We start from the raw sequence: 56,385 nt of genomic DNA, 5'->3' as shown, positions 1-56,385 counted from the left end.
CCTCGAACTCGTTCGTGCCGATGGCTCGCAAGTCCTCAAGTGACGTGGCGCGGTCATTCGTCGTCCAGTCGTATGTATGCGTGTGGCCGTCGTTGAGTAGGTGATTGCGTAGGGCTCTGACCTTTTCTATGTTCGAGAAACGGGAGCTGATATAGAAGTTCATATGAGTCCTCCTAGCGGATGTGATGTCGTGTGATTCATGTTGATGGCAATAACGTACCACAAGATATACAGGGAAATGAGTCCAAGCATCAAGAATATGCCGATGCCTACGAAAATGTACTTAGATCGATACCATCCCCGATGTTTGGAAAGGTGAACCGTTAATCCTATTGAAGAGGTTGCCAACAATATCATCGTTCCGAGTATCCACATGAATCCTGGTCCAATCCAATTCGGGGAGAACAAAAGGTATACGATGGATATGAAAAGGCTCGTGCCGCAGATCATCATCGCTTGAAAACGACGCGTGATGCAACTTCCGCTCATGGTTTGATTCGATCGAATCGTGTCACCGCGAGTTCATGGATGACGAGCAACAAAATTGCGATGAAAAAGACGAGCAAGGCGACGTATTCCGGATTGACGTTCAGGAAGTAGTTGAGCCCGAACAGTGGTGTCACGAACAGGATATAGAGCGGATACTGGATTAAGAACAAGGCGTCCAATAGCACGATGTCATAGACGTACGACTCGAAACTGATCAAGGTGAACACGGTCACACTTGCGAACAGAATAGCCATAATCAACAGCTTGGCGACACGATTCCGTAATAAACACGTCCCGAACATGCAGACGAGCAGTAAGCCGGATGCGACCGCATGAATCGGCTGAATCGTCGCATCAGGGAACATGATGGAAGGAATCAGGTTCACGATAAATGCGAGCACATAGAGCGATGACAACACGATGAGGCAGTTCTTTGGATTGCCCATCAGGACACCCCTTTCTTGATGAGGGTTATATTTACATTTACTTACAAGTGTAATTTTACACTAAAGGGATAGTGTGTCAAGATGGATAGGTGAAGTCAGACTAAAAAAAGAAAGAAGGAAATGAATGAAAAAAAGAGCTTAGACAAATTATATAGGAAGGGGCAAACGTTCAAATGCGTCTGAAAAAACAACTACACAAGGCAATTCTCTCAGACGACAGAGCGACCGTTCAACGTCTAGGGAAGTCGCTCCCTCATGAAGTGGTGTTAAATACATTTCTTGAAGTGGCGTTTGAAACGGATGATTTAATGGTCTACGAAATCGTATGCGATCAGATTCAAGTTGAGCAGACTGCTGATTGGGAAGAGACCGCTTCGCTTCTAATGAGCCAACCGTTCTGTCACCATCCTTACGCCTATGAACGGGCGTTTGAACACGCGAAACGTGCTGCCGAGCTTGATACTAACCGTATAGATTTGAAGGAATATTTGCTCTTTTTCAATGCGATTCCCGACAAATTAATGACGGATGCTGAAGCGAACGAATTAGCGACTTTGATTTTGAAATTGCGACCGACAAGTAAGGTCGCCAAGATGCATTTGTTGTGAACGAAAGCCTGAAACTTTCTGGATGGATATTCCAAATGAAACTTTCGATGATACAATTGATATGGAAACCGATTATAGAGGAGGCGACGCCATGCGTTGGATGATTCGGCTTGGGTTGACCGCAGTGCTGACGGTAGGGATGGTCATTGTCGGAATACGTCTCATCTCATATTTAATCGAGTGGTGGTATCGTCCTCCGACATCGGGATTAAAGTTACGACCGACACCGGCAGAATCTGAGTATTTGATGGAGTCGTCCGAAGGAAAGATGAGGATACCAAAAGAAGAAGAACAGTCTCGTTTGAAACTGGATTATTTGGATTATACGATCGATTCCGTGACGACCGTCATCGAACGAGGCGATGGCCTCTTCTATTGGGTATTGTTGTTAGCCTGTGTATTGCTTAGCGTACTGATTTTTGCCGCTAACATTCGTTTTCAGCACCGCAAGCGAGTTGACGAAACAGCTTCGCTCATGACAAGGACGTTCTCGCGTCATCCAGTCCCGAGCTCGATGACGAGTGTCGAGGAACCGGCTTGGACCGGTGTGACGATTCGGGACGCTCTCATCGCATTCAATCAGGCGTTGCCATCGGCGAAGAAATGGTTGCCGACGGAAACGGTTTTAGAGTGGGCACGACGCATCGAATTGACGGACGTCGATTTCAAGCCGTATTTGGACGAGCGCTATGGAATGACCGATCCGGTGACGCCGGAACAGGTTGCGCGTTTTCGCACGACGCTCGAACAGTATGAGAACCGATTGCATCACTGAACGGACACGGTCGAATCTGGCTAAACACCCAAAACACGACAGGGGACATGACGATGGGTCGATTCAAATCGTTTACGTTTTGGCTTACACTTTTTGCGGTGCTGATTTGTCTTTATAATGGGAGCGGCGCTGATGACAAATCGATTCTCTTCTTTCTGACGAGTCCTCCGTTTTGGGTCATGGAGACGCATTGGTTCGTCGAGACGTTCACCCACCCTTCGAATATCACGATGTTCGTCAAATATGGGGTGACGATCCTATTTTGGGCGGTGGTCGGTGCAGGGCTTGATCGTCTATGGCTAAAGGGGAGAAAGCGAGAGCTAAGTAAGGGTTAGGAGACGTGAATCAAGTGAATTTGTACATTAAAACGCTATACCAAACGAAAGATTCGCGAATCGTTGATGCCGATGTATTCGGGGATGACTTGATTGTTCTGGTGAATCAGGGTGGCCCGGTCGTCTATTGGAACGAGCGGACGCTGCGACTGCCGTTTCAGTTGAGTTCGCCATTCATCCGTCTCCTTGATTCAGAAACGTTTCTGGTCGTCGATGTGACGCTCGAGGAGACTCCCGTCAACGCCTGGGTCATCGATGAGCGGGGTAAGATTCTTCATTCGTTCCATGCGGGCAACGCCATCGGAGCGGTCGCCGTCAACGACACGGGGATTTGGATCGGCTATGTCGACGAGGGGGTGTTCGGCGATGGGATTTCTACCGAGGCACTCGTCTGCTTCTCGCAGACAGGTGAAGTGTTACGGCGCTATCAGTCCGATATAGTACGTCCGCCGACCATCGTCGATTGCGAATTACTGCAAGCAAATCGAACCGGGGTCTGGCTCTGTCCGTCGATTTGGTATGACTTGATTCATATCGATGTGACCGGGCGACTTAACAAGTATAAGACACCGAAACTTCTTCACGATAGCTCGGCGCTGAAGGTCCGAGGTCAGGTCGGCTACTTCTTGAAAGACGGACTGTTGTACAAATGGCCGTTCGGTGCGCGGAAACGCCCTGACGTTGTAGCTAAGTTTTCGGGAGCGGCTAGAGGGTTAGGAGAGGGCACGACCTTCCACTTCATTCAAATCGGTGATTATGAAGTGAACGGCGTTCAGTTCCTCGATGAGTGATGACGCATCTAGGTGTCGTTGAATCGACTAAGAAGTTACTGGTTACAACCGAATGATGTCTCGTGACGATGGACCTGATGTACAGGTCCTTTTTACATTCTCAAACGATTAGCGCGATAGAATCGCGTTAATCATTGCATCAACTTGTCGGAATCAATTCCCTCTTTTTTGTAAATTCAGTATACTCATGTTATTGATGTTAGAAAGAGGGCGATGAGATGAGACTTGAGACGAATCTTCCTGGCTTCTCGGTCGAAGCGATTGAACAGGTGGAACAAGAAATCGGGGTGCGCTTCCCGGATGGCTTGCGTGACGCATGGGGTCACGGGAACAAGTTCGAACTCGGAGAGTGGTTCTTTTATCCGATTAAGGACGAGCGGTTCTTCAATAAGACGTGGGATGATGTGATTCGGGCCAACGAATTGAAGCAAGAGGAGTTGCCGGAAGGGTTCGTGACGCTAGCGACGAACGGATCCGGTGACGAGCTCGGTTTTCTAAAAGACGACCGTGAGACGATTTACGTCTGGTGGCACGAGATGGATGACCTGGAGGTGGCGGCGCATTCGATTGAGGCGTTCGTCGAAGTGAAGCAGGCGGAGAATGACGTGCTCGAGACGTTTTGCGAACGAGTCGAGGAGAATGGACTCGTCTTTGGAATATCTGCGGAACAGGACGATGGATGGGCGTACGCACCATCGCACGTCGAGGCGACAGACGTGTTGTTATTCTTTTCGTCCCGAGAGCTTGCGCTCGCTTGCCGGGCTGAAGAGTGGGCCGACTATCATGTGATTGAGTTGCCGGTCGACCTGTTCCTCGAACGCTGGTTGCCGAACATGTCGGATGATGAGCTGCTGTGCGGCCTCGATTGGTCGAGCGATCTGGTTGGATTGGAGTATGACCCAGAAACCATTCTGGAGTATTTCGAATAAATTTATTTCACATACCGTTAATATAATATTTTTAAAGAAAAGAGAGCAGCAACTATGATAAATCCTTTTTCCCAAAAACGCGATCATCTCGACAATTGTCCGTGTTCAAACTGTCGCCAGGAACTTGAAACCCCGATAGGTTACGGTTCTGTCATGCCGGTAAGCATCGAAGGCTTCACGAAGAAACAGTTGAAGCGACGCGTCGTACTGACCGATGACCTTTGTGTCGTCGATGAGGCTCATTTTTTCGTCTACGGCTGTGTGGAACTCCCGATTGTCGGAGAAGATGAGATTTTTTCTTGGAACGTCTGGGTGTCACTTAGTGCCGACAATTTTTTCCGCATGCTCGACTTGTGGGATGAGCCGTCCCGCATCGAACTTGACCCGATGTTCGGCTGGTTCGCAACCGAACTACCTGGCTATCCGGACACCCTTAATTTAAAGACGAACGTTCATACCCGAGAAGTGGGGATGCGGCCGTTCATCGAATTGGAGCCGACCGACCATCCGCTTGCCGTCGAACAGCGGGAAGGGATCACCCGCGAACGGATTGAAGAACTGGCGCGCATCGTGGAAAGCGACGCATGAGAGGAGAACACATTTTTGAATGATTAGGCTATAGGGAATATTTTTGAGCTGTATTCAGGAAATGAAAAACTTTCAGCGGAACAACAAGCGATGAACGATCGCATCGACGCCTACGTTGAGGCAGAACAGTTTAAACAGCTCGAACAGTACCTTCAACAGACCCGAGGCATCGAACAGATGTTGATTGACCGCGTGATGATGGACCCGACCGATCACAGCCGCTGGGACTTGCTGATCGGGTATGAGTTGATAAATACCATCGAAGATTTTGCCCGGGTGAACAGCTTCGGTCTCACTGCCTATACGTTTCATCCGGATGACCCGTTCTATTTCGCGCTCGCCTTATATTGGACGGGATGGAATGACTTTGTCATCACGGACGAACACGTCGCCTTGGCAGCGTCACTCATCGAACAAGGGCCAGAAGAAGTGAGCGGCTTGCTGTGCATTGCGTTGGCAAAAGAATTCGGCCATTTGAAGCACAAGTATTTTCAACTCGCGATTGAACACTGCCCGTGGGCACCTGAACCGTATTTGTGGCTCGGGAAGCGCCGCCTTTATTCTAATCCGGAAGAAGGAAAGATGCTTATCCAGCAAGGACTAGACCGGGTGAAGTATACGTGGGGATTTGATCAGAAGGGGCGCTGGTTCGACACGGGCTCACAGTATTTTAATCCCATCACGTGGCGGCAAGACACAATCACGGAGCTGTTCGGTCTAAGTATGAACCAAGACGAGTACATGAAATATGAGCGAATCATCAATCCGCAATAATCACCTTCAAGAACGGAGCATTGGAATGATCACAATCGCATTAGCCAAACCATCAGATGTAGATGCAATCGAACGACTGTATCTCGCCTGTAAAGACGATTTGCTCGCCCGACAGATTTTTCAATGGGACGACACGTATCCGAACCGCGCCTATTTTGAGGAGTGTATCAAAGACGATTCTGTCTATATCATGAAAGACGGTGAGGAGTTGCTCGGAGTCGTCGTGCTCGATGAATGGCAGTCGCCGGAATGGGAGGCGATCGACTGGTGTCACGCTCGGCCACTCGTCATCCATTCTTTGATGGTGCATCCGGAGCGGCAAGGTCAAGGGAGCGGAAAAGCGATGTTGCGTGCCTCGGAACAGTTGGCGAAAGCAGAAGGCTACACGAGCATCCGACTCGACAGCTTCTCAGGGAATGAGGCCGCCTGCAACTTTTACAAACGACACGGCTACGTCGAACGCGGAAGCGTCCATTTCGATTCAAAACCGAAAGGGCATGAACGGTATATTTGTTTCGAGAAAGCACTCGATTGAACAATCCAACTTCGAGGTCCAACTCTGGAAAGGAGTCCTATGCTAGAATTTGTCCGTGATTCGCAAACCATCGTTAACTTATTTTATCCCGCCTCGAAACGTCTCGTAATACATCGCCAGTTAAGTCAGTGCCTAGAAGGTTCAATCGAATCGTTCGATGTCATGTATAAGACGCATGGTTCAGGTGCCTCTCAAATTCAAACACGCCTAACAGTGCAACGCGGTGATCGATCTTCGCTTCAGATTGAGAAAACGTTAATCACGCTGACATTGCCCGAAGTATCGATTCAAACGTGGATGAACGGACTTGCAACCGAGTCCAATATGTATCGTGACTCTGCTGTCCCGGCCGTATATATAGAAACGTCAACCCTTGCTCGAATCGAGTGGCTGATATTAAACAGACGTTCATCACTCTAATCGTCCACTGACAAGGACGACGAATAGGTCGAACAAAATCTCACTACAATGAATAGAGGAACTAAGAAGCAACCAATCGAAGTGTTTACCTAACAGCTGACAGTTCTCGTGCCGAGTGAATAGACGTTTATTTGTCTAGCGTATGACGAAAAAATCATCAGCAAGACAAAAAGGAGAGATTCAACGATGTGGCACAATACAACGACATTACTCATGAAAAAGGCAAAGAAACATAAGAAATGGACCGAAGGGGCTTTTGTCAATCCAGTCTATTGGATGGTAAATGGAACGCCGTATTACATGGCAGGCTTTACGCGAAACAATCAACCGGTAGCAAGCGCCTACTTTACAATCGGGGAAGAGGTCGTGGACGAAGTGCTGATTGCGCAGCCGAACCTGTCTTATTTTGCCGATTTAAGCGGCAACCTGTCGCGTATGGCGACAGAGCGCTCAAACATTCCAATCTCTTATTACACGAAACCGTTGGACATACCGGTTGTGGATGCAAGCCCGCAAGTTCAACAGGGGAGAGACGCGTTTGCTCACTTTTGGGAGATTCAGCAAACGTTCAATCAGATGCTTCAAGACTATACGGCGTATTATAACGATGACGTATTAATCCGAAAGCACATCACGGACACAGATTTGTCTAAGATGAAAGAATTCGCCGTGCTAGCAGATATCTATCAACATCAAACGTTGAAGATATTAACGAGTCAGGGTGAAGATATTCAAGCGTTCGCGGCGTTTCTCGAAAATTCACAAGAGTGGTCAAGTCTGTCTCGACAAGAAAAGAAGTTCATCAAAGGAATTGCGGTCGGCAAAGAAAAGATGCAGAAGAACATGGAGGCGTTAGACGTGCTCGAGGCCACTGATTTTGACCAAATGTTCAAGTTGAATTACGACCACTTGATCAATAAGAATAAGGCAATCATCGAGGGGCAACGCCAGTACATCCGTTATCCAAAAGGGATTTCTTAAGGGGGATTTGATTTGAAACAACTTGAAGTGGCTACATATACGATGACAATCGACGCACCGATTGACCACACGTTCGCTTGTCTCGCAGAAGACGAACATATCATCAAATGGAACGACCATTTGATTGAGAACATCTACGAGGACGGTGACGCCTCACTCGTGACGGGAAAACGGTTCATCTCGGTCCAACAAATGGATAAGAAAGAGATTCGGGTCGAATCAATTTTAACATCCGTCAATCGTCCATATGAGTGCGAGGTACAGGCGATGACGAATCAAGGGGTGTCGACGGCGACATACACATTGAGCGAGACAGCAGACGGGACGGACGTTACGATTCGCATCACACTCGCACCGTCCTCATGGCTGTATACCCTATATGTAAAAGCGTTCCGCTGGGCGATTCGCCTGATTTATGATGAACAGTTCAAACAGTTCCGTATCTACGCCGAGGCGAGTGCGCCAAAACCGTCACCTGCCCGAGAGGCGGAGTGATTCGACGATGATTGAATCGATTACCCCTTCGAAGCGTGACGCGGTCCGCGCATTCTTTATCGATGCCTGGGGCTCATCTGAGATGGTCATCTCGACCGGGACGTATGATTGCGCCGCACTTGACGGGTTCGTCTGGTCGGAAAGGGACGTGATCATCGGGCTCGTCACGTATGTCATTCGAGCAGACGAGCTTGAAATCATCTCGCTCGACAGTTTGCAGGAGAAGCGTGGCATCGGCTCGGCACTCCTCGATGCCGTGGAGCGAGTGGCCAAGCACTATCAGCTTGAGCGGCTGTCGCTCATCACGACAAATGACAATCTGCGGGCGCTCGCGTTTTACCAACGCCGAGGCTGGCGCCTCACACGGATCATCCCGGGCGCAGTCGATGCGGCCCGGATCCATAAGCCGTCAATCCCCGTCATCGGGGAGTACGGCATCCCGCTCCATGACGAAATCATGCTTAGCAAAGTCATCCCAACCTAAAGAAAAGAGGAATCTTCCCATGATTCGATTCGGTATCATCGGCACGAACTTTATCACCCGTTCTTTCATTGAAGCGACCCATCAAGTCGCAGGCGCGACCGTGTCCGCCGTCTATTCTCGGACAGACGAACGCGCGACGGCGTTCGCTGAAGAATTTGATATTCCAAACACGTTCACCTCGCTCGAGGAGATGGCGTCCAGTGAGGTGATTGATGCGGTCTATATCGCGAGCCCAAACTCGCTCCACGCCGAGCAGAGCCTGCTGTTTATGCGCCACGGCAAGCACGTCCTCTGTGAGAAGCCGTTCGCCTCAAACGTTGAGGAAGTGAGACAGATGCTTGAGACGGCGCGCGAACATGACGTCGTCTTGCTCGAGGCGCTTCGCAACTTGTTCATGCCGAACTTCAAGGTGTTGCGTCAAGAGCTCCATCGCGTCGGACCGGTCCGGCGTGTCATCTTGAACAAGTCGCAATATTCGTCACGCTACGACTTGTATAAGCGCGGGGACAACCCGAACACGTTCAATCCTGCCTTCTCGAACGGTTCACTGATGGACCTCGGCGTCTATTGCCTCGGCCCGGCCCTGAAACTGTTCGGACGACCGGGCGGCGTGCAGGCGAACGCGGTCAAGCTCGAGTCAGGCGTCGACGGTAGTGGTTCGGCCATCTTGTCGTATGACGGCATGGACATCATCGTGCTCCACTCGAAGATCCATGGCACGGACGCCCCGTCTGAAATCATCGGGGAAGCGGGACGCATCGTGATTGACGATATCGGTTCGCTCGACCGGTTGACATTCGTTGGCCGCGACGGGACGACCGTCGAACTCGGTTTAGAACAGGCGAGCCATATGACGTATGAGATTCAGACGTTCGTGAAAATGATTGAGGCAGGAGAGCGGGAGACCGAGGTCCATTCAATTGACGATATGCTCACACTCGCGGACGTCATAACCGACATCCGGCAGCGCATCGACGTGTGGTATCCTGCCGACGTATAACAAATGAGCCTCGAGCATGTGCTCGGGTCTCTTATTCTAAAGAGAAGGTGCGGAACAAAAAATGAATGCACAAGAGATTCTAGATGAATTTGAAAAGATATATTATTGGGATGCTCGAGTTCTCGGGTTTGATTGTCGGTATTATGGAGATGAAGTTTCAGTTAAAATTGAGGAAGAAAATGAGGATTATCATCATCTGATTGAATTTTTAGGGTGTATCAAAGTCGACATCTCTGCTCCTTTGAACGACCGCGTGGCACCTATAAAAGAATTAACGAGACTACAGCTACCTTACTTCATGCACGATATCGCTGTCTCGAGTTACATGTTGGACGGAACCGAGGTATTCGTATGTAACCTGTTGTTCCCGCCGGCAAGCGCTGAAATTCATTTCACTAAAATTAGAATCGGGAAGGAATATCATTGATGCTGATCCCGCTTTAACGCATTCATCACCATCGCGATACGTTCCTCGGTCGAGTAGTCACCCTCAATCCTTAGGATGGGACAAGCCAGTTCAGCCAGCCATTGTTCATGCAACGTCTTGCTTCTGACTTCTGTCCCGGCTTGGTCGTAAAGGGCGGCCCAGCTCAAAAACGCTTGTGATTGCTCGTATAGGCTGCCGCCAGCGAGTGCCGCCGCTCCATAGCGCTCGAGCTCCCGTTGTTGCAATCGGGCCAGTCGGACGTCGGGCGGAATCCATAAAAAGATGACTAAAACGGCTATTCGTTCTGGGAAGAGATCGACATGCCGGACGTATATAAAGTGACGTTCGACAACGATGAACTCGTGAGCGTCGAAAAGCTTTGGGACCGTCAAGTAGTGGTGTGAAAGCCGTTCATGCTGTCATAAAAAAGGATGGGGCCGGTCTCGACCCCATCCTTTAAAGTCTACTCTCTATTCAGATACAGGTGGCGGATAAACAAGCCGAGTGCGACCGTCATAATGACGGCCGGAATCAAGCCGACGAGCAACAAGGAACCCATGCGTTCAGTCCTTTCTGAGCGCAGCGAGGCGCTGTGTCATGTCTTGGAACGATTGACCGTCCGAGAGCATGCTCAATTCGCCGGCGACGAGGTCGTTCACTTCACGGTCCCAGTTCTGGCTGAGCGTCGTCTCGAGCGCGGCAAGCTGCGTCGCCGTCCGTTCGACTTGATGACTTCCGACGCGCGCGAGTTGCTCGCGCACCGCCGTCTTCAACAGGGCACTCAAGTCGTCGCGCAGTTTCGTCCGGCCGTCGCCTTCGAAGAACTGGTTCGCGTTCTTATAGTGCTTCAAGACGGGACGGAACGGAGCCGCCTCGAACGTGACCGGGTCGACGGCGTCACGGAACCAATCGATGTCGCTGTCGTCCTCAAACGACAACGTTGGCAGGAGCGGACGCAGTTTGAGCGTCTCGCGCTCGATCAAGCGTTCCGTCTCTCGTTTCAAGAAGCGCTCGAGTCGATATTGGAACACTTGCAACTCTTGATGGATGTCATACGCATACTTGTCGAGCGTCCGGGTGAGGGCGCGCTCGAGGCTCGCTTTCGACCCATCGACCTCGACCGGGTGGAACGTCTCTTTGACGAAGTCCGACAGCCGGAAGAGCGAGCGAGTCTCGAGGTGGGCGAGTAGCTCGTCCGTCTCGCGCTTGAACGGGTCTTCGAGCGTCGTGACGTTGAGACGATTGTCAGACGTGCGCACTTGTTCGAGTTTGCCACGACGGGCTGCCTTGACGCTCGCATCCGCTTCGGCCTCGCTGACGACGTCCTCGAACGCGGCGACGAGGGCATGTGCCTCATCTTTGATGCGGACCGCGTTCGCCTGACGCAAATCGTGGTCGACGAATTGCTCAAGTTTGGCCGAGAATCGGTCGAACCCGGCATCCGTTCCCTGAATGGCGTTTCGGCTCGAGATCGGCAGCACCGTCGGATGACGGACACCGAGCTTCGTCAACTGGTTCGACACATAATCGGTGACGGCGAACCGTTCCGCTTCATCCGCCGCCAAATCTGACGCGTTGACGAGGAAGAACATGTGATGGTCACCTGTCCCTTGGACGCGTCCGAGCTGGATGACGAGTTCTCGGTCGGCCTCGGTGAAGGCGTGATTGTAATACGTCACGAACAAAACGGCATCGGCGTCACGCATATAGCCGAACTGCACCTCGCTATGACGGTTGAACTGCGAGTCGGCACCCGGCGTGTCGACGAAGATGATGCCGCGCTCGGCCCAAGGGGAGTCGATGGCGAGCTCGATCTCTTTGACGATACAGCTCTTCTCTTCCTCCGTGACGAACGAGCAGAACGTGTCATAGTCGACCGTCTCCTGGCTGCCGAGATAGGATAGGGGAGCGTTCTTGACGGCGTTGACGAACGAGTGGTCGAGATGGAGCGCGTCGAGTGACGCCCCGTAATCGTTCAGCTCCGCCTCGAGCTCGGCACGTGTCTTGAACGTGATCAACGCACTTTTGTTGGCACGGCCGTTCGGCGGCACGATTTTCGTGATCGACGCCGTCAGTGGGTTCGGTGACGTCGGGAGCACCGTCTCACCGAGCAACGCGTTCAACGTCGACGACTTGCCGGATGAGAACGCACCGAAGATGGCGAGCGTGTACGTCTCGGATTCGGCCCGGGCCAATTTATGACGGAGCGATTTGACGCGTGACTTGAATAACGGATGGTCCTTTAATATTTCACATACCGCATATTCATACGAAAAATCAAGAGACAAAGCAGTAATATCATCCACCAAAAGCGAGGTCGAAGCAACTTCTTGTTGCTGATGTTCGACTTGTTTCTGCGGCAATTGGTCGGCCGTGACGTAGTGACGGGTCTCAAGGTCCGTCATACGTGAATCAGAGAGGTCACGTGTCGTGTAATGGGTGAGCTCGTCTCGTTGTTCGGAGAGCTGACGTTGTAGCGCCAACGTGTCGAGCATGTCATACAACTCATCTTGCTCGGTCTCGATGGAATGGATTCGGTCTTGGCCTTCAACCTCAAGATACGTTTCGACGGACGTGACCCACGGTTCGGACACTTTCGTCACCCAAGAGGCGAGCGCCGACTCGATGTCGCGGCTGAATTGAAGCACCGTGTCACCACTGAGCGATGCGCCGGACTTCACTTGGTCACTGATGAGCGTGCTCGGTGCGGCCGGTAACGTGTCAGGACGCGACAGAATCGCCTCGGGCAGTTTCAAATCGCGGACGATGTCTTCGGCGTACTTGATCAAGTGGGGGCGAAGGTTCGTATCAATCAATCGGTTGAACTCCTTGACGGCAATGTCTTCACGACGCAGCCGTTCCTGGCGCGTCTTCTCTTTTGAGAAGAACAGGCCGACCTTGAACTCCGGCGCACAACTCTCGAGATAGTCCCGCAACAGTTCGCGGAACTCGTAGTTCATGATCGGCGCGCTCGCGACAATCGGTGTCTGGTGTTTGAAGAACTCGCGGCGGAACGCGGTGAGCCATATCGATTTTTTGTCGAGACGTTGCAGGCGGGCTTGAATCTCCGTCGGCTGCTTCTCGATGACCGGCAACTCGTTCAGGAGCGCGTCGTTCGCACGTGTGGACCGGGCGAGCAACGTGTCAACGAGCAAATCGGCGCGTGCTTCCGCATGTTCCCGCGCGGCGTCGATGACGGTTTGGACGTACGTCCGGAGGCGTTCGACCTCATTTTCCGGGTGATCGAGCTCACGGAGCGAGATGTAAAACATATCGTCCGGATTGATCGCATGGCGGGTGAAGGCGGTCTCGAGCGAACGCTTGAACGTGCTGAACGGAAGCTCTCCTTCATCGTGCTTATCGATTTGGTTGATGATGATCGAGTAGGGACGTCCTTCGGCGCTAAACTGTTTCATCAGTTTAATGTTTTGTTCGGACTGGACGTGATTGTAGTCCATCATGAAGAACAGATGGTCGGCGAGAAAGAGCGAGCGTTCTGTCGCTTGACGGTGCCGTTCATCGGTCGAGTCGATCCCAGGCGTGTCCATAAGGACGACGTCGCTTCCGAACGGGAAGCGGGGCAGGGCGTACTCGACTTCTTTAATCTCTTCGATTTTGCAGTAGTCGCTCAAACGGTCGAGCTCATTCGGCGCGAGTCGAATCCAATCTGTATCGTTGACGGCGACGGATGCCCCGATTTCCCCATGTCGAAGCGTCACGATATTCGCACTCGTCGGAATCGGGCTCGTCGGTAACACACCGTTCCCGAGCCAATTGTTGAGGAGCGTCGACTTCCCGGCCGAGAAATGGCCACAGACCGCGATCCAAATCTCATTTTGTGTCACTTTTCGGAGCCCGGTCTTGGCGAGACGAGCTGACTCGGTCTCAGTTTGCATGTCAAATACGTCGGTCAATTGCGCGAGGCGCATGCGTTGTTCGTTCATAAATCCCCATCCCCTACTTATGATTCCGTCGTGATGCCGACGCGGTGTCTACGATATGTGTTGTTTTCCCAGGCTTGAATGACGAGATCAGCCACATCGTCACGCGAGATTGGTCCCGAGTTTTGCGTCCCGAGCACGTCAGCTGTGATGACGATGTTCCCGACGGACGCATCTTCAATCAATTGGGTCGGGCAGACGATTGTATAATCGAGCGGCGATGCATCGAGCAGTTCATATGCCCGGGCGTGATCCTCGGCCGCGGTCGTCATCGACCGTTTCGACTCGCGGGTCTCGAAACGATAGTTGTCAGAATCATGTGCCTGCAAGATGCCGGCCGTCCCGACCGTCAAGATGCGCGTGATCCCGGCTGCTTGCATCGCTGAGATGATGAGCGGCGTGAAGCGGGACAAGACGTCCTGCTTATCCGTACCGAGCGCCGACATGACGACGTCGGCCGATTTCACCGTTTCTGCGATGGCATCCGCGTCGGTCGCGTCACCAATGATGACCGTGAGACGATCCCTCGGTTCGACCTCGCGACGTGACAACAGTCGGACGTCGTGGCCGTCTTTTAACAAACGTTCAAGCAACCGCATCCCCGTGCGGCCGCTCCCTCCAAATAAAGCAATGGTTGACAAGTAAACCCCTCCCAATCAAGATTAAAGAAAATATCCAACGCCATCATACCACGGAAGCGCTATCGAAACAGGAGACAACGGCTTGAAGTTGTGAGGTTTCAGGGCAGGGTAAGTGGGATACAAAAAGTTAAGACGTGTATAAGGGAGGAAGACACTTCGTTGTCGACACCGCATGAGATTTGGAGCTAGAACCATCAAGACCGGGATATCCGTCGCCTTGGTATTGCTCATCGCCGAGGCATTTCAATTTCAACAGATTGTCGTACCGGCACTCGCGGCCTCGCTCGCATTATTGCCGTCCGTTTATCAGACGGGTGTCCGGCTATTAGAAGAACTAAAAGGGAACTTGATCGGGGCTTTGCTCGCCGTCTTCTCATTAATGTTGACGCCGAACCCGACACCGATCGCCATCGGAGTCGTCATCATCATCGCCATCTCGATCCTTCTCTTCTTGAACCTCGAGTCGACGACCCGGACCGTCATCTTGACGACGATTCTGATTATGGAAGGGGCCAGCCAATCGGACATGCCCGTCTGGATGTTCGCCGGGGAGCGTTACTTGCTCATCATGATGGGGATCACGGTGGCGCTTCTCGTCAATGCGCTCTTGTTCCCGCCGCGCTATGAGCGGAAGCTTGAGGACGAGATCGCGACCGTCTCCCAAATGGCCGTCCGCATCGCGCGACTGTTCTCGGAAACAGAGGGAGGACGCTCGTCATTTGAGTCACTCGATGAGACGAAAAAGAAACATCGAGCCTCAAAGACGACGTACGACTTCTTTGAAGAAGAGATTAAAGCCAACCGCTGGCTCGAGAAGAAGACGCCGATTTATCGCCGGGCCGTCTTGAAGTCGAAGATGATTGATACGAACAGTGCCGCTATCCACGTGCTCGACAAGCTGCATGACGATTTTCTGACACTCGAACATCTACCACCTCAGCTCGAGGACGAATTGATGCGTCATATGCGGCACTTGCTCAGACGGCATGAGCGTCTATTCTCGGCTTATGAATTAGAGAACGAGCACATCATCGACCGGGAAGAGGACTTGATTCACGAGAACTTCGACTTCGCCAAGCTAATGATTGAGAGAATGCGTGAGGAGGAGGAGGACCTCATCCTGACCGTCGTCCCGCTCGTCGCGACGATGACAGATTGGGTCAAGGCGATGAATGAGCTCGAACGCTACCTCATCACCGAGATGAAGAAGCACGGAGACAACCTGAAAGTGGAACCGCGTAAGAAGTGGTTCTTTGAAGACTAAAAAAGGTAAAAAAATAGCATCACCTAACTGGGCTTTTAAAAAGTCAGTTAGGTGATGCTATTTTTATGAGCTGAGCTTGCTTGTTTTTTATTTTCGTCACGTAAGGCGAGAAACGGGTTGAACCCATATAGTGATCTTGCTCCGATAGACTAGAGAGTAAAGCGAGGATGTTTTTAAGCTGCTTCGCCCCTTCTTGGATGCTCAAGTGATTGACATGTCCCTTTTGATCTAATCGGTTCACAAACAGCTCGACCTTCCCGCCGCTTTCAATCAATTCCCGACTGACCAATGCCGTATCCTCTATCAACTCTTCGAACTGATGATGAAGGCCGATTCCATTCGAAGCCGACAAGTCGAGATACACCGTGAACATGTCTTGATTGACCGGCTGGTACAGTTTCGTTTGCAAAGTGGATTTCTTCGCCGTCGCATACCAGTCGATTTGTCTAGACGGTTCATCCTCATAGGGCTTCGAGGAGATTTGTAGTAACCGATCCTTAATTGGAGAATATTTAGAGACGCGCTCACCAAGCTTCAGGTGTGATCGGATACGCTGCGCATGAGTACTTGAAATCGATGGATAGACCGTCCAACGTAAAGGGGGAGCCAAATAGAGTGTCAACGTACCTAACGATAGAGGCAAGTTAATCGTGATGGAGATTTCTGCTATTTCGATGGGCCCCCTTCGATTACCTGTAAGTTCGAAGACGAAATCAGACGGCAGCTCGTCCAATTCGATGATGGTTTCCGTATGCCCCTCTAAGTTTACAACGTAAGGTCCATCCTTTGGCGTACGTATATACGTTTTCGTGCTCATTTCGTTTAAGAGGTGCACGTTCGTCAGTTCAAGGGTGAACTTACAACTTTCGTCCTTGAACAGAATCGAGTCGAACTGTCTCCACGTGACGTCCATTTGTGCAGTCAGTCGTTTCGTGTAACGCTCGATATAAAGACTTGCTGCCAAAAAAACAGCAAGAACGAATGAAAAAATCGAGAGGTACGGCACGAACAACAAGATGACCATCACTGAAAATAAGACGATTTGGATTCGTTTTTCAAGCAAGAAAAATACATTGGTCGTGATGTTCATCGGAGTCACATGCCCATCTCGACCGGGACCGGGACGGTCGCCAAGAGTTCTTCCATGACCACGGCCTTCGAGGACTTGATCTCGCCCTCGAGCGTCAGTGTCAATCGATGTGCGAAAACGTATGGGGCCAAGAACTTGATGTCCTCTGGTGTGACATAGTCACGATTTTGGATATAGGCATAACTTTGAGCGGCTTTCGAGAGCGCGATCGTCGCACGAGGACTGATCCCCGTCTGAACATTCCGGTGACTACGTGACGCGGTCGCGATCGAGACGATATAACGTAACACATCTTTCGAGATGTGGATTTTCATGGCATCGGCTCGATATTGTAGGAGTTGCTCGAAATCGACATTCGCCAGTACCGCCTTCCGAGTCTCGGTGACGGATTCCTCCAACAATTGAAGTTCGAATTCTTCGGTCGGATACCCTGTATGTAGACACATCATGAACCGGTCAAGCTGCGCATCAGGCAAAGAGAAGGTGCCAGATGATTCAATCGGGTTTTGCGTCGCGATGACGAAGAATGGGGTAGGAAGTTGATAGGTCTTGCCCCCGACCGTCACCTGTCGTTCTTCCATCGCTTCGAGCAATGCGGACTGGGTACGTGGGACGGCCCGGTTGATTTCATCGATGAGCACGATGTTGGCGAAGATCGGGCCTTGCTTGTTTTCAAACTCTTGCGTCTTTAGATTGAAAAAATCTGAACCGACAATATCTGACGGTAATAAGTCGGCTGTGAACTGAATTCTTGAAAAGTCGCCGTGGAAACTCGTCGCTAACGTCTTGGCCAACATCGTTTTCCCGGTGCCAGGTACATCTTCTAAGAGCACATGTCCGTTTGCCAACAGCGACGTCACACACAACTCTACTACTGTCGGGTTGCCCAAATAGACTTGGTTGATTTCCTCAATCATCGTACGAATGTTCATCAAGATTTCTCTCCTTTGTAGTGTTGTATATACTGTCTGACAGATACTTTGAAATCATGAAGTGAGCGCTCGTCGATCACGTTCAGTTCTCCATATCGCACATCGGCATAAGGTTTCACAGATTGTTCGAATCGAATGCGTGCAAACCACTCTGAGACGGTCTCGTGAGGTTTTCGTTTTTGAGTGTCGCTCAAGGTGTCATTCAACTCCACGAGTAGTTTCCCAAGCTCAGTATCAGAGGCATAGAGAAAGGTTGGTGTTGTATTGGTCACCGTGTTCATGTTGGCTCGAGATGATAATGGTCTCTCGTCAGCTGAGGACGATGTCGCTTTGCGTCGCCGTTTATCCCACCAATCGTGTACGCGCTTGTAGTTCTTGAGAAATAAAATGAGCAAGAAAGCTATAACGGCCCATTTCAGGACGTCTGAAGTATCCCCTTGGTCTTCACCAGACGTCTTTTTCTCAAACCGTTCTTTCGACAAAAGATCATACCACTTCGGTATATCATTAGTATCCTCTAGATTCTCTGTTTTATCTTTAAAGGTTGCCAATTCACCGTCGATGTACCTTGGATTTCCCGACATGTCTTGTTGGGTCGGGCGATCTACAATCATTGTATAAAGGAAAGTACCCCCGATTTTAAATAAAGCGACGATGATTAAGGTCGATATGATGAAATAATACATTTTTCTTTTCTGCATAAGCCCTCCTTCATCGATAAGTCTCTATGATAACTTAGTCTTCTTAAAGGAATTCAATGTATACTTATATATTCCTTTATAATAAAAAAATGTTAACAATTGAAAAATAATACATTTAAAAGCGAATCACCAGATTGGCTAATTCACCGTATAATGAAAACATAATAAATATTATTGGGGAGTGGCAAATGAAGGTCCATTTACTGCACACTACAAAATTTTGGAACATCCGCGTCGGCACAGACGAGTTCGTCGTCCAGTATGGAAAGCTCGGTACGGTCGGTAAAGTCCAACTAAAGTCTTTTGATACGGCAGAAGAGTGTAAGAAAGAAGCCGACAAACTCGTCCGTCAAAAACTAAAGAAAGGGTACGTTGAGGTCGAGTACGACTGGGACAACCATCTTTACTTAGATGACCCAGAGATCGGCCCGCATCCGTTGACGGCCCACCCGGCGTTTATGCAACATTTCCAGGAAGACTTTTATTTAGACTGTACGGACGAGTTCGCGCCGTTCGGGAGCGATGAAGGGGCCGACGTCCTCGACATGTTCGGAGAAGCGCTTCGAAAAGAGCAGGACTTCGATTTTCTGGAAGGGGCGTATGCCGTCCTGTCTGACTGGCTCGAGGAAGACATCTCGACGCCGGACGACTGGATGTTGAACGGAGATCGTTTCGTGTGTGACGTCGTCATCCTCGCGAGCGCGTTCGCTTCAATCAAACTGACCGGACGAATCACAGATGCGTTGAAACGTTCTGCCCATGAAGCGTTAACCACAATCGTCGAGGAAGTCGAGCCTGAGGATACGCATCGGTTTCAGCTAATCAACGAACAGCTCACCACTTTCCCCGTGTCGAAATGAAACTTTTTCAGAAAAACGGCGTATACTAAAGAGAGAGAAGGACAAACGTCCGAACGAATAGGGGGAAACACCAATGTCAGACATAGAAACAACACCGACATCATTCAGCGGCACATTGCCAATCGAGGCACGCACCGTCTTCCGACTGTCGAGCGCGATCTTTTATCTCATTGGGCTCGTCATCACAGGTGGCCTCGTCGCCGCCGCGCTTTATTTTGACTGGCCGACATGGCTGCAATATACGATGTACGCCTTACTCGCCATCGACCTCATCTATAGTGTGATTGATATTGTCGTCTTCCAAAAATGGAAGCAAGAGCGGTTCACGTATGATGTGAAACCACTCGAGATTCGCTTGCATCATGGCGTCATCACGACAAACGACGTGTTGATCCCGATGACGAAAGTACAATACGTCCACGCCCAGCAAGGCCCGCTGCTACGAAAGTACGGCTTGCAGACGATCACGATTGGAACGGCGGCCGGGTCTCACGACATTTATGCAATCGAGGAGTCGTTCGCGAAGACGCTTCGTGAACAGATTGCGATCTACGCCCGCATCGAGGAGGAGGATGTCGTATGACGGAAGCCGCCCTCACGTGGCATCGGCTGCCGAGCCGCGTTTTACTGTTACGGGTATTAGAGGTCATCAAGTCGTTCGCCATCCCACTCATTATCTTGTTCGTCTTGAACAATGACTGGGAGTCGACGTTCGGCATCATCTTGCGGGTCGGGATTCTGCTCTTTCTCGGGCTCGATGTCCTGCAGAAGTTCTTTGGCTGGCTCAACTTCCGGTATGCGCTCGATGAGAAGACGGTATACATCATCGACGGTAATTGGATCAAGAAAGAGAAGTCGCTTCCGCTCTATAAGATTCAGAGCGTCCACTCGAACAGCCCGTTCTTGTACAGGTTGCTCGGGGTCGTCGAATTGACGTTCGATACAAACGCGAACAGCGACGACGCCTCGTTCAAACTGGCCGGCGTCTTCCCGAACGAGGCGAAGCGGCTCGAGGACATCCTGGACCAGGTCCGTCACCGCAAGACCGAGTCCGATATACCAGTAGAAGGAGAGACGGACACGACAGCTACACCGGTGGTGATTGAAAAACCGGCGAGCCGTTTGCTGTACGCCCTCTCGACCCGAGAGATCATCATCGCCTCGCTGACATCATTGTCGGTGTTCGCGATCTTCCCGGTCGCCTCGACGATCATCTCGTCCATCGATGACTTCATCAATCTCGACGGGACGTTCGATACGATCGGCGATTGGGTCGTCCACGCGTCGATTATCGCGATTGGCCTGCTCGTCCTGACGGTCCTGATATTGTCGGTCGTCATCGGCATGGTCATCAACTTCTTGAAATACGGGAACTTCCGGCTCGAACGTCGCGGGGACCGCATCCGCGTTGAGAAAGGACTGCTCAACCGTTCCGCTAAAGAGATCCCATACGAGAAGATTCAAGCGGTCCGGGTCAAAGAGACGTTCATTCGGCGCTGGTTCAACATCGTCGGTGTCGAACTCGTCGCGGCCGGGACGATGGACGAGTTGAAAGACGAATCGTCAACCATCCTCCCGTTCGTGAAACGGGAGCGGGCGATGACCGTGTTGAACGAGCACTTCGACCAGTTCGTCTGGTCTGACACGCTTCATCGCTTGCCAAAACGTTCGCTCTGGGTCAAACTGCTACGCATCAGCTGGGTCGGACTCATCGTCTCGGGTGTCGTTTTGTATTTCTTCCGCGATTACGCCTGGTGGCTCGTCCTACTGTGGGCCATCATTATCGGCGGTCGCCTATTGAGCTATATGACGACGCGCTACGCTCGCAACGGTCAGTTCATCGAGCTGCGGACAGGGGCCTTCAACGTCAGTTCATTCTTGACGGACAAGCCGCGGATCGAACAGGTCCAAGTGACACAGACGCCACTCCAACGCCGTTTCGATGTATGTAACGTCCTGTTCTCGACACGGGGTGGCTTGCTATCGAATGAGATGATCGAGGACATCCCGAAGCAAGAGGCGGACGCCATGATGAACTGGTTCTCCCGCTATACGGTAGAGGAAGATATGAAAACACCGGGCTAACGCCCGATTATCGACGAGCCCAGTCGCGTAGTGCGATTGGGCTCGTCGATAATCCTCTTAATGCAATCGCACGAACATGAGCTTGAAGTTGATCATCTTTTGTGTGAGCACGAAAAAAGCATGGCGCGTGTAGGTCACACGGGCCATGCTTTCTCATGAACAGCATTTGGAGAGACTTTTGGGAGAATGATTGTGAACGTCGTTTCTCTTGGTTGGCTCGTCACGTGAATCTCGCCCTCGTGTAAATCGATGATGGACTTGGCGATGGCAAGACCGAGACCTGATCCGCCGGTGTAATGCGCGCGTGACTGTTCCACTCTAAAAAATCGCTCAAACACGTAAGGGATGTCACGGGAGGGGATGGCCTCCTCGCCGTAGTTCGTCATGTTGATAAGAACCGCTTCATCCGTATCGTCGATGAACATATCGATATACGTTCCGTCACGCCCGTAACGAATCGCATTCTCAAGTATATTCTCAAACACACGGACGAGCTTTAACGCATCCCCTTCCACGATGGGACGTTCGGCTGAGGAGCTGAATCGAGCTTCCATTCCAACTTCCGAGAGACGTAACGTCGACTGCATGATGAGCTGATTGAGCAATTCATCGAGACGGACCTCGCTTGTCTGGAGGGCGATCCGATCGTTTTGTAGAAACGTATAGTCAAAGATATCGTTAATCAAGCCTTTCAGATGGGTCGCGTTCTCATGGATGACGTGGATGTAATGTCGCAATTCCACCTCGTCCCGATAGCGGTCGCTGTGAATCAAGTCAAGATAACCCGTGATCGACGTGAGCGGGGAGCGCAAGTCGTGGGCGACGTTCGTCACGAGCTCATGTTTCAAACGATCCGCTTGAAGCACTTCTTGCTCCGCTTTTGCCGCACTGTCCGAGATGGCGCGAACGGTTGCCATCAACCGGTCTAGCTCTGGTGGAACAGATCGTTCAACCGAATCGCGGTCGGCATGGAGTTCTTCGACAAGTGACGTCATCCGCTCAATGTGAAACTGTAAATATCGTTTGCGCTCATATTGATAAATCAACACGAGACAAACGATGACCACCAGACTGTAAAACATGACGATGACACCTTCCCGGAAATACGACAACACGATGATCAGACTCTCCACAAATCGTGATGACTCTTCAAAGTACCAGACGGCAGGCAGTAACAACACACCGCTCAATGTGGCGACCCCGAAAGCAATCACTACATACAGCAGACGTTTCCATATCGGGATGAACGTTATGACGCGCCATATATTATGTCTCAATTTTATATCCCACTCCCCACACCGTATGAATGATGACCTCATGTGGCACGACAGCATGTAATTTCTCGCGGATGTTACTGATATGAACCATCACCGTCTGATTCGACCCGACGCCATGCTCTTGCCAGACCGTCTCAAATATCTCTTCAGAGCTGTACACCCGGCCTTTATGTTTCGCCAGTAAATACAAAATCTCAAATTCACGTGCCGTCAATCGAATCGTCTGATCTTGCATCGTGACAGTGTGACTGGCTCGATCGATCAGAAAGGGACCAGCTTGCACACTTGAGGACTCGCTTGGTCGGTTATAGTTTGAACGGCGCAGCAATGCTTTAATACGTGCCATCAACTCGAGCGGATTGAATGGTTTGATGATGTAGTCATCGACTCCCGTCGTCAATCCCAATATCTTATCCATATCACCCACTTTGGCACTGACCATTAAGATCGGAATTTGGCTCGTCTGGCGCACCCGCTTACAAAATTCAAGCCCATCCATCCGAGGCATCATCCAATCTAAAATGATTAAGTCAAACGATTCTTGGTTGAACAAGTCAAGCGCCATTTCCCCGTCGGTTGCCATCGTCGTGTGATACCCGTCATTTTTTACATACACATCAATCAGTTCTGCGATTTGGACATCATCATCCACTAACAAGATTTTTGTCATGCTTGAAACTCCCTCGCGAATTAAAGTTGGAAATTCTGATACAAACGTCGGAACGGGGCGTATTGGACGACGAAGCGAACGAGTAAGAACCCTAAGAGCGCCCCGAACGCATTTGCCAATAAATCATTCACATCCGTGCTTCGTCCACTGCCTAGTGTCGTGCGCACCAATAATTGAATCAGTTCAAGGATCAGACTAAACTGAAATCCTAATTTAAGTACTTCTTTTTTCGTGATCGACGGTTTCAAAAATGGAAGATAACAGCCGAACGGGAGGAACATCACGATATTCAGTACAAATGAATACAAGTCGATGGTCAAAATCGGAATGAAATTGATTGTTCTCCACCATGGGACTTGGTTCGCATATTTTCCTAAATTGACGTCAATCGGGAAGAACACAAAGTGAAGGACACCTAATAAGTATATCCCGAATGATAGAAGCAAAATAGTTTGAGCAGCTTTTACATGTTGCTTGCGAAATGACCAGATGAGTAACGTGATGAGACCGAGGATGGCGAGTGGGATGAGAACGACCCCTGATTCGATTGTGAACATAACTGAATAATTCTGATTATACATGGGAATAAACCTCCTAAGAATTTGAACTGTCTTCAGTGTAGATGGCAGATTTAAAGAATTCTTAAAGGAGTCATAAATGAAATCTAAAAAAGGCAAAGCGCTTTGCCTCGAACTGTTGAACAATCAATCAAGAAGCTTGGTCTCGGATCGATGCCGGGCGTCTTGCGATCATTCGTCACGTCAACTTCACCGTTTTCGCGTTTCTGTTGCTGAAAAATGGGAACAAGTATGGTATGATGCAAGTAGAAAGAGACCGGTGCTGGACACACCGGCCTCTGGCTTACAGGCTACCACTTTAAGAGTGGTCCCAGCCGCCACAATGGTTAGTGAATCAGAAAGTGACCCATCTCATTGCGCCGAGGGGGTCATTTTTTTGTGCGTTCAGACGTTGCACGATCGGATGTTTGGTGTAATACCAAGTGAACGATAATCGGAGCGAGGATCGGGACGATCACATAATCGCCGACCCAGGTCCATAGTTGTTCCATCCGCACCACCGCCTTCCTCCATTGTGGACTTGGCGGCTGACCCCACTATTGCTGCGTTAACCTGCCTCTTCATTATAGCAGATTCTTGTCAAAAAAGATGCTAAAAACAGGAACGTTTGTTCTTGTTTTATAAAATGAACCTTTCGTCTGAATGGGTCTCATGACTGGGTCCAAAGATGGATTTGAACCAAGATTGTCTTGCATGTCAGAGGTCAGACAGGATATAATTTACCTCGTGTGTATAACCACATGGGTGGGTGAGGGTGCCAATAAAGGATTGATTCCTATGGCAAAACAAACAGAATGGAAAACAGAAACATACGGGGGCGTGCTGAACTTTCTGGCGACAGCATACATCCCGGCCGTTCACGCGGCAATCTTGACACAAGCCGGACTCCCGTTCGAGGGAGCGCTCGTCGGAGCAATTTTGACAAGCATCATCGGAACGTTCATCGCAGGACTGTTCAACTTGCCGCTGCTCCTGTTACCAGGGATGGGCATCAACGCGTTGTTCACGTACACGCTCGTCCTGCAGATGGGGCTGAGCTGGCAAGGCGCGCTCGCTGTCTCGTTCGTCTCAGGGGCGCTCGTCGTCCTGTTGACGGTGACGAAGGTGGCGAGGAAACTCGCGAACGCATTCCCACCGATTATTCATGACGGATTGACGGTCGGACTCGGCCTGTTCCTCATCTTGATCGGACTCGAGGCGGCGGGGATCGTCTCGGGCGGTGGTGGGGCACTGCTTCATATCGGAGACCTCGGGGAACGGCCGGTGCAGGTCGCGTTCCTGTCGCTCTTCGTCGCCATCCTTCTCTTCTTGAAGATGGGGCCGAGCAGTTTCCTATGGACGATCGCGTTCGGGGTCGGCTTGAGCGCCGTCATGGGAACGCTCGACTGGACCGGTGAGTTCGCGCTCATGCCGTTCTTCGAGTCGTTCGGCACCGTGTTCGGCAACGTCTCGTTCGCCGAGTCGGCGTCACCGATCTTCCTTGTCGCCGTCGGCGTATTGACGCTCGTCTTGCTGATCGAGAACATCAGCCTAATCCAGAATCAGACGCGCGCCATCAGCAAGGATGCGGACGCACCGAAAGGGCTCGTCGCCCAAGGGTTGTCGACGATGGCCGGTGCCATGTTCGGCTCGAGCCCGACCGTCTCGACGGTCGAGGTCGCGGCCGGCATCTCGGTCGGCGCACGGGGCGGCATCGCCTCGTTCGTGACGTCAGGCCTGTACGTCGTCTCGCTCTTGTTGCTGCCGCTGTTCGCGATCATTCCGGTGACGGCGATTGCGCCGGTGTTGGTCATCATCGGCATGATGATGTTCCAGAACGTGAAGCATCTCCCGCTCGACAATTGGGAGCATGCCTTCCCGGCGATTCTCGTCATCATCATGATTCCGTTCACGTATTCCATCGTCGATGGCATCGGGCTCGGATTCATCGCCTACACGATGATCGTCTTGTTCAAGAAGGGCTATCGGTCGCTCAGTCCGGTCGTCGGTGTCTTGACCGTATTGTTCTTAGTTTTCTTTTCTTTACCAGTCTGGCTATGAGATAGGGCGGTACCGTGTATACGGTGCCGCTTTTTTGGATGATGAAACAAAGGGGGTGTTTGAATGGATCAAGCAGGCGGATTCATTTCCATCGGGATAGCTTATCCGAGCCATTATCTGTTATCTGAACTTGCTAAAAATGTATGTGCGGAACTGTTAAGTAGCGGTGGCGAAATCATAAACGTGACATACAGTCAGAATGAGGCGGGCACTAGTTGGACGACAACGACAGATACCGATTTTGCTCAGATCGGGCATTACGGATCTATCCATTTACAAAGCAACTATTTTGGAGACGTGGACATGACGATGACCGCGTCCCTTCAAGAGCTGGACACCTATGTCGGGATTCTCATCGATATAAAGTGGAATGATGTCGTTTCACCCCCTGCATCGAGACCCGTGTTTACACAGAAAATCGAACGACTGCTCGTTGACGTGTATCGCCACATGCCAATCTCGTACGCGCTTGCCGGGCACGAACTTGAGCTCGATTGGGCACCTGATGCGTTTCCGACATCAGCGGACTGGTTGGATACGTTCCCTCTTTCTATGGTCCCGTCACCACAAAGCGTGGCGGTAACTTACGGTTCAATTTCAATCGACGGGATGACTCCTCAAACCAATAAGAAGAGGTCTATCCCTTTGGATGCATAAGTGAGGCTCAATCACCCCCACCAAGCATTCCTTGATTGACGAAGCTCAGAGCTAAGCGGCCGGAACATGATACAATTTTCTTAGCTTATAACCGAAGGAGGACACTTTCATGACGAACTCTTCAAACGTCATCGACGAGTTTGCATCCTATACAAAATGGCTTAACACGCTAACGGAATTGGATGAAACGACGTGGGAGAACTCGATTTCGACCAACAAATGGTCAATCAAAACGATCGTACTTCACATCGCCCATTGGGACAACCATCTGTTGAACGTCATCATCCCGGCCATCAAGAACGGGGAAGGGATGATCTTCCCTGAGTTCGACTCGTTTAACGCGCGAGCGACCCAAAAAGCAAAACGTCTCTCGGGAGAAAACGTGCTCCAATTAGCCAAAACAAGTCGGAGTTCGCTCGTAGAAGCGCTAACGTCACTTCGTCAAGAGACGCTGACTTCGCAGACGACGGCGAACGGAGCGACTCATTGTCCGCATCAAAGTGTCCCGTATACGCTTGCCTATATCGTCACCGAGTTCATCGAACATGACCGGCACCACCAGCAACAAGTCGACGCCATATTAGGAAGAACATCTTGAAAAGACGAGCGAAAGTACGCGGTGTCAGACGAAGACTGAAACGGTTGCGCATGTATGTCGACGAACAGACCCATTCGTTCCCGACGACGTTCCACGACGGGTATTGGCATAACAAAATCCCAATCGATCAACCGTTCTTACTATCGGTAGAGGAGAACAGCCGAATTCAGAAAGCAATCATCGAAGCGATGGTGGAGTGTTCTTCACGTCTCGTACGTCTCCGAGAAGAGGAGCGGTTCCGGGTCGTCGTCTTGATCGACCTACCTTCGCTTTAGCAGTCCGAACTTCTCGTGTTTGAAAGTGACGCAAGACTGAAAGCATTTATGGATCGGGACACTTCAGAGCAGGTGTGGACGCGGTTGCCTAACGATCATGTATTCCGACAAAGGCTCAACCTGTCGGCAGACATCGAGGTTCATCGGTTCCATGAGCTGATTCAAGATGAAGATTATATGCGTAGTGGGGAAGTCTGGTTGCTCGTTCAATGAACGGGCAATTTTTTTATTTAAAAACTGAATATTCTATCAATCCATATGCTATAATCTTTCCAAATCAATTTTCCATAAAAAGGATTAAATGGAATCGATGAATGAAGGGAGCCGTGAGATCGGATGCGGTCGAATCAACAGATTCACAGACGGATCGTTGCATGAGAAAGGCCAAAGCTCTTTTTATATTCACGGTTTTGATTTCGTTACTGGTTGTCGCACTCATTTCATTCTCAGGTCAAGTCGCATATACATACTTTAAAGGATTGGACATTTCCGGGAGCCCCATCACGAGCTGGGTCACGGACTGTCACGACAAGCGAAAGTTGTTTGGGATTATCGAAGTGGTTGACACCAATCGTTGGTGCGGAGGTGGTGCTGACGAAGATTCTGCGTCCAAGTCTTCTGGAAGTGGAAGCATTGTTGGACCATCGGATGAGGAAGGCGGTTCACCGAGAGGAAATCGGGAGGACCTGTCTCCGTCATATGGGAAACCATCCAATGACGAAGCCGATCGCCTTTCCTTGTTCCCGTACATCCTCAGCGCACTCCTTCTGTTGATTGGCGCATGGATGTGGCGCAGGCATCGCTTGATGAAAAAAGTGAGGGAAGCCGTTCCGACAGACGAGAGGATTTACCCAAAGCAAAATCCAGACGGAACGTTCGAAGAACAAAAACGCCCCGTCCATCCGCTGCCGGATTCTCCGTTACGGCAACATCTGATTCAATTCGAACAAGCGCTGCCACCACAACAACGACGACGACCGTTCGAGACGTTATCCGCCTGGGCGAGACGCATCCAACTCGATGCCTCACTACTGAGCTATTTAGAGACCCGTTATGACAAAGTCGAGATCACACCACAACGTGAAGAAGTGTTTAAACAACAGCTTGATGCCTACCTACTTCGCTTTAAAAAGGAGTCTACCTCATGACCATCAAACGCGTATTGGAACAATTGGACCGAATCTATCTCGGAAAACCTGAAATCACGCGCCTCTGTTGCACTGCGCTACTCGCAAACGGACATATTTTGTTAGAAGACGTACCGGGTACCGGGAAGACACTGCTCGCCAAGAGCATCGCGAAGAGCTTCGAGGCCGAGTTCACACGAATCCAGTTCACGGCCGATTTACTACCGTCAGACATCATCGGATCAGATTTCTTTAATGTGCAAACGCAGACGTTCGAAAATCGGACGGGTCCAATCTTCACGAATATCCTCTTGATTGACGAAGTGAACCGGGCCGTGCCACGAACGCAATCCGCCTTGCTTGAGGCGATGGAGGAGCGGCAAGTCTCGATTGGCGGAGTCACGTATCAACTGCCGCAACCGTTCTTCGTCATCGCGACACAAAATCCGATCGAATCGGCAGGGACGTTCGCCTTGCCGGACGCACAACTCGATCGCTTCTTGATGTCCCTTCAAGTCGGCTACCCTGAAGCGGGGGAGGAGCTGCAGTTGATTCTACAGACGATTTCAAAAACGCGGCATGTCGTTCATGCTCTCATGTCGTCCGAGACATTTTTAGCAGCACAGCGAGAAGTTGAAGATGTCCGCATCCACGAGGACGTCGTGACCTACCTGCTCGCGCTCATCCAAGAGACGCGAAACCATCCGCTCGTTGAAGTCGGCGCCAGTCCTCGGGCGACGCTCGCCCTCGTCAAGGCGTCTCAAGCCTACGCCTATATCCAGGAACGAGAATTCGTGACGCCGGAAGATGTTCAAGCCGTCGCGACGCATGTGTTAGCGCACCGATTGACACTCACGCTCGAAGGGGACGTGAAATCGACGAAACGGGAAGTCCTCACTGACATCTTGGAGCGAGTCGACGTCCCAGTCGAGAAGGTGTGAAGATGCGTCAGGTCGAAGTAAGTACACCATCCCTCTTAGATGAAAAGCTTTGGCCGGCCTACACGAGTATCCTCGTCCTATTCGTTTGGTTTCCGTACGTCTGGCCGTTCGCTTATCTGTCTGGCGCGATTTTAGGGTTGATGCTCGTAAGAAAGTGGTTGACGAAGAAAATCGTCGAGGTGACACGTCTATCGTTCCACCAAAAAGAACAGTTGTTGTTCATGAATGATTGCGTCTCGTTGAAAATGGAGGTGACAGGAGTCGAGCGTCTCAAAGAACTCGGAATCCCGACATCGGTCCGCCTGGTCACGGGACACGGCTTGACGTTTGACGAAGATCAGCGCGTACATGTCATTCAACTTCGTGATGAATCGACCTATTTGTTTCCAATCCACGCGAAACGGCGCGGGCCCGTCCAAATCGATGAATGTACACTTCAGTTCAGACTCCCATTTGGACTTGGCACCATCTTCGTCACAGATCATACGCTTCCGTCCTGGATCATCCTCCCATCCGTCTCGAGACAGAACAGGTTCGACTCACGCATGTTGCGGATGGGGCATCGACTCGTCAAGCATTCACCGCTAAACGACCCGTTGATGATTCAAAGCACAAAACGGTATGAGCAAGAGCCGGTCAAACAAATCGACTGGGTCGCAACAGCTAAGACAGGGAAGATGCAGGCGAAAGTGTATCAACGCCAAAACCTCGATACTTTTACACTCATGCTCGACTTGAGCGGGCCGCTCGGAAACGGTCTTCACGCGCGCTATGAGGAATTGATTCAACAAGCCGCTTATTTGGTATCCTATTTAGTGAAGGAAGATTGTAAAGTCGAACTGTTCATCAATCGGCTCAATGCCGATAATCAGATTGATCACCTGCGAATGAGTGACGGCCGTAAGCAACTGCGCCGCGCCCTCGTGCGTTTGGCGTGGATTCACGAATCCAATCGATTCGTCGCCTCGAAACGATTTGACCAAATCATCGACCGACAAAAACATCCCCATGCGGAACTGATTCGGATTGACGCGTCACTTCTCAAACAGATGTCTGTCGGTTGAAAGGAGAAACAACATGTTCCGCCACCTCACAACATTTGCTTTAGCCTTGACCCTCGCGCTCGCTGCCACGTCCGCAGCTGCGGCGCCGACTGAACGATCCGCGGAGCGTTTTGCTGAAAAACATTTCGAGTCGATCGTCCTCGACCATATCGAAGGTGACGACCCGAGTAACTATCACTTGACGGAAAGTCGCGCCATCTCGTTCGGTTCGCTCCATGAAGTGATGATTGCCGCGCAATCCTGTTATTCGTCGGACGAAATGTGTACGTTCGTCTCGAGCAAGGAGTACGTATCAGCCGTCCTACAAGATGGGGAGCCGAGAAATGTTATCGGGACGTACGAGCAAGAACCGGGCCTCTTCGCCTTCTCCACGTTCGGGTATGGTGACGAGTTGGCCATTGCCTTAGCTGATGTGTCCGGTACATTGGTCCATTCCGCGCGAGAGAATGCCTGGTTTGACTATGATGGAAAGACGTTGGCCGCCTTGACGACCGATGCGAAACGGTTCATCGAAGGAGACACGATCACGCTCGAGATGTATCAGAAACGCTTGGTCGAGACACAATCCAACACCGAAGCGCAACCAGGGGATGCGCTTACTGGTGGTTCAGGTGACGTTCAGACGACAGAGCCAACATCATATCGGATGCTAGGACTCGCGTTGTTGGCGGTGCTCCCGCTCGGTTATCTTTTTTACCGAAGGCGATGGAGAAAGTGAAATGTAAACGTCAGTGATTGATTTAAAGCGAAAACCGCTCGTCTGAGCCATACAAAAACACCGCTCCACGCAAATCGCGTAGAGCGGTGTTTTCACATGTACGGTCCGTTCGCCTGGACGACGAACTGTGAGTGTTCGTAATGATACGTGATGCGTGAATAATCGAACGGCTTCCCGTTCGAAAGATGGAAAATCGTCTCGATGCGGAGCGTCGGGTCCTCCGTCTGTAAACCTAGATAGCCGGATTCCGTCTCAGTCAATCGCCCGACCTGCATGTACATGTCCGAAAAGCCAATGGTGACGCCGAGTGCGCCTTGTACGTAATCGAAGATCGAGTCGGCGACGATTTCTCGGTTCAAATACGGAACGATCGCCTTCACATAGTACGACTCCTCGTAACAGAACACCTCGCCGTCGACGAAGCGGACCCGCTTGACGCGATAGACGTCATCTGTCACGTCGATGCCAAGGTTCTGTGCGACCATCGCGTCCGGTTTCGTGACCGAGACGTCGAGAACGTCCGACGTCAACACCCGGTCACCGAGGTTACTCTTGAACCCTTGTGTCGAGAACAAGCTCATATAGCCCGGACGGTTGTGGCGCCGGACGAAGATGCCGCTCCCCCGTAATTGAAAGATGACGCCTTTTCGCTCAAGCAATTCGAGTGCTTTCGTGATCGTACTCTTGCTGACGGCATATTGGCTCATCAACTGCTCAAGGACGGGTAGTTTATCTCCTTGCTTCAAATCATGTTGATTGATGTACTGTTCAATCTCTGCTGCCACTTGTTGATATTTAAGCACGCTCATCCCTCATCTACTTGAAAATGTTGCCTTCATTATACCACACACATGTCTACGAAACGTTCACAAACTATTTATTGTATCGCTATTGATTAATTGTACCGGTACAATTATAGTAAGAGTGTACAAAATGTAAGCGTTACATCAAAGGAGGGTGTTCAGTTGAGTAAAGTTCGGGATTATTCAAAGCTGGCTCGGGATATTTTAGAGGCCGTCGGAGGGGAAGACAACGTCATCAATGCGGCCCGCTGTGCGACGCGACTCCGTCTCGTCTTGAAGCGGTCGAATCCGCAAGCGAAAGAACAAGTCATGGCGATGCCAGGTGTCATCACGGTCGTCGAGACGGGTGGCCAGTTCCAGGTCGTCATCGGGCAGCATGTCGGGGAAGTGTTCGATGAGTTCACGAAACTGGTGCAAATCGAAGGGACTGAGGTCGAAGACGGAAACAAGGGGACCGTCCTGAACCGCATCATCGCTACGATGTCCGCCGTATTCGCACCGTTCATCTATATCTTGGCCGCAGCCGGGATTTTGCAAGGGGTACTCATCATCACGACATTGTTGTTCGACGGTTTCGCCGAGACGGGGACGTACGAAGTGTTCAGCTTCATCTCATGGGCACCGTTCACGTTCTTACCGATTTTCATCGCCATCACGGCATCGAAACACTTTAAGACGAACACGTTCATCTCTGTCGCAGCCAGTGCGGCGTTGGTCAGTCCGACATGGGCCGAGATGGCGGCTCGCATCACGTCAGGGGAGACGATCAGTTTCCTTGGTCTCGCCTTGTCAGGTACGACGTATACGTCATCGGTATTACCACCGCTCTTCCTCGTCTGGATCTTATCCTACGTCGAGCGGTTCTTGAACCGACACATGAACGAGGTCATTCGTCCTTTGTTCGTACCGTTCTTCAGTTTGGTGCTCATGGTGCCGCTCACGATTCTCGTCATCGGACCAATCACGACGATGGGTGCGGTCGGGATTGCCAACGGCTACAACTTCTTAGCGGAGAACGCCCCGATGCTCGCTGGCGCAATTATCGGTGGTCTCTGGCAAGTCATCGTCATCTTCGGGGTCCATTGGGGCGTGACGCCGATGGTGCTCGCAAACTTCGACTTGTATGGCCGTGACTCATTCCAGGCATATCAGACGATTGCCGTCATCGCCCAAGTCGGCGCCGTTCTCGGTGTCATCTTGAAAGCGAAGAGCCAAGAAATCAAAAAAGTGGGTGTCTCGGCTGGGATTACTGGACTATTCGGAATCACGGAGCCTGCCATCTACGGGGTGACACTCCGCTTCAAGAAACCGTTCATCTTTGGATGTATCTCGGGGGCCGTCGGAGCCATCGTGGCCAGTTTCTTCAACCCGTATTATTTCGCTTACGCCGGTCTCCCGGGTCCGCTCACCCTTGTGAACGGAATCAGTGAAGACGTGCCGACCTCGATTTGGGGACTGTTGATCGGGACAGCGATCGCCATTATCCTTCCGGTCGTCTTGATTCAAATCTTCGGTTTCGGAGAAGACACGGCCAAACAAGTGACAGAAGTGACGGAAACACCTGCGACGGCAGAAGCGAGTGCGACGCTCGTCCAGGAAGAGACGATTGCTTCACCGCTCTCAGGAAAAGTCATCGCCTTGAGCGATGTTCCGGACGATGTATTCGCCTCCGGGGCGATGGGGAAAGGTTATGCCGTCGATCCAGACGGGAATAAGGTCATTGCACCGTTTGACGGGACGGTCGTCATGGTCGCACCGACGAAACATGCGATCGGTCTCCGTTCGAACACGGGAATCGAGTTGTTGATCCACGTCGGTCTCGATACGGTGACGCTCGATGGGAAACCGTTCACCGTACACGTCAAAGACGGGGATAGCTTTAAAGCGGGCGATGTGTTGACGACGTTCGACCGTGACATGATCGCTGCACATAATATTTCAAGTATCACGCCTGTCATCGTGACGAACAGCGCGACATACGCTGACGTACTCGTCCAAGCAAGTAATCAGACAGACACGATGACACCAATGCTCACGATTGTTAATCAATAAGGAGGAACTACGATGAAGACATTACCAAAAGACTTTCTATGGGGCGGCGCCCTCGCCGCGCATCAATTTGAAGGCGGCTGGGACGCCGACGGCAAAGGGCCGAGCGTCGTCGACGTGTTGACGGCCGGCGCTCACGGCGTCGCGCGTCGCATCACGGACAAGGTCGAGCCGGACGAATTTTATCCGAACCATGAGGCGATCGACTTCTATCACCGTTATAAAGAGGACGTCGCGCTCTTTGCCGAGATGGGCTTGAAGTGTCTCCGCACGTCGATCGGTTGGAGCCGGATCTTCCCGAACGGGGACGATGCGGAACCGAACGAGGCAGGACTCCAATTTTATGACGACTTGTTCGACGAGCTGTTAAAGCACGACATCGAGCCGATCATCACACTATCTCACTTCGAGATGCCGCTTCATCTCGCACGTGAGTACGGCGGGTTCCGCAACCGTGCCGTCGTCGACCATTTCGTCCGCTTCGCCGAGGTGTGTTTCGACCGCTATAAAGACAAGGTCAAATATTGGATGACGTTCAACGAGATCAACAACAAGATGGACGTCAACAACCCGCTCTTCTTATGGACGAACTCAGGCGTCATCGTCGAAGACGGGGAGAACGCCCGTGAAGTGATGTATCAGACGGGGCACCATGAGTTGATCGCGAGCGCCCTCGCTGTTTCGAAAGGGAAAGCCATCAACCCAGACTTCGAGATTGGGGCGATGGTATCACACGTTCCGATTTATCCGTTCTCGTCAAACCCGGACGATGTCATGCTCGCCGAAGAAATGATGCGTCAACGTTACTTCTTCCCGGACGTGCAAGTGCGCGGAGTCTATCCGAGCTACGCCTTGAACGAATTTGAACGTGAAGGCTATTCAATCCCGTTCCTCGATGGGGACGAAGAGATTTTGAAGAATGGGACCGTCGATTACCTCGGTTTCAGTTACTATATGTCGACGACCGTGAAGAGTGACGTCGTCGCCGATAATAGCGGCGACATCGTCAACGGTGGTCTGCCGAACGGCGTCGAGAACCCGTACATCAAGTCGAGCGACTGGGGCTGGTCGATCGACCCGGTCGGTCTCCGCTACGTGCTCAATCGGTTGTATGACCGCTATCAAATCCCGCTCTTCATCGTTGAGAATGGATTCGGTGCTGTCGATGAGATCGTCGACGGGAAGATCCATGATGCGGCCCGCATCGACTACTTGAAGGCGCATATCGAGCAGCTGAAACAAGCGGTCGTCTATGATGGCGTCGACTTGATCGGGTACACGCCATGGGGCATCATCGACATCGTCTCGTTCACGACGGGCGAGATGAAGAAACGGTACGGTATGATTTATGTCGACCGTGACAATGAAGGCAACGGCTCGATGGAGCGGATGAAGAAAGACTCGTTCGATTGGTATAAGCATGTGATCGAGACGAACGGGGAAGCGCTCGCGTACGAGCCTTCGAAGTAAACGAAAATACCTCTTGAAGACAATTGTCTTCAAGAGGTATTTTTCTGTGCTTACGTCGTTTTCGGTTTGACCGCCACCCACACTTCGCTATAGACGTTGTCCGATGGGCCATCATGCTTCGTGAACGAGATACTCGGTAAGTCTGCCAGTTCGTAGCTCGACGTCGGCAGCCATTCGGCATACGTCTTGGCCATCGTCTCCTGGAGCGTCTCCGGGAACGGGCCGGCATTCGGGAAGACGGCCCACAGGTTCGACTCGATCGTAATCTGTTCAAGATCCTCGTACGGATTATCTTGCGTCGTCGCGAAGCCAATCATGTGCGTGAGTGAACCCGTTTCGTCCAAATAGCCTTCATCGAAGTCGTACGACACGTTGAGCACTTGATTTGGATAAAGGTCCGCCAATTGATGCATCTCGCTTCGCTGTTGCGCCGTGATTGACTGCGCCAACTCGACGATGTCATGATTCACGCCTTCGAACTGGATCGTGACGCGTTTGGACACGCCGACGACGTTGAATGAAGGTTTTTGTTCGAGTTTGAATTCCATCGAGATTCCTCCTTTGATGTCGATGAAGAATGTGAATTTCGGGAATGATTTTTGAATCTTGTTCTTGATCACTTCAGACGGTAAAAAGCCACACCAGTCTCGAAACGCTCGCGAGAACCCGTCGACGGATTGGTATCCATACGTATACGCCACGTCCGTGACCGATTTCCCATGAATCAAGTCCTTGTTCGCTTCTGACAGCCGACGATTTCGGATATATTCATTGAGCGTCATCCCGGCCATGTAGGAAAACATGCGTCGAAAATGATAGTCGGATACCCCGACGATGCGTGTGATATCCTCACTCGTGATGTCTTCTGTTAAATGTTGATCGATGTGGTCCATCAATCGGTTCAGTGATTCAAGCATCAGCATTCCCTCCTATCTGCATTCATCATACTTCGAACATCGTAGGGGCACTCGATGATTTCGATACGGATATCATCGGATAGAAGACGTCACTGGTTGTAGCCGATGAACATCGTGAACATGAAAAGGATGACCGATGACGTCATGAGTAGAAACGCAAGCGAGCTCGCGAACACGAGAAATGCTTTGGAGAAGTGACGTCGTCGTTTCCAAATCCCGATGACGAACATCACGTTCAAAATGAGAAATAGTGCGAGCAGCAGTAACGGGAGGGCCCGGTCCTGCATTAGAATAAGTAAGTCCATAGATGGTTACCTTCCTTTAACTTTTTTTAAAATCAGGGTATTTATCATAACTGCCCTTATAATAAACAAGAATTAATACGCATATCGTTTGTTACCAAGGAGGAAACAACTATGAAGAAGCTAATTCGTGCGACCATCGCCGGCATCGCGTTGTTCACGCTGAGCATCGCGCCGTCAGAAACCGCGGACGCCGCACCGAAAAAATTTAAGAACTGCACCGAACTGAATAAGACGTACAAGGGCGGTGTCGCCAAAACGAAGACGACGAAAAACAAAGGTGGGAAGACGAAGTACAAGCCCTACGCCAACAGTTCGTTATACGAAGCGAACAAATCAAAAGACCGTGATAAGGACGGCATCGCTTGTGAACGCTAAGAGATGAGAGGACAGCCGTCCTCCGTCTCTTTTTTAGTTGTTGAAGCGGTAAGATACGTCTCCCGCAGCATCGTAACCGGTGATCGACTCAATCGACTCGATTTGGTCGACGAGCACGAACCAGACATCATTCCCGGCCTTCGTCTTCAACAGTTCCGGTTCGAACCGTTCCCCGTTCAACTCGACGACGACTCTTGTCGTCTCGCCGTGGTTCATCCCGTAAAGGATATCGTACGGGGAACATGCTGACGGATCTCCGCACGATTGGCCGAAAGTCGACCACGTGAGACCTGCCTCGGACAGCGATTCAGATGTAACCGACTGAACCTGATTGTCGACAGTAAGTTCAAGACCTATGCCTTGCGCAACCGGCTCGTCACTCCATTCCTCGACGGTGTAACTGTTCGTGAAAAAGCGAAGACTCATATTACGGTCATCAACAGGGTAGGTGAGAATCGGTTCCGCTCCTTCGGGCAACTGTGGCTGTTTGGTCGACTCGACTCCCCATGCCACTCCGGCTGATAACAACAACATGAACACAATAATAAGGACAATTTTTTGCTGATGCTTCATGACAGACCGCTCACTTTCTCGACTTGTAAAAATTGTCGTACCTGTTCAATCGGGAACGCCGGGTTCCAATGGACGAAGTGGCCGCCTGTCATTCGTATGTAAGTGATTGGCAGCTCATGCCGTTGCAGGTCCATCATGGCTGACTTCGTCAATCGGGCTTCTTTGTCGTCCAGTCCGACAAAATCGCCGTAAATAAGCAACGTCGGGACTTGAAGTGAACGCATGAGCTGCGGCACGTCAAGGTGATAGAAGGTGAACAACAGATTCAATCCGCCTTGCCCGAGCCTGGCCGGGGCGTCCAATGCACGTCGAATCTCGTCTCGTTCAGTGAGACGTGTCTGTGCGCAGAATGCCTTAACCTGTTCCTCTGGCATCGGAGCTGACACGTTGTCTGAAATGATTTTCGTCTCGATTTTCCGGACGAGTCGAGGTCCGAACAGACGATAAAGTCCGCTCAGGAGCGGGACGACCAGGCCGAACACGCCATACTCTCTCAGCGGAACGCGTGGGAACGCCTTATGGCCTTGGTCGAGCAAGACGAGCCGCTCCACTTGCTTGGGATAATGCATGGCGAAAGCGAGACCGACCGTACCTCCTAGCGAATGCGCCATCACGTGTACAGGTCCGAGTCGATGTGTGACGACATAGTCGTTGACCCAATCCGCCAATTGTTCGGACGACACGATCTGCTCGATTCCTTCACTTCTCCCGAACCCTGGCAAATCTAACAAATGAACCTCGAAGTCGTCGCGTAGCGCCTCGGCGAGCGAACGGCCTTCTTCACCGGTGAATCCTCCAGCCGGTAAAAATATAACGGGACACCCGTTTCCCATGACTTCTGCATAATAATGACGCAATCGAATCCCACCTTTCAACTCCCAATATCTGTATCTTTTCATTGTACGTGACTGACAACTTTAACAGAAGCAGATTCTTCCAAACAGAGATACGTTTTCCTCCAAATCCGGGTAAAGACTAATGACACGTGAGTAAATTGCACTTGTCGTTTTCTCTGTCGTTCTTGAGTTGTCTCAACAAGGAGGAATGCGGTGTGAAATTATCAGGTAGAACGGCAATTGTCACCGGGGCCGGGTCAGGGATGGGGCGGGCCATCGCCAAACTGTTTGCCGAGGAAGGGGCACGCGTCGTCGCCGTCGACATGAACGGGGATACGGTCGAAGCAGTCGCGTCAGAGATTAAAGCGAGCGGTGGGGAAGCCGTCGGCGTCGCCGGGAACGTCACAAAGCAGGAAGATATCGACAAGATGGTCGAGACGGCGAAGAGCACGTTCGGTTCGCTCGACATCTTGGTCAACAATGCCGGCATCATGGACAACTTTTTGACCGTCGGCGAAGTGACCGACGAGGTGTGGGACCGCGTCATCGCCGTCAATTTGACCGGACCGATGAAACTGGCCCGGGCCGCGATCAACATCATGGACAAGCAAGAAACGGGCGGCGTCATCATCAATAACGCCTCGGTCGGTGGCCTGTTCGGGACACGGGGCGGCGCCTCGTACGTCGCCTCGAAGCACACACTTATCGGCCTGACGAAAAACATTGCCGCCACGTACGGTACGTTCAACAAGATTCGGGCCAACGCCATCGCACCGGGCGGGGTCAATACGAATATCGGCGCCACCATCACCGCGCCGAGCGAGCTCGGGATGCGGGCCATCCAAGGGGCAGGGGAGGCACCGATGGGTGAACCGGAGCAGATCGCCAAGGTCGCGTTGTTCCTCGCCTCCGACGATTCGAGTTTCGTCAATGGCGACGTCTTGAAAGCAGACGGCGGTTGGACCGCCCGTTAACGAGAAAAGCCGACACGCGCGTGTCGGCTTTTGTTATGTCTTCTGTTTACGGAACGCGAGCGGGGTGCGATTATGTACTTTTTTGAACGTCTGCACGAAGTGGCTCACGCTCGTGTAGCCAAGACGGTTCGCCACTTCAGCGACCGGAATGTCGGTCGCACACAACAGACGTGCGGCCCGTTGCATGCGGACGTCTTGGACATAGGCGAGCGGTGAGGTGTCTCCCCACTTCGAAAAGTAACGGCAACATTCGGCCCGGCTCAATCCACCGGCAGCAGCGATGTCTTCAAGCGACAGCTTCATCGTGTCATGGTCGTGTATGTAGGCAATCATGAGTTGCATGCGCTCCTGTCCATGCCGCCTCGTCACGGGCGGCCGTTGAATCCAATAGCGCCAGACGACGACAAGCTGCAGTGTCGCATCGAGCAACGCGAAAGCCGAGTCTTTCTTTAAACTCCTGATTACTTTACGAAGCGTCTCGAGGATGGCCTTGTCACCCGGTTCAGCCGGATGCAGCATGTGATGGCCAATCTTCTCGATGAACGGTGTGACGTATTGCTCCGCGAGCGGCGCTGTCATCAAGTCGAACGGGTCGACATGAAGCATCGTCATGTGAAACGAGTCTCCTGTCCTCTCGACTTTTGTGACCTGTCCGCGGTCGAGCATCAATGCCATCCCGGTCCGAAGCCTTGACCGGGTACCGTTGATCCGGACCTCGACTTGACCTTGGGTGACCAACCAGATTTGAAACTGCTCATTGGTCGCGAACCCGATCTCCATCGTCCATTCGGTCCACGACTGGACATCAATCATGTCTGCTTCGACTTTCATCCCTTCACCTCAACAATCAAACATTTATTTCGGTTCCACACCGGGTGGAGACTTCGTTTTCTCGTTATCAAGCGTCAATCCAGACATTTCGACGACATCTCCGTTGGACAGTGCGAACAAGTTCCTTCTATATAATGGCATCAGAAGATGAACCAGCCCGTGATACCGGCGTGCACCAAGATGGCAATCGGGACACCGATCCGAAACATCGGCTTCAACGTCTTATGACGGAAGAGGCGCATCGCGAGATAGGCGCCGAATGCCCCACCGATCCAGACAAGAATGAGCAGCGTTCGTTCTGAAATTCGCCATTCCCCTGATTTCGCACGGCGTTTATCGAGGAAAAATGACATAAACGCTAGTAAATTAGTCACAATGTAATATAGCAGTAATAGTTCCAAAGACTAAAACCTCCTTTCTCTTCTCCTTAGTATAGACGAAAATGGCTCAACAAAGCCATTTGTATCTAGATTGTAAAAATTCAGATTCCTCTCATCCCTTTGAAAGCTTCTGTAACTGAACTGATATCACTCTCATATCAGGCTGTAACGGCAGTGAAATATACAGGTGTTACAGTAAGGGGGCGTTAGAAAAGGGAGGAATATTCTTATGAAAAAACCACTATTGACACTAACGGCACTCGCTGGCCTTAGTTTAGGAGTCGCTGCTCCAGCTTCGGCAGCATCAACACACACAGTTCAGTCTGGGGATACACTTTACCGTATCGCCGTGAACAACAACGTATCTGTAAATGATATCAAACAAGCGAACGGCTTAAACTCTAATATGATTTATCCAAACCAAGTATTGAAGCTTGCGAAGTCAGAAGCTAAAGCTTCAAGCGCTTCAAAAACGTATACAGTTAAAGCAGGCGACACGTTGTATCGCATCGCTACAAACAACGGCGTATCTGTCAACCAATTGATGACATGGAACGGTCTTAAATCAGATCTTATTTTCCCTGGTCAACAATTCTCTGTAAAAGGTGCCAACGCAGCATCGGTTGCAAACAGTGCACCAGCCGCTAAACCAAAAGCATCAACATCTGCACCAGTGACGAAACAGTCTACGTCTACAACGCAAACCCAAGCTCCGGCTTCAGGTAAGACGATGACTGTGGAAGCAACGGCTTACACGCCATACTGTGCAGGATGCTCAGGAATCACGGCAACAGGAATCGACGTCCGCTCGAACCCGAACCAAAAAGTCATCGCGGTTGACCCTTCAGTCATCCCACTCGGCTCTAAAGTATGGGTTGAAGGCTACGGCGAAGCAATCGCTGGAGATACTGGTGGCGCCATCAAAGGTAACAAAATCGATATCTTGATGCCGACACAAGAGCAAGCGCTCAACTTCGGTCGTAAATCAGTCCAAATCACAATCTTAAACTAATCGGTTTACCCCAAAAACACCGCAAGCGCGGTGTTTTTTTGTGTTGTAGACGCGGTATCTGTAAACGAGCATTTCGTTTTGCCCATCATCGGGTAAACTAGAGGATAAAGGAGACGTCGAGATGGTCCCAACTGAAATCATCATCAGTATTCTCGGTATCGTGCTGATTGTCTTGAACGTCACGTTCGCCGTCACCATCATCTTTTTCGAGCGGCGTGACATCGGTTCGACGTGGGCTTGGTTGCTCGTGCTGTTTTTCATCCCACTGCTCGGTTTCTTCATCTACATCTTCTTCGGACGGTTAATCAAATCGAACAACTTTTATCAGGTCGACGAGGAGCGTCGTCACGAGTACGCCAAACACGTCGACGACCAATTGACCGAGCTTGATGCGCATGAAGGACTTTTCGCCCATGACCCGCTCTTGTCAAAATATCGAAGGCTCGCCCGCTTGAACTTATCCTCCACAAATGCGCTCGTGACGTATCATAATGCGATTCAGGTCATCCATGATGGCGAGCAGAAGTTCGAAGCGTTATTCCATGACATCGAGATGGCGACGCAGGAAATCAACATCCAGTACTATATCATTCAAAATGACTCGCTCGGCCAAGCGCTCATCGAGGCACTCACGCGCCGGGCCAAGGAAGGCGTCAAAGTACGTCTGCTCTATGACGCCGTCGGCTCACGGGGATTGCGACGCTCCCATTTCAAACAGCTCCTCGCGCACGGCGGCGAGGTGAAGTCGTTCTTCCCGTCACGCCTCGGTATCAACTTCCGCGTCAACAACCGGAATCACCGAAAGCTATGTATCATCGATGGGGAGATCGGCTATATCGGCGGTTTCAACGTCGGGAATGAATACCTCGGGACGAACCGTCAGTTCGGCTATTGGCGCGACGTGCATCTGCGGATGAGAGGGGAGGCGGTTCGTGAACTGCTCGAGCGTTTCCTCCTCGATTGGAACCGTGCCGTACCGACGAAACACCGGGCCGAGAAAGAGGACTTCCGTTGGCCGACTTCTTTACTCGAGACGTCTCGGTCACCGGTACAAATCGTCACATCTGGCCCGAACTCGTCGACCGAGCACTTGAAAAATATGCTCGTCAAGATGATCACCGAGGCGAAAGAGACGATTTACATCCAGACCCCATATTTCATCCCTGACGCTAGCTTTCTTGACGCCTGCCGTAACGCGCTCATGTCTGGGACGAAGATTCGCCTGATGATTCCGAACAAGCCGGATCACATGTTTGTCTATTGGGCGACGTATACGAATGCGGCCGAGCTCGTCCGCTACGGTGCCGAAGTATATACGTATGAAGGTGGGTTCCTCCATGCGAAGACGCTCGTCATCGATGGCGAGGTCGCCTCGATCGGCACGACGAACATCGACGCGCGCAGTTTCCGTCTCAATTTCGAGATCTCAGCGCTCGTTTATGACGAAGTCGTTGCCCAGTCTGTCATCGATGCATTCAATCGAGACCTCGCATGTGCCGACAGGTTAACGATTGAGCGTTATGAGACACGAACGAAATGGATCCGTTTCAAAGAGAGCGTGTCACGCTTGCTCAGCCCAATCCTTTAAAAAAGACCAGTCAGACCGTCCGGGAGTGCCCGGCGAACTGACTGGTCTCTTATTTTTTGAGCGTCTGGGTGACATGTCGTTCGAACGCCTCGACAATGGGTACCGGGGCTTCTTTCTCCCCGTACTCGGCGGCCTCGAGCCAGACGGCGAAGCGACTCCCTTCGCTGAATCCGATGCGGTCGAACCATTCCATGACCGTCTCCTCACGATGACGAGGATGGGCCTGTTCGAGCCGGCGCCCGGCATCGAGCAAGCGGACGTGACGTGGGGCCCGTGTGACGCGACGGACGGCATCCGCCGCTTGATGGCGCTGTTTCGGTACCGTCACATCCTCTTGTATCTCTTTACGGCGTTGCAAGTAGATGAACAAGGCGACCATCCCGACCAAAAGGACGAGAAAAGCCAGAATCAAGAACAGTGATTGATTCGTCGCCGATTCGAGCAACGTCTCATTCGAAATCGTCTCGGCATCGATGTTCGGATTGTCCGGCACGAGAATCCGGTTGACGCGGTCGGTCGGATCCAAGTTGAACCCATCGAACCAACCCCCGATCCAGACGAAGATGGGACGAATCCAGGCGACGAGATTACCAAACAATAACTCTTTGATCGTCCGGATGATGACGGCCAATCCGAGACCGACGGCGAGGGCGACGACGAGCGTCGACAGCATCCGTTTATAGTCACGGCGGTAATATAGGCTCCGCTGCCAAAACAAGAACAAGAACGGGAAGACGATCATCGCGAGCGGCTGCGACGCCGGCGGGGACAACCAATCGACGATCAAGAAGAGCACGCTGGCGATCGCGTAACGGTCCGTCCAGTCGAGCGTCCGGATAAAGGCATGGACGTACGTGAATAAGAGCAACGTCACGCTTATTTCATAAGAAAACCAAAGGGCGGCGATGCTGAGGGCCGTCTGAACACCGAGTTGCCAGTTGCGCGGCAATCGGAGCGTCAAGAGAAAGACGAGTGGAAACGCGTGACCGACATAGAAAGCGGCAAATACCCACCAAAGTAGTCTCATCGGCCGTCACCTCCGAGCCGTAGAATCGATTGGCTGCCGCCGTATTTGGCGACTTTCCGTTCGAACAGCGACCGGGCGAGCGGGAAGTCACGCTCCGATAGACAGGCGAGCGTCGTCATGACCTTGCGGAAATGCGTCTCACCGCTCCCCGGGGCGAGGTCATAGGTGATCCCTTCCTTCGTCAATGTCGGCACAATCAGCCCATAGCTCGCGTTCTCTTTCTCGAAGTCGCGACATAGCGCCGCAGCCTGTGAAATCAACCGCTCCATCTGATGGGTGAGGGCGCGTCCGTCTTTCGTCAACAAGTCGAGCACGACGACATATTCGTTCGCTTGGACGGGTTGCTCGGTCCGGGCGAGCAGTTCCCCCGTTTTCGCATATGCCGACCAATACAGTTGTCGCATCGGCTGGCCGTGATACGGCGCCACTGACTGGAACGTCTCCGGGTCACGGTAGGCGCTATGACGGACCATCTCCTCCCCAGGTAACGTCGGAGGGCGCTTCGGAATCGGATAAGGCAGGAATTCGGGGAAGACATAGCCGATGCGGTCGAGCGGGTCTTCCTTATAGAGCGAGAACATACGGAGCGGGTCACGAATCTCCATACCGATCGCCTCCATGCGGATCGGTCCGCGTCGAATCGCCTTGAGCGGGAGCGTATAGGCGACGGCCGCCTCGCGTCCGACATAGTTCTCTTGGCGCCAGAAGGCGTGTTCCTCCGACTCGACGGTAGGATGGAGATATCCTGACAGACGGACGACACCGAGCGGGACAGGCGCCGTTGAAACCAATTTGATTGTATACGTCTCTTCATCGTTCGGGAACAGCTTCAGCTCGTCGGTCACTTCGACATGTACGTATTCAGCGAGCCGGAACAACAACTCCGGCATGATGAGCGCATACAGGCTGAAACCGATAATCACACTCGCGAGGAAGACGTTGCCGTATAGGGCGGTGAACACCCCGACGACGAACAAGAGCCACATATACCCGGACTCGAGGTAGCGAGGGCTGACGAGTTGCATATCACACCTCTGATGGGACCGGGATGGTCTCCAAAACGGACTTGATCAATTTAGACGGCTTCGTCTTGAGCGACGCCTCGACCGTCAAGACGATGCGGTGTCCGAGAATCGGCAAGGCGAGCGCGCGGATGTCTTCCGGTGATACGTAATCCCGTCCGTCCATATAGGCATGCGCCCGAGCCGCCATCGTGTAGGCGAGCGTCGCCCGTGGGCTCGGTCCGACCTCGATATCCCGGTGATGACGGAGCGCCTCGACGAAATCGAGGAGATAGTCCTCCATCGCCTCGTGGAACAAGACATCACGGACGGCTTGCTGCATCTCGGCAAGTTCGGTCTGTTGCAACGTGAACGGGGCCGCACTCAAATGCTCGTTCCGTAGCAACCGGCGTTCCGACTCCCGAGACAACGGAGCGAGCGACAGTTTGAACAAGAAGCGGTCGAGTTGAGCCTGTGGCAACGGGAACGTCCCTTGCCCATCGAACGGGTTTTGCGTCGCGATGACGAAGAACGGGTCCGGTAGACGAAGCGACACCTCACCGAGCGTCACTTGTCGCTCCTGCATCGCCTCCAACAGTGCCGACTGTGTCCGAGGTGTCGTCCGGTTAATCTCATCGACGAGCAAGATTGACGTGAAAATCGGTCCAGTCCGGCGTTCGAACGTTCCCGTCGTCGGATTGAACAGCTCCATCCCTAAAATGTCACTCGGTAGCGTGTCCGGTGTACATTGCACGCGTTGGAACGCGGCCGAGACCGATGTGGCCAGGCTTCGTGCAAGCGTCGTCTTGCCGGTACCAGGCCGGTCCTCGAGCAGCACGTGGCCCCCGGAGAGGAGAGCGATCGTCGACAGCTTAATCGCCTTCGACTGCCCGATCACTTGATCGTTTAAATGTGTCGTCCATTGTTGCACCATAATGTAAGTCCCCCGTCTATTTTCTGAATATTTATAAAAATCATAGCACACTCGCGGACCGAGATGGAACGCTAAAGAACGGTGTTGCTAAATATGTAGGTCGATCATGGTCAATCCGAAGAAGACGTTTTCGCGTTCTTACGGCTCGGGAACTCGAAAATCAAGTAATACAAGACAATCATGCTTGTGAAAGGTTGCAGGACGCTGACCCATGTTGGCCCGTCGAACAAAATATACGTAAGTGTGATGAGAACGGATGATCCGACTAATAATTTTGAGAACATAGGCGACGTCTCTCCTTTGAATCGCAATATGGAATAGGTTGACTATACCATGTCACTTTCGCAATAACCGCCCGACAAAAAAACTGACCTGCCTGTATGAGGCAAGTCAGTCATCGTTTCGGTGTATCCAAATAGCGTTCGAAATGCCGCTCCAGCCAGTCCTGGAAGAACGACATGAACGTACAGATGCCCCAATAGATCAAGGCGACAACCAAATAGACGGTCATATAATCGAATTCCCGACCCCCGACGATTTTCGCCTTATTGAAAATCTCCGGAACCGTGATCATGGCGGCGAGCGAACTCGCTTTAATCAAATCGAGGAACACGTTCGAAAGCGGGGGGAGGGCAATCCGCGTCGCCTGAGGTAAGATGACCCCTTTCAGCGTCAACCACTTGTTCATCCCGAGCGAGCGGGCCGCCTCGACTTGTCCTGGATCGACGGCACGGATCGCAGCCCGGACGATCTCCGCGATATAGGCCGCCGAGTTCAGACTGAACCCGATGATTGCCGCCGTCAGCGCTGCGAACTCGATACCGATGAATGGAAACCCTGAATATAAGATGAACAGGATAATTAAAATCGGTACACCCCGCATGAACGAGATATAGAACGTCGACGGGAACCGTAATAACCGCGACGGTGACAGTTTCCCAAGGGCGAGCACGAGACCGAGCAACAAGCCGAAGAACATGCTGACGAATGAGATCCAAAGCGTGTTCGGCAAACCGCCTAGCAGATAAGGGAACGAGCGCACAGCCAGGTCGACGTCAAAAATCGCTTCCCATTTCACACCTTCGAACATAAGTGCTTAGTCCAATTCGACGATGGTCGCGTCGACGTCTGGTTCGACCGAGACATCGGCACCGTTATAGAACGTTTCCGACAACTCTTTCACCGTGCCGTCTTCAAGCATCTCGGTAAGGACGCGGTCGATGTTCTCTTGAAGCTCTGCGTTTTCCTTATCCATCAAGAACGCAACTTCCTGTGGGTTATAGGCGATATCCGGGTGAATCGTGATGTCGAACTCCGGGAAGAAGGCGAGGGCGAGCGTCTGGAGATAGTAGTCGTTCAAGATGACGTCGGTCCGTCCTGTCGAGACGTCACGGAGGTACTGGTCGTTCGTGGCGTTGTCATAGATGACTTCCTCCGCCCCGTATTGACGTGCTACGTCCATGAAGACGGTCGTCGCTTCTCCAGCGGCCTTTTTGCCTTTCAAGTCCTCAAGTGACTCGATACCTGATAGATCGCTCTTGCGAACGATGGCCGTCCCATACGTGTACTTGTATGGCGTCGAGAAGGCAAACTTCTCTTTCCGGTCGTCTGTGACCGAGATATCGTTTGCGGCGACGTCGACTTGTCCGTTTTGAACGCTCGTCAACATGTTGTCGAACGCCATCTCTTTGAATTGGACCTCGAGGTCGAGACGTTTCCCGACCTCTTTCATGAGCTCGACGTCAAACCCCGTCAACGTATCGCTATCCTCTTCCCGGAATGAGGCCGGATAGAGTGTCCCCGCTGTACCGACCGTGAGTGTACCGTCTTCTTTGATTTCGTCCCAGCGTGAAGTTTCGGCCTGATCGGTGCTAGAATCACCACACGCCGCGAGCGGGACAGCCAGTAATAGGGATGCTGCCAAACCTTTTGTCATACGTTTCATTCAAGTTCCTCCTTAAGTTATCATCTGTCTAAAAATAGCATGACATACGCTTACAGGCAACTCCTAAGAGCGGATGAACAGTGTTAAAGTTATTTTTGAAACATAAATCCATAAAGCGCTAACATGTTGATGAATGAAGGATTCAATCGAATGACACAGTTTATTAATTATGATGAAACAGATCAATGGATGTCGGTTTGAACAATACGGTTTAAGCGAAAATGTCATCGTGTTGATCAGCCGACTCCAACCCACGTGAACTTTAATAATTCATGTATGATAGATAGTAAAGGCATATTCGTAACATATTAAAATGAGGAGAGGAGGGCCCACATGGAGAAATGGGAAAGATGGACCGTCAATCCAGAGATACCAGATAAACTATATCTGCAGGCGCTAATTGATGATAAAGACGGATTAAGACTCGTGTTTATTGATGCGCATGAGAACACACATACATTCTTGTTTGACGGACTTGTATTGTCGTATCGACATACAGACGAAGGAACGCTTATTAGAACGCTAGAACATTTATACAAACATCATGACCCTGATTTTTTTGGCGACTGGACACTCTTTCAAGTGACCGATTCCAGCTATTTAAAATGGTTAGCTGAAGAATCAACAAACATTTACGAAACGGTTTATAATATTCAGCATTACGTGTTCCTGACATCACATGATGTAATTGAAGTGTTGTCGACAGTACCACCGACTTTGATTTCATGACCGCCACTGTATGGCTAGTCTGGTGAGATCATGTAGTTATAGGATGGAGCGGTCATTACATATAGAAGGGAGAATAATGCAATGGAAGAAGCCCCGAACATCTCGATCAAAGCGTTAGATGAGTATTCCATCAGCGTCGTGAACGAAGCCAATAATCCGTTTCCAGTCATAGGGAAAATCATTCCGAGCTTTTCTGACGGGGTTTGGACGTATGAGGAACAGTTATATGAGAAAGCCCGTGTGACAAGCTTTCCAGACGATTTGCTGGATTGGTCTGAATACATCAACAGTGAGGACAAACAAATATTCTTGGCATTCGACGAGACAACATGTATTGGACAAATCCGTGTGGTGAAAGACTGGAACCGTTTTGCGTATATCGAGAACATCGCGGTCCGTGGAAGCTATCGCAACAGCGGGCTTGGGCATTTGCTGATAGAAGTTGCGGAGGCGTGGGCAAAAAAGCAATCGTTGCTTGGATTGTCACTCGAAGCGCAGAACGATAACGTGATCGCGTGTCGCTTTTATGCAAAAGAAGGGTTCGCGCTCGGCGGTGTCGATACGCTCAAACAGACCGGCAATCCGAACATCGACATGACGTTGTATTGGTACAAGATTTTCTGATTTTTTTCGAGAGGAGAGATGTCATATCTGACATCAATTTTCTTTATTTTCCTTTTAGTTAACATAACATATATTATCAGTAAAAATAAAACTCCGTCTCAATCCTTTAGTATACTTAAGGAAGTGAGACGGAATCTAAAATTTGAGATAAGGGATTCAAGATCGCGTAAATCGAATCAAAGTGACACCTGGTTCCGGTTCAAACTCGGCACTCGGTTCGAACCCGAGCTTCGTATACAGCTTCTTGGCCGGACCGTTATGTTTGCCGGTGTGCACATAGACAAGCTTGTCCTCATGCAAGCTGAGCACGTGTTCGAGCAACGTCGTCGCGAGCCTCGACCTGAAATACGTCGGATCGATACATAATTTCGTGACCTCGACCGTGTTCTCAGCCGCTTCGACCGTGATGAATCCGATCAACCGCTCATCGTTATATAAGCCATAGCTCGTCCCAGGCAGATTTTGAATCACTTCGACCGTCTCATAACGCGCTGGAATCTCATCGAATCCGATCAGCTCGGCCTCGACCGCATAAGCGTTCCGTTGAATCTCGAGCATCTGCTCGGCCAGTTGATAATCTGTCGTCTGAATCTCGCGTAACTCCATCTATCAGCACCTCCGGTTTATCGTGAAAATAGACGTGCTTGCTTGCGTTTGGCCCGTTTCAGCGCCAAATAGAGCCGGTGTGTCCCAGCGACAGGCTGTCCGTGTCCGACGAACGTGTGGCGCGGTGCCAAGTCGATCAACTTCTCTGCATGCTCGACCGCTGCCCGTTTGTCCCATGTCGCGACGCCCGGAAGCGGGAACAACGGGCGTACATCCCCTGCCACGGCGACTCCCCCACGTGTCTGGAACGCGTCACCAGCAAACAAGTTCCGCTCCTTTTCATCGAAATAGGCGATGGAGCCTGGCGTATGACCCGCTGCCGGATAGACCCTCAGACCGAACAAGCGCTCACCTGGGTCGAGCAATTTATCCGGCAAGGAGTGGATGGTTGGGAGTGATCCTTTTAATTTGAGTGGCCGCTCATCCGGGTCGGTCGTCTTGTCCCCTTCGAGGAGACGGGCATCCCGACGTGAGACGTACAGCTCGGCGTGCGGGTGCGCCTTCAAGATGGCATCGACACCACCGACGTGATCGCCATGGGCGTGCGTTAGCAAGATGGCGAGCAGCGGACGCTCCTGTGCCTCGATATACGCTAAAATCGCTTCCGCATTGCGCGCGAGGGCGGTGTCAATCAAGACGAGTCCGAGCTCCCGCTCAATCAACTGGACGTTAATCGGTAATACAGGCGCATAGAATGTCAGTTGATGGACGTGGTCAATCCGTGTGACTTTCATGATATCCCCTCCCCTTAATCAAACAACGTGATCCAATCTTCTTGCCATCTAGCCTCAAAACACATATAAAGCTGTTCCTGTGTGTTCCGCGCGGTGGATAAAGGTGGTAAGTTGCCCCGCGTGAAGAAGGCGACCTCGCTCGTCTCATGGCTCACCTGCGCCACTCCACCAATCAGCTCGCATTCGATGAACAGTTTATAGTAATGCTGCGACAGCGGTGGATGGTCGTGATGATGCATATCGAACAACGCGAGTAGCCGTACCGGTACGACATCAAACCCGGCCTCTTCCTCAATCTCCTTAATGATATTTTGGGCCGGGGAGAACCCGACCTCACAAAAACCACCTGGTAACGTCCAAAGCCCGTCCGACCGCTCTTTGACGAGCAAGAGCGCATCGTCCCGGAAGACGACACCGCGTACGTCGAGTTTCGGTGTCGGGTATCCATCGACGTGCGTCAGTTTCGTGACCTCCTCCAAGGCGAGGTCTGACTGTCGTTCGAACATCTCGGTCGCGATTCGTTGAAGTTCGACGTAACGTTCTCGATCGAACTCGTCTTTCGTAAACGTCAAGCCAGCCTGTGCCAGCGCCTGGAGCCGTTTGGCCCAGTCGAGCCATTGAGACATAGTGATCCCCCCATGATTTTTCCTCTTACCCCATTCGCCAAACGATGGACTTGTTCCTTTTAGCAATACCCGCTCCCATAAGAAAGTACCTATCCTCCCCGTGATATACTGAAATGAGAACGGTGGCAAAGGAGGAACGATATGTCGATCGCAGTGTTATCCCAGTTCAAAGCAGACTTGGACGGCTATACCGAACGGCAGTTGCGCTACCAGACAGCAGCAGACGTCTGGTCAATCGGGCAGATGTACGACCATATCATCGTGGTGGCCAAGGAATATGCAGACGAGATTGAACGGTGTCTCGCTTCACGCGAAGAGCAACCGCTTGGAAAGACCGAATTCGGTGAACGATTGTTTCAAGCCGGTGGGTTCCCTCCGATTAAAATCCGTTTACCTGATGAGATGAACCAACCTCCGAACAACACGGACAAGCGGGAGACGCTCGAGCGACGACTCGACGAGTTGTCTGCGCGTTTGAAGCGACTTGAACCGCTCGTCCGCTCGGCGAACCGTGACGTCAAAGCCCGGCATGGTGGTTTTGGCTGGCTGAACGCACAGGAGTGGTACGACCTCATCGAGATGCATACCCGTCATCACTTGCGCCAACAGGCCGATTTGGAGCGCTATCTGATAGAGGCCGAGCTTTGAATCCATAAGAAAAACCCTGTATCAAAGACAATGGTCTCTGGTACAGGGTTTTCTTTAGTTCGATCTCAATCGAGATACACGTCCTCAATCTCTCCGAACGTCTCTTCATCAAACACGAACGAGCCGTTGGCGTAGCGATCCAAGAGCGTCAACTGCTTCGTCTTGACCGTCTTCGCTTTCTCTTTCCCGATGATGTGGAGCGTTTCATCGTCATGCACCGGGAGCACGCGACGAATCTGGTGCGGTTTCGATTTGACTTCGCGGATGAGCATCGTCCCGCGCAAGTTGCGGTTCGTGCAGTCGAACTGATCCTCGAGCTTCATCTTCTTGACCGCTCCACGTTGCGTCACGAGGACGAACAGTGGCGGTGTGAAGAAGGCGAAAGCATCGGCGACCATGTCCCCATCCTTCAAGTTCATCGCTTTGACGCCAGCAGCGCGCTGACCGACGACCGGCACGTCATCTTCTTTGAACCAGAGGCCGTAACCGCGCTCAGAGACGAGGAACAGTTGGCCAGGCCCGTCACTGATGCCGGCGAAGACGACCTCGTCGTCGCCTTTCAGTTTGAGCGCCATGAGCGCCTTCGACTTGCGTTGGGCGTCATAGTCACGGAGCGGTGTCCGTTTGACCATGCCTTCACGCGTCACGAACAGACAGTGCGCGTCGGTGTCGAACGTCGAGACGACATCGGCCGAAACGACTTGTTCGCCTTCGATCGGCACGAGGTTGGCGACATGCTGACCGGCGTCTTTCCATTTCGACTCTGGAATCTGATGGACCGGGATGAGCAAGTAACTGCCCTTGTTCGTCCATACGAGCAAGTGGTCCGTCGTCATCGCCTGGGTGACGAGGACGGGACGGTCTTTCTGCTTCATCTCCGGCATCTCGTCGCTCGAGGCGCCATATGAGCGCATCGATGAACGTTTGACGTACCCGTCGCGGCTGACGAACACCATCGTCTCTTCGACGGCGATCATGACCTCTGTCTTCAGTTTCAACTCTTCGACCTCGGACTCGATGACCGAGCGTCGTGCGTCGCCGTACTCGTCACGGAGTGCGGTCAACTCTTTCGAGATGAGCTTCCGTTTCGTCGCGTCGACGTTCAAGATGTTAGCGAGGCGAGCGATCTCTTTTTGGAGCGCCTTCGCCTCTTTTTGCAGTTCGACGATATCCGTGTTCGTCAAACGATACAATTGGAGCATGACAACCGCTTCGGCTTGACGGTCTGAGAACGAGAACCGCTCCATGAGCTTCTGCTTCGCCTCGGACTTGTCTTTGGCCGAACGGATGAGTTCGAGCGTCTCGTCAAGGACCGAGATGGCCTGTTCGAGCGCATCGACGATCTCGGCGCGTTTCTTCGCCTGGTCGAGCTCGAACGTCGTGCGTCGAGTGACGACCTCTTCGACGTGCTTCAAGTATGCGTCGATAATCGACAAGAGTCCCATCTGTTTCGGTGTCCGGTTGACGATGGCGACCATGTTGTAGTTATAGGCGAGCTGCAGATCGGTATGCTTCAAGAAGAAATGGAGCACACCTTCCGCATCGGCTTCCTTCTTCAACTCGATGACGACGCGGACACCGGTCCGGTCAGTCTCGTCACGGACTTCGGCGACGCCTTCGACTTTGCGGTCGAGGCGAAGCTCTTCCATCTTCTTGACGAGGTTCGCCTTGTTCACCTCATACGGGAGCTCGGTGATGGTAATCTGTTCACGACCTCCCTTAAGTGGCTCGATGACCGATTTGGCACGGATGATGACCTTGCCTTTTCCGGTCTCGAACGCCTTCAAGATGCCGTCTTTGCCCATGACGATTCCGCCAGACGGGAAGTCAGGTCCTTGCATATAACGGAACGCGTCATTCGTCGTCTCGACCTCACCTTTCAGACGGGCGATGGCGAGGTTGAGCACCTCGGTCAAGTTGTGCGGCGGAATCTCGGTCGCGTAACCGGCAGAGATTCCCGTCGTCCCGTTCATGAGCAAGTTCGGGAGGAGTGACGGCAAAACGAGCGGCTCTTCGGTCGAATCGTCGAAGTTCGGCGTGTAGTCGACCGTGTTCTTCGAGATCGACGTCAGCATGACGCCGGCAATCTTCGACAGACGGGCCTCGGTATACCGCATCGCGGCGGCCGAGTCGCCGTCCATCGAGCCGTTGTTCCCGTGCATGTCGATGAGCGGGTAACGCAACTTCCAGTCCTGCGATAGGCGTACCATCGCCTCATAGACGGAACTGTCACCGTGCGGGTGATAGTTACCGATGACGTTCCCGACCGTCTTGGCCGATTTGCGGTACGGTTTCTCGTTCGTGTTGCCTTCATGGTGCATCGCATACAGGATGCGGCGCTGAACGGGTTTGAGGCCGTCGCGCGCGTCCGGGAGGGCCCGGTCCTGGATGATATATTTCGAGTAACGCCCGAAGCGGTCACCAACGACCTGTTCGAGCGACAAGTTTAAAATATGTTGAATCGTCGACATCGTTACATCACTTCCTCAATCGCTTTAGTCACGTGTTCATTGGCGATGATCGAATCATCTTCCTGGAGGCCGAAGGCGACGTTCTCCTCGATCCATTCCCGGCGATGGGCGACGTTGTCTCCCATGAGCACCGAGACACGCTTGTCGGCGACGGCAGCGTCGTCGACCGTGACGCGGATGAGCGTCCGTGTGTCGGGGTTCATCGTCGTCTCCCATAGCTGGTCGGCGTTCATCTCACCGAGACCTTTGTAGCGCTGGAGGATATAGCCCTTCTTATACACTTTGACGAGCTTCTCGAGCGCTTCTTCGTCCCAAGCGTACTCGAACTGTTCCGACTTGCCTTTCCCTTTCGAAATCCGATAGAGCGGTGGCAAGGCGACGAACACTTTGCCGGCCTCGACGAGTGGGCGCATATAACGGAAGAAGAACGTCAACAGGAGCACTTGGATGTGAGCCCCGTCCGTATCTGCGTCGGTCATGATGATGATTTTGTCGAAATTGCAGTCCTCGAGCTCGAAGTCATGGCCGACCCCAGCCCCGATCGCGTGGATGATCGTGTTAATTTCCTCATTCTTCATGATGTCCTGGAGTTTCGACTTCTCCGAGTTGATGACCTTCCCGCGCAGCGGCAGGATGGCCTGAAACGTCCGGTCGCGGCCCTGTTTGGCCGAACCGCCGGCCGAGTCACCCTCGACGAGGAACAGTTCGTTCTTGGCGGCGTTCTTCGACGTCGCCGGCGTCAGTTTCCCGTTCAAGATGCTCGAACGTTTCTTTTTCTTGCCGTTGCGCGCCTCTTCCCGGGCTTTCCGGGCGGCTTCGCGGGCCTGGGCGGCGCGGATCGCCTTCTTGATGAGCATCGTCGCCATCTGCGGGTTCTCCTCGAGGAAGATCGTCAGTTGTTTGGCCATGACACCATCAGCGCTCGTACGGGCCTCGGGCGAACCGAGTTTCGATTTCGTCTGCCCCTCGAACTGGAGGAACTCTTCCGGGATCCGTACCGAGACGATGAGCGTCAAGCCTTCGCGGACGTCGCCGCCGTCAAGGTTCTTGTCTTTTTCTTTCAACAATCCGTTCTTACGGGCGTACTCGTTCACGATGCGGGTCATCGCCGTCTTGGCGCCGACCTCGTGCGTGCCGCCGTCACGAGTCCGGACGTTGTTGACGAACGAGAGGACGTTCTCAGAATAGGCGTCCGTGAACTGGAAGGCGAGCTCGAGCTCGATATCGTTCTCCGTCCCTTCGAAATAGACGATCGGATGAAGCGTCGCCTTGTCGTCGTTCAAATATTGGACGAACTCGGCGATCCCTTCCTCGTAATGGAACGTCTCTTCTTTATCCGAACGCTCGTCCGTCAACGTGATCGTCAATCCTTTTAACAGGAATGCCGATTC

61 protein-coding genes and 2 pseudogenes (2 of these 63 cut by a window edge) are annotated in these 56,385 nt (G+C 51.8%); 34 read left to right on the top strand and 29 right to left on the bottom strand.

Features of this window, described 5'->3' with window-relative positions:
- Both KNP84_RS11410 and KNP84_RS11405 read right to left on the bottom strand, forming a co-directional pair.
- A protein-coding gene (locus tag KNP84_RS11410) for a group-specific protein (protein WP_214756645.1) crosses the window boundary here: on the bottom strand, window positions 1-163 show its 5' end (the start). 260 nt of this gene lie to the left of the window's left edge; 163 of the gene's 423 nt are visible here — the first part of the coding sequence; its start codon is at window positions 161-163; its stop codon lies beyond the left edge, outside the window.
- Between the two features lie 322 nt (window positions 164-485).
- Entirely contained in the window at window positions 486-935 is a 450-nt protein-coding gene (locus tag KNP84_RS11405; protein WP_214756643.1) for a hypothetical protein, read from the bottom strand.
- A 173-nt stretch (window positions 936-1,108) separates the two neighbouring features.
- Between KNP84_RS11405 and KNP84_RS11400 the strand changes: the two genes are divergently transcribed.
- From KNP84_RS11400 to KNP84_RS11340, 13 genes are all read left to right on the top strand, one after another.
- A complete protein-coding gene (locus KNP84_RS11400; RefSeq protein WP_214756642.1) occupies window positions 1,109-1,543 on the top strand; it encodes a hypothetical protein in 435 nt (144 codons plus the stop codon).
- A gap of 91 nt (window positions 1,544-1,634) precedes the next feature.
- Window positions 1,635-2,318, top strand: a complete 684-nt coding sequence (locus KNP84_RS11395) for a hypothetical protein (protein WP_214756641.1) — start codon at window positions 1,635-1,637, stop codon at window positions 2,316-2,318.
- Window positions 2,319-2,371: 53 nt separating this feature from the next.
- The gene (locus tag KNP84_RS11390) at window positions 2,372-2,653 is read left to right on the top strand and encodes a hypothetical protein (RefSeq protein WP_214756640.1); all 282 of its coding nucleotides are present in this window, start codon (window positions 2,372-2,374) and stop codon (window positions 2,651-2,653) included.
- A 5-nt stretch (window positions 2,654-2,658) separates the two neighbouring features.
- The gene (locus tag KNP84_RS11385) at window positions 2,659-3,444 is read left to right on the top strand and encodes a TetR family transcriptional regulator (RefSeq protein ID WP_214756639.1); all 786 of its coding nucleotides are present in this window, start codon (window positions 2,659-2,661) and stop codon (window positions 3,442-3,444) included.
- Between the two features lie 218 nt (window positions 3,445-3,662).
- Window positions 3,663-4,373 (top strand): DUF2750 domain-containing protein, encoded by a 711-nt coding sequence (locus KNP84_RS11380; protein ID WP_214756638.1) that lies wholly within the window; start codon window positions 3,663-3,665, stop codon window positions 4,371-4,373.
- Between the two features lie 54 nt (window positions 4,374-4,427).
- Window positions 4,428-4,961, top strand: a complete 534-nt coding sequence (locus KNP84_RS11375) for a DUF2199 domain-containing protein (protein WP_214756637.1) — start codon at window positions 4,428-4,430, stop codon at window positions 4,959-4,961.
- 90 nt (window positions 4,962-5,051) lie between these two features.
- Window positions 5,052-5,735 (top strand): hypothetical protein, encoded by a 684-nt coding sequence (locus KNP84_RS11370; RefSeq protein ID WP_214756636.1) that lies wholly within the window; start codon window positions 5,052-5,054, stop codon window positions 5,733-5,735.
- A 25-nt stretch (window positions 5,736-5,760) separates the two neighbouring features.
- Window positions 5,761-6,270, top strand: a complete 510-nt coding sequence (locus KNP84_RS11365; protein ID WP_214756634.1) for a GNAT family N-acetyltransferase — start codon at window positions 5,761-5,763, stop codon at window positions 6,268-6,270.
- A gap of 606 nt (window positions 6,271-6,876) precedes the next feature.
- Complete coding sequence (locus KNP84_RS11360) at window positions 6,877-7,671, top strand: hypothetical protein (protein ID WP_214756632.1); 795 nt, start codon at window positions 6,877-6,879, stop codon at window positions 7,669-7,671.
- A 12-nt stretch (window positions 7,672-7,683) separates the two neighbouring features.
- Window positions 7,684-8,166 carry an SRPBCC family protein gene (locus tag KNP84_RS11355; RefSeq protein WP_214756630.1) on the top strand — a complete coding sequence of 161 codons (483 nt, stop codon included), beginning with the start codon at window positions 7,684-7,686 and terminating at the stop codon, window positions 8,164-8,166.
- Window positions 8,167-8,173: 7 nt separating this feature from the next.
- The gene (locus tag KNP84_RS11350) at window positions 8,174-8,650 is read left to right on the top strand and encodes a GNAT family N-acetyltransferase (protein WP_214756628.1); all 477 of its coding nucleotides are present in this window, start codon (window positions 8,174-8,176) and stop codon (window positions 8,648-8,650) included.
- Between the two features lie 19 nt (window positions 8,651-8,669).
- Window positions 8,670-9,650 carry a Gfo/Idh/MocA family protein gene (locus KNP84_RS11345; protein WP_214756626.1) on the top strand — a complete coding sequence of 327 codons (981 nt, stop codon included), beginning with the start codon at window positions 8,670-8,672 and terminating at the stop codon, window positions 9,648-9,650.
- A gap of 61 nt (window positions 9,651-9,711) precedes the next feature.
- Window positions 9,712-10,077: a hypothetical protein gene (locus tag KNP84_RS11340; protein WP_214756625.1), complete on the top strand. Its 366-nt coding sequence runs from the start codon at window positions 9,712-9,714 to the stop codon at window positions 10,075-10,077.
- On the opposite strand, the pseudogene KNP84_RS11335 reads toward KNP84_RS11340, so the two are convergent.
- The 3 genes and pseudogenes from KNP84_RS11335 to KNP84_RS11325 form a co-directional block, all read right to left on the bottom strand.
- Window positions 10,071-10,367: pseudogene (locus tag KNP84_RS11335) on the bottom strand (P-loop NTPase family protein); the annotation flags it as partial. The gene KNP84_RS11340 and the pseudogene KNP84_RS11335 overlap by 7 nt on opposite strands.
- Window positions 10,368-10,640: 273 nt before the next feature.
- A complete protein-coding gene (locus KNP84_RS11330) occupies window positions 10,641-14,021 on the bottom strand; it encodes a dynamin family protein (RefSeq protein WP_214802620.1) in 3,381 nt (1,126 codons plus the stop codon).
- 17 nt (window positions 14,022-14,038) lie between these two features.
- A complete protein-coding gene (locus KNP84_RS11325) occupies window positions 14,039-14,659 on the bottom strand; it encodes an NAD(P)-dependent oxidoreductase (RefSeq protein ID WP_082665700.1) in 621 nt (206 codons plus the stop codon).
- 172 nt (window positions 14,660-14,831) lie between these two features.
- Between KNP84_RS11325 and KNP84_RS11320 the strand changes: the two genes are divergently transcribed.
- Window positions 14,832-15,923: an FUSC family protein gene (locus KNP84_RS11320; protein ID WP_214802617.1), complete on the top strand. Its 1,092-nt coding sequence runs from the start codon at window positions 14,832-14,834 to the stop codon at window positions 15,921-15,923.
- Window positions 15,924-15,966: 43 nt separating this feature from the next.
- Here KNP84_RS11320 and KNP84_RS11315 read toward each other — a convergent pair whose 3' ends face one another.
- From KNP84_RS11315 to KNP84_RS11305, 3 genes are read right to left on the bottom strand one after another with little or no spacing between them, the layout of a single operon-like run.
- Window positions 15,967-17,013: a DUF58 domain-containing protein gene (locus KNP84_RS11315; protein WP_214802614.1), complete on the bottom strand. Its 1,047-nt coding sequence runs from the start codon at window positions 17,011-17,013 to the stop codon at window positions 15,967-15,969.
- Between the two features lie 5 nt (window positions 17,014-17,018).
- Window positions 17,019-17,945, bottom strand: coding sequence for an AAA family ATPase (locus KNP84_RS11310; RefSeq protein ID WP_214802611.1), 927 nt, complete (start codon window positions 17,943-17,945; stop codon window positions 17,019-17,021).
- A complete protein-coding gene (locus KNP84_RS11305) occupies window positions 17,945-18,646 on the bottom strand; it encodes a hypothetical protein (RefSeq protein ID WP_131472721.1) in 702 nt (233 codons plus the stop codon). The genes KNP84_RS11310 and KNP84_RS11305 overlap by 1 nt, the downstream gene beginning before the upstream one ends.
- Before the next feature lie 188 nt (window positions 18,647-18,834).
- Between KNP84_RS11305 and KNP84_RS11300 the strand changes: the two genes are divergently transcribed.
- From KNP84_RS11300 to KNP84_RS11290, 3 genes are all read left to right on the top strand, one after another.
- Complete coding sequence (locus tag KNP84_RS11300) at window positions 18,835-19,506, top strand: WGR domain-containing protein (RefSeq protein ID WP_131472719.1); 672 nt, start codon at window positions 18,835-18,837, stop codon at window positions 19,504-19,506.
- A 73-nt stretch (window positions 19,507-19,579) separates the two neighbouring features.
- Window positions 19,580-20,089, top strand: a complete 510-nt coding sequence (locus tag KNP84_RS11295) for a PH domain-containing protein (protein ID WP_214797479.1) — start codon at window positions 19,580-19,582, stop codon at window positions 20,087-20,089.
- Window positions 20,086-21,591: a PH domain-containing protein gene (locus tag KNP84_RS11290; RefSeq protein WP_215114824.1), complete on the top strand. Its 1,506-nt coding sequence runs from the start codon at window positions 20,086-20,088 to the stop codon at window positions 21,589-21,591. Before KNP84_RS11295 ends, KNP84_RS11290 begins: the two co-directional genes overlap by 4 nt.
- A 134-nt stretch (window positions 21,592-21,725) precedes the next feature.
- On the opposite strand, the gene KNP84_RS11285 is transcribed toward KNP84_RS11290, so the two are convergent.
- Genes KNP84_RS11285 through KNP84_RS11275 form a run of 3 tightly spaced genes read right to left on the bottom strand, consistent with a single transcriptional unit; the run spans window position 21,726 to window position 24,119 of the window.
- Complete coding sequence (locus KNP84_RS11285; RefSeq protein WP_353049108.1) at window positions 21,726-22,805, bottom strand: sensor histidine kinase; 1,080 nt, start codon at window positions 22,803-22,805, stop codon at window positions 21,726-21,728.
- A 52-nt stretch (window positions 22,806-22,857) separates the two neighbouring features.
- Entirely contained in the window at window positions 22,858-23,538 is a 681-nt protein-coding gene (locus KNP84_RS11280; protein WP_214802591.1) for a response regulator transcription factor, read from the bottom strand.
- A 20-nt stretch (window positions 23,539-23,558) separates the two neighbouring features.
- Complete coding sequence (locus tag KNP84_RS11275; protein WP_214802589.1) at window positions 23,559-24,119, bottom strand: VanZ family protein; 561 nt, start codon at window positions 24,117-24,119, stop codon at window positions 23,559-23,561.
- A 774-nt stretch (window positions 24,120-24,893) separates the two neighbouring features.
- On the opposite strand from KNP84_RS11275, the gene KNP84_RS11270 reads away from it, so the two are divergent.
- The 8 genes and pseudogenes from KNP84_RS11270 (at window position 24,894) to KNP84_RS11230 (ending at window position 31,536) form a co-directional block, all read left to right on the top strand.
- Entirely contained in the window at window positions 24,894-26,156 is a 1,263-nt protein-coding gene (locus KNP84_RS11270; protein ID WP_214802586.1) for an NCS2 family permease, read from the top strand.
- Window positions 26,157-26,219: 63 nt separating this feature from the next.
- Window positions 26,220-26,813, top strand: a complete 594-nt coding sequence (locus KNP84_RS11265) for an Imm64 family immunity protein (RefSeq protein WP_214799946.1) — start codon at window positions 26,220-26,222, stop codon at window positions 26,811-26,813.
- A gap of 109 nt (window positions 26,814-26,922) precedes the next feature.
- Entirely contained in the window at window positions 26,923-27,411 is a 489-nt protein-coding gene (locus tag KNP84_RS11260) for a DinB family protein (RefSeq protein WP_214799945.1), read from the top strand.
- A gap of 50 nt (window positions 27,412-27,461) precedes the next feature.
- A pseudogene (locus KNP84_RS15260) lies at window positions 27,462-27,899 on the top strand (DUF3916 domain-containing protein).
- Window positions 27,900-28,096: 197 nt separating this feature from the next.
- A complete protein-coding gene (locus tag KNP84_RS11245; protein WP_251131222.1) occupies window positions 28,097-28,834 on the top strand; it encodes a hypothetical protein in 738 nt (245 codons plus the stop codon).
- Window positions 28,831-29,754, top strand: a complete 924-nt coding sequence (locus KNP84_RS11240) for an AAA family ATPase (RefSeq protein ID WP_214837925.1) — start codon at window positions 28,831-28,833, stop codon at window positions 29,752-29,754. Before KNP84_RS11245 ends, KNP84_RS11240 begins: the two co-directional genes overlap by 4 nt.
- Window positions 29,755-29,756: 2 nt before the next feature.
- Window positions 29,757-30,818 (top strand): DUF58 domain-containing protein, encoded by a 1,062-nt coding sequence (locus tag KNP84_RS11235; protein WP_251131221.1) that lies wholly within the window; start codon window positions 29,757-29,759, stop codon window positions 30,816-30,818.
- Window positions 30,819-30,831: 13 nt separating this feature from the next.
- Window positions 30,832-31,536 (top strand): hypothetical protein, encoded by a 705-nt coding sequence (locus KNP84_RS11230; RefSeq protein WP_215114821.1) that lies wholly within the window; start codon window positions 30,832-30,834, stop codon window positions 31,534-31,536.
- Between the two features lie 92 nt (window positions 31,537-31,628).
- Here KNP84_RS11230 and KNP84_RS11225 read toward each other — a convergent pair whose 3' ends face one another.
- Entirely contained in the window at window positions 31,629-32,339 is a 711-nt protein-coding gene (locus tag KNP84_RS11225) for a GntR family transcriptional regulator (RefSeq protein ID WP_215114820.1), read from the bottom strand.
- 162 nt (window positions 32,340-32,501) lie between these two features.
- On the opposite strand from KNP84_RS11225, the gene KNP84_RS11220 reads away from it, so the two are divergent.
- Together KNP84_RS11220 and bglA are read left to right on the top strand one after the other, a co-directional pair.
- On the top strand, window positions 32,502-34,391 hold the full coding sequence (locus tag KNP84_RS11220; RefSeq protein ID WP_215114819.1) for a beta-glucoside-specific PTS transporter subunit IIABC: 1,890 nt from the start codon (window positions 32,502-32,504) through the stop codon (window positions 34,389-34,391).
- A 12-nt stretch (window positions 34,392-34,403) separates the two neighbouring features.
- On the top strand, window positions 34,404-35,858 hold the full coding sequence (gene bglA / locus KNP84_RS11215; RefSeq protein WP_214756609.1) for a 6-phospho-beta-glucosidase: 1,455 nt from the start codon (window positions 34,404-34,406) through the stop codon (window positions 35,856-35,858).
- Between the two features lie 50 nt (window positions 35,859-35,908).
- Here the strand turns inward: bglA and KNP84_RS11210 are convergent, their stop codons facing one another.
- Together KNP84_RS11210 and KNP84_RS11205 are read right to left on the bottom strand one after the other, a co-directional pair.
- Window positions 35,909-36,775, bottom strand: coding sequence for an AraC family transcriptional regulator (locus KNP84_RS11210; protein ID WP_215114818.1), 867 nt, complete (start codon window positions 36,773-36,775; stop codon window positions 35,909-35,911).
- An 89-nt stretch (window positions 36,776-36,864) separates the two neighbouring features.
- Window positions 36,865-37,080 (bottom strand): hypothetical protein, encoded by a 216-nt coding sequence (locus KNP84_RS11205; RefSeq protein ID WP_215114817.1) that lies wholly within the window; start codon window positions 37,078-37,080, stop codon window positions 36,865-36,867.
- 111 nt (window positions 37,081-37,191) lie between these two features.
- Here KNP84_RS11205 and KNP84_RS11200 point away from each other — a divergent pair, with 111 nt between their 5' ends.
- Entirely contained in the window at window positions 37,192-37,455 is a 264-nt protein-coding gene (locus KNP84_RS11200; protein ID WP_215114816.1) for an excalibur calcium-binding domain-containing protein, read from the top strand.
- A gap of 33 nt (window positions 37,456-37,488) precedes the next feature.
- Here the strand turns inward: KNP84_RS11200 and KNP84_RS11195 are convergent, their stop codons facing one another.
- Both KNP84_RS11195 and KNP84_RS11190 read right to left on the bottom strand, forming a co-directional pair.
- Window positions 37,489-37,989 carry a hypothetical protein gene (locus KNP84_RS11195; RefSeq protein ID WP_215114815.1) on the bottom strand — a complete coding sequence of 167 codons (501 nt, stop codon included), beginning with the start codon at window positions 37,987-37,989 and terminating at the stop codon, window positions 37,489-37,491.
- A gap of 35 nt (window positions 37,990-38,024) precedes the next feature.
- Window positions 38,025-38,885, bottom strand: coding sequence for an alpha/beta fold hydrolase (locus KNP84_RS11190; protein ID WP_215114814.1), 861 nt, complete (start codon window positions 38,883-38,885; stop codon window positions 38,025-38,027).
- A gap of 194 nt (window positions 38,886-39,079) precedes the next feature.
- Between KNP84_RS11190 and KNP84_RS11185 the strand changes: the two genes are divergently transcribed.
- Complete coding sequence (locus KNP84_RS11185) at window positions 39,080-39,838, top strand: glucose 1-dehydrogenase (RefSeq protein ID WP_215114813.1); 759 nt, start codon at window positions 39,080-39,082, stop codon at window positions 39,836-39,838.
- 33 nt (window positions 39,839-39,871) lie between these two features.
- Here the strand turns inward: KNP84_RS11185 and KNP84_RS11180 are convergent, their stop codons facing one another.
- On the bottom strand, window positions 39,872-40,669 hold the full coding sequence (locus KNP84_RS11180) for an AraC family transcriptional regulator (RefSeq protein WP_215114812.1): 798 nt from the start codon (window positions 40,667-40,669) through the stop codon (window positions 39,872-39,874).
- Between the two features lie 140 nt (window positions 40,670-40,809).
- Window positions 40,810-41,070, bottom strand: a complete 261-nt coding sequence (locus KNP84_RS11175; protein WP_021067450.1) for a DUF1294 domain-containing protein — start codon at window positions 41,068-41,070, stop codon at window positions 40,810-40,812.
- A gap of 208 nt (window positions 41,071-41,278) precedes the next feature.
- On the opposite strand from KNP84_RS11175, the gene KNP84_RS11170 reads away from it, so the two are divergent.
- Window positions 41,279-42,061 carry a LysM peptidoglycan-binding and 3D domain-containing protein gene (locus tag KNP84_RS11170; RefSeq protein ID WP_215114811.1) on the top strand — a complete coding sequence of 261 codons (783 nt, stop codon included), beginning with the start codon at window positions 41,279-41,281 and terminating at the stop codon, window positions 42,059-42,061.
- 121 nt (window positions 42,062-42,182) lie between these two features.
- The gene (gene cls, locus KNP84_RS11165) at window positions 42,183-43,649 is read left to right on the top strand and encodes a cardiolipin synthase (RefSeq protein ID WP_215114810.1); all 1,467 of its coding nucleotides are present in this window, start codon (window positions 42,183-42,185) and stop codon (window positions 43,647-43,649) included.
- Window positions 43,650-43,698: 49 nt separating this feature from the next.
- Here the strand turns inward: cls and KNP84_RS11160 are convergent, their stop codons facing one another.
- The 6 genes from KNP84_RS11160 to KNP84_RS11135 all read right to left on the bottom strand — a co-directional run bounded on the left by KNP84_RS11160 (window position 43,699) and on the right by KNP84_RS11135 (window position 48,556).
- Window positions 43,699-44,676 (bottom strand): hypothetical protein, encoded by a 978-nt coding sequence (locus KNP84_RS11160; protein ID WP_215114809.1) that lies wholly within the window; start codon window positions 44,674-44,676, stop codon window positions 43,699-43,701.
- Window positions 44,673-45,701: a DUF58 domain-containing protein gene (locus tag KNP84_RS11155; RefSeq protein WP_021067454.1), complete on the bottom strand. Its 1,029-nt coding sequence runs from the start codon at window positions 45,699-45,701 to the stop codon at window positions 44,673-44,675. The genes KNP84_RS11160 and KNP84_RS11155 overlap by 4 nt, the downstream gene beginning before the upstream one ends.
- Before the next feature lies 1 nt (window position 45,702).
- Window positions 45,703-46,611 (bottom strand): AAA family ATPase, encoded by a 909-nt coding sequence (locus KNP84_RS11150; protein WP_029595449.1) that lies wholly within the window; start codon window positions 46,609-46,611, stop codon window positions 45,703-45,705.
- Between the two features lie 110 nt (window positions 46,612-46,721).
- Window positions 46,722-46,895 (bottom strand): hypothetical protein, encoded by a 174-nt coding sequence (locus KNP84_RS11145; protein ID WP_214799924.1) that lies wholly within the window; start codon window positions 46,893-46,895, stop codon window positions 46,722-46,724.
- A gap of 110 nt (window positions 46,896-47,005) precedes the next feature.
- Window positions 47,006-47,701, bottom strand: coding sequence for an amino acid ABC transporter permease (locus KNP84_RS11140; RefSeq protein ID WP_021067457.1), 696 nt, complete (start codon window positions 47,699-47,701; stop codon window positions 47,006-47,008).
- 6 nt (window positions 47,702-47,707) lie between these two features.
- A complete protein-coding gene (locus KNP84_RS11135) occupies window positions 47,708-48,556 on the bottom strand; it encodes a transporter substrate-binding domain-containing protein (RefSeq protein WP_131472673.1) in 849 nt (282 codons plus the stop codon).
- A 333-nt stretch (window positions 48,557-48,889) separates the two neighbouring features.
- Here KNP84_RS11135 and KNP84_RS11130 point away from each other — a divergent pair, with 333 nt between their 5' ends.
- On the top strand, window positions 48,890-49,285 hold the full coding sequence (locus tag KNP84_RS11130) for a hypothetical protein (RefSeq protein ID WP_131472671.1): 396 nt from the start codon (window positions 48,890-48,892) through the stop codon (window positions 49,283-49,285).
- Window positions 49,286-49,366: 81 nt separating this feature from the next.
- Window positions 49,367-49,909 (top strand): GNAT family N-acetyltransferase, encoded by a 543-nt coding sequence (locus KNP84_RS11125; RefSeq protein WP_029595446.1) that lies wholly within the window; start codon window positions 49,367-49,369, stop codon window positions 49,907-49,909.
- A 156-nt stretch (window positions 49,910-50,065) separates the two neighbouring features.
- Here KNP84_RS11125 and KNP84_RS11120 read toward each other — a convergent pair whose 3' ends face one another.
- Genes KNP84_RS11120 through KNP84_RS11110 form a run of 3 tightly spaced genes read right to left on the bottom strand, consistent with a single transcriptional unit; the run spans window position 50,066 to window position 51,875 of the window.
- Complete coding sequence (locus KNP84_RS11120; protein ID WP_214827398.1) at window positions 50,066-50,515, bottom strand: GNAT family N-acetyltransferase; 450 nt, start codon at window positions 50,513-50,515, stop codon at window positions 50,066-50,068.
- A 17-nt stretch (window positions 50,516-50,532) separates the two neighbouring features.
- Window positions 50,533-51,249, bottom strand: coding sequence for an MBL fold metallo-hydrolase (locus KNP84_RS11115; protein ID WP_131472667.1), 717 nt, complete (start codon window positions 51,247-51,249; stop codon window positions 50,533-50,535).
- A gap of 14 nt (window positions 51,250-51,263) precedes the next feature.
- Window positions 51,264-51,875, bottom strand: a complete 612-nt coding sequence (locus KNP84_RS11110) for an NUDIX hydrolase (RefSeq protein WP_214756600.1) — start codon at window positions 51,873-51,875, stop codon at window positions 51,264-51,266.
- 141 nt (window positions 51,876-52,016) lie between these two features.
- On the opposite strand from KNP84_RS11110, the gene KNP84_RS11105 reads away from it, so the two are divergent.
- Window positions 52,017-52,523 (top strand): DinB family protein, encoded by a 507-nt coding sequence (locus KNP84_RS11105; RefSeq protein WP_215114808.1) that lies wholly within the window; start codon window positions 52,017-52,019, stop codon window positions 52,521-52,523.
- Window positions 52,524-52,588: 65 nt separating this feature from the next.
- On the opposite strand, the gene parC is transcribed toward KNP84_RS11105, so the two are convergent.
- Both parC and parE read right to left on the bottom strand, forming a co-directional pair.
- Window positions 52,589-54,994, bottom strand: a complete 2,406-nt coding sequence (parC, locus tag KNP84_RS11100) for a DNA topoisomerase IV subunit A (RefSeq protein ID WP_214756598.1) — start codon at window positions 54,992-54,994, stop codon at window positions 52,589-52,591.
- A 2-nt stretch (window positions 54,995-54,996) separates the two neighbouring features.
- Window positions 54,997-56,385, bottom strand: partial view of a DNA topoisomerase IV subunit B gene (parE, locus tag KNP84_RS11095; RefSeq protein WP_214799912.1) — the 3' portion only. 579 nt of this gene lie beyond the right edge of the window; 1,389 of the gene's 1,968 nt are visible here — the last part of the coding sequence; its start codon lies beyond the right edge, outside the window; its stop codon occupies window positions 54,997-54,999.

The sequence above is a fragment of the Exiguobacterium sp. s70 genome, assembly GCF_018618315.1.
GTDB classification, from domain to species: domain Bacteria; phylum Bacillota; class Bacilli; order Exiguobacteriales; family Exiguobacteriaceae; genus Exiguobacterium; species Exiguobacterium chiriqhucha.
The sequence above is the reverse complement of the archived record's forward strand: the minus strand, read 5'-3'. Positions and strand labels throughout refer to the sequence as shown.

What these genes read in the sequence shown, in the direction of transcription:
- KNP84_RS11270 (WP_214802586.1), top strand. Translation starts at nt 24,894, where the DNA reads ATGGCAAAACAAACAGAATGGAAAACAGAAACATACGGGGGCGTGCTG.
- KNP84_RS11200 (WP_215114816.1), top strand. Translation starts at nt 37,192, where the DNA reads ATGAAGAAGCTAATTCGTGCGACCATCGCCGGCATCGCGTTGTTCACG.
- KNP84_RS11260 (WP_214799945.1), top strand. Translation starts at nt 26,923, where the DNA reads ATGACGAACTCTTCAAACGTCATCGACGAGTTTGCATCCTATACAAAA.
- KNP84_RS11370 (WP_214756636.1), top strand. Translation starts at nt 5,052, where the DNA reads ATGAACGATCGCATCGACGCCTACGTTGAGGCAGAACAGTTTAAACAG.
- KNP84_RS11150 (WP_029595449.1), bottom strand. Translation starts at nt 46,611, where the DNA reads ATGGTGCAACAATGGACGACACATTTAAACGATCAAGTGATCGGGCAG.
- KNP84_RS11145 (WP_214799924.1), bottom strand. Translation starts at nt 46,895, where the DNA reads ATGTTCTCAAAATTATTAGTCGGATCATCCGTTCTCATCACACTTACG.
- KNP84_RS11380 (WP_214756638.1), top strand. Translation starts at nt 3,663, where the DNA reads ATGAGACTTGAGACGAATCTTCCTGGCTTCTCGGTCGAAGCGATTGAA.
- parC (WP_214756598.1), bottom strand. Translation starts at nt 54,994, where the DNA reads ATGTCGACGATTCAACATATTTTAAACTTGTCGCTCGAACAGGTCGTT.
- KNP84_RS11395 (WP_214756641.1), top strand. Translation starts at nt 1,635, where the DNA reads ATGCGTTGGATGATTCGGCTTGGGTTGACCGCAGTGCTGACGGTAGGG.
- KNP84_RS11235 (WP_251131221.1), top strand. Translation starts at nt 29,757, where the DNA reads ATGCGTCAGGTCGAAGTAAGTACACCATCCCTCTTAGATGAAAAGCTT.
- KNP84_RS11310 (WP_214802611.1), bottom strand. Translation starts at nt 17,945, where the DNA reads ATGAACATTCGTACGATGATTGAGGAAATCAACCAAGTCTATTTGGGC.
- KNP84_RS11205 (WP_215114817.1), bottom strand. Translation starts at nt 37,080, where the DNA reads ATGGACTTACTTATTCTAATGCAGGACCGGGCCCTCCCGTTACTGCTG.
- KNP84_RS11120 (WP_214827398.1), bottom strand. Translation starts at nt 50,515, where the DNA reads ATGGAGTTACGCGAGATTCAGACGACAGATTATCAACTGGCCGAGCAG.
- KNP84_RS11240 (WP_214837925.1), top strand. Translation starts at nt 28,831, where the DNA reads ATGACCATCAAACGCGTATTGGAACAATTGGACCGAATCTATCTCGGA.
- KNP84_RS11155 (WP_021067454.1), bottom strand. Translation starts at nt 45,701, where the DNA reads ATGCAACTCGTCAGCCCTCGCTACCTCGAGTCCGGGTATATGTGGCTC.
- KNP84_RS11350 (WP_214756628.1), top strand. Translation starts at nt 8,174, where the DNA reads ATGATTGAATCGATTACCCCTTCGAAGCGTGACGCGGTCCGCGCATTC.
- KNP84_RS11290 (WP_215114824.1), top strand. Translation starts at nt 20,086, where the DNA reads ATGACGGAAGCCGCCCTCACGTGGCATCGGCTGCCGAGCCGCGTTTTA.
- KNP84_RS11365 (WP_214756634.1), top strand. Translation starts at nt 5,761, where the DNA reads ATGATCACAATCGCATTAGCCAAACCATCAGATGTAGATGCAATCGAA.
- KNP84_RS11110 (WP_214756600.1), bottom strand. Translation starts at nt 51,875, where the DNA reads ATGTCTCAATGGCTCGACTGGGCCAAACGGCTCCAGGCGCTGGCACAG.
- KNP84_RS11135 (WP_131472673.1), bottom strand. Translation starts at nt 48,556, where the DNA reads ATGAAACGTATGACAAAAGGTTTGGCAGCATCCCTATTACTGGCTGTC.
- KNP84_RS11390 (WP_214756640.1), top strand. Translation starts at nt 2,372, where the DNA reads ATGGGTCGATTCAAATCGTTTACGTTTTGGCTTACACTTTTTGCGGTG.
- KNP84_RS11130 (WP_131472671.1), top strand. Translation starts at nt 48,890, where the DNA reads ATGGAGAAATGGGAAAGATGGACCGTCAATCCAGAGATACCAGATAAA.
- bglA (WP_214756609.1), top strand. Translation starts at nt 34,404, where the DNA reads ATGAAGACATTACCAAAAGACTTTCTATGGGGCGGCGCCCTCGCCGCG.
- KNP84_RS11305 (WP_131472721.1), bottom strand. Translation starts at nt 18,646, where the DNA reads ATGCAGAAAAGAAAAATGTATTATTTCATCATATCGACCTTAATCATC.
- KNP84_RS11275 (WP_214802589.1), bottom strand. Translation starts at nt 24,119, where the DNA reads ATGTATAATCAGAATTATTCAGTTATGTTCACAATCGAATCAGGGGTC.
- KNP84_RS11170 (WP_215114811.1), top strand. Translation starts at nt 41,279, where the DNA reads ATGAAAAAACCACTATTGACACTAACGGCACTCGCTGGCCTTAGTTTA.
- KNP84_RS11315 (WP_214802614.1), bottom strand. Translation starts at nt 17,013, where the DNA reads ATGAACATCACGACCAATGTATTTTTCTTGCTTGAAAAACGAATCCAA.
- KNP84_RS11340 (WP_214756625.1), top strand. Translation starts at nt 9,712, where the DNA reads ATGAATGCACAAGAGATTCTAGATGAATTTGAAAAGATATATTATTGG.
- KNP84_RS11115 (WP_131472667.1), bottom strand. Translation starts at nt 51,249, where the DNA reads ATGAAAGTCACACGGATTGACCACGTCCATCAACTGACATTCTATGCG.
- KNP84_RS11330 (WP_214802620.1), bottom strand. Translation starts at nt 14,021, where the DNA reads ATGAACGAACAACGCATGCGCCTCGCGCAATTGACCGACGTATTTGAC.
- KNP84_RS11295 (WP_214797479.1), top strand. Translation starts at nt 19,580, where the DNA reads ATGTCAGACATAGAAACAACACCGACATCATTCAGCGGCACATTGCCA.
- KNP84_RS11405 (WP_214756643.1), bottom strand. Translation starts at nt 935, where the DNA reads ATGGGCAATCCAAAGAACTGCCTCATCGTGTTGTCATCGCTCTATGTG.
- KNP84_RS11360 (WP_214756632.1), top strand. Translation starts at nt 6,877, where the DNA reads ATGTGGCACAATACAACGACATTACTCATGAAAAAGGCAAAGAAACAT.
- KNP84_RS11345 (WP_214756626.1), top strand. Translation starts at nt 8,670, where the DNA reads ATGATTCGATTCGGTATCATCGGCACGAACTTTATCACCCGTTCTTTC.
- KNP84_RS11195 (WP_215114815.1), bottom strand. Translation starts at nt 37,989, where the DNA reads ATGTTGTTGTTATCAGCCGGAGTGGCATGGGGAGTCGAGTCGACCAAA.
- KNP84_RS11210 (WP_215114818.1), bottom strand. Translation starts at nt 36,775, where the DNA reads ATGCTTGAATCACTGAACCGATTGATGGACCACATCGATCAACATTTA.
- cls (WP_215114810.1), top strand. Translation starts at nt 42,183, where the DNA reads ATGGTCCCAACTGAAATCATCATCAGTATTCTCGGTATCGTGCTGATT.
- KNP84_RS11125 (WP_029595446.1), top strand. Translation starts at nt 49,367, where the DNA reads ATGGAAGAAGCCCCGAACATCTCGATCAAAGCGTTAGATGAGTATTCC.
- KNP84_RS11400 (WP_214756642.1), top strand. Translation starts at nt 1,109, where the DNA reads ATGCGTCTGAAAAAACAACTACACAAGGCAATTCTCTCAGACGACAGA.
- KNP84_RS11230 (WP_215114821.1), top strand. Translation starts at nt 30,832, where the DNA reads ATGTTCCGCCACCTCACAACATTTGCTTTAGCCTTGACCCTCGCGCTC.
- KNP84_RS11280 (WP_214802591.1), bottom strand. Translation starts at nt 23,538, where the DNA reads ATGACAAAAATCTTGTTAGTGGATGATGATGTCCAAATCGCAGAACTG.
- KNP84_RS11320 (WP_214802617.1), top strand. Translation starts at nt 14,832, where the DNA reads ATGAGATTTGGAGCTAGAACCATCAAGACCGGGATATCCGTCGCCTTG.
- KNP84_RS11375 (WP_214756637.1), top strand. Translation starts at nt 4,428, where the DNA reads ATGATAAATCCTTTTTCCCAAAAACGCGATCATCTCGACAATTGTCCG.
- KNP84_RS11160 (WP_215114809.1), bottom strand. Translation starts at nt 44,676, where the DNA reads ATGAGACTACTTTGGTGGGTATTTGCCGCTTTCTATGTCGGTCACGCG.
- KNP84_RS11265 (WP_214799946.1), top strand. Translation starts at nt 26,220, where the DNA reads ATGGATCAAGCAGGCGGATTCATTTCCATCGGGATAGCTTATCCGAGC.
- KNP84_RS11300 (WP_131472719.1), top strand. Translation starts at nt 18,835, where the DNA reads ATGAAGGTCCATTTACTGCACACTACAAAATTTTGGAACATCCGCGTC.
- KNP84_RS11180 (WP_215114812.1), bottom strand. Translation starts at nt 40,669, where the DNA reads ATGAAAGTCGAAGCAGACATGATTGATGTCCAGTCGTGGACCGAATGG.
- KNP84_RS11105 (WP_215114808.1), top strand. Translation starts at nt 52,017, where the DNA reads ATGTCGATCGCAGTGTTATCCCAGTTCAAAGCAGACTTGGACGGCTAT.
- KNP84_RS11140 (WP_021067457.1), bottom strand. Translation starts at nt 47,701, where the DNA reads ATGTTCGAAGGTGTGAAATGGGAAGCGATTTTTGACGTCGACCTGGCT.